The organism is Bradyrhizobium sp. URHA0013 (assembly GCF_000518345.1).
GTDB lineage: Bacteria > Pseudomonadota > Alphaproteobacteria > Rhizobiales > Xanthobacteraceae > Bradyrhizobium.
On record NZ_KI912426.1, the window covers coordinates 1 to 57,472 of the forward strand.

Sequence of the window (57,472 nt, forward strand, 5' to 3'; positions counted from 1 at the left end):
TGACGGTCGACGCCTACAACATGAACCTCGGCAACACCGTGGCGTCGACGCCAACCACGGCTGGAATCTATATCTCGACTGATGCGACCATCACCACGTTGGACACGCTGCTGACGACGATTTCGACGACGGGGACGCTGGCAACGGTGAGCCAGCCCGGCTACTACGACCGCCAGAAGGTCACGGTAACGCTGCCCGGCAATCTGGCGCCGGGCACCTATTACATCGGTGGCATTGCCGACTACAACAATCAACTCAGCGAGAGCAACGAGACCAACAACACCTACAACGTCGTGCAGGTCACGGTGGCTGCGCCGACGCCTTCCAACTCCCTTGCGTCAAGCGACGGAGCATCCATTACTGTTGACCAGACTTTGTCGAGCCAGGCGGCCGATAGTGCTGCCATCGCGGCAGAGGAGCAATCAAGCACTTGGATGGCTGCGATAGATCAGCGGCTCGCACTGTGGGCGCAGCACGTGGCATCGGCATTCCCGACGTCGGCGACTGGTATTAGCGCGAACTCTACGCAGGAGTTCGGCGGGCAGTTGGCGAATTTGACTGCGTCACATCAGACGGCTCAATCCAGCCAACAATTGGGATAGAGTCCCGGTTCGTGTTCGGCCCAATATCTATGGGGGACAGTTATTAGGATAGCTTACGCCCTTCTTGCGCTTTTCATTTGCAACTTTCCGGCAAATGCTTCTTCGACCGAGAAGCGTTTAGCCCTCGTTGTCGGCAATGCATCGTACAGGGTTCAGCGGCTCGGAACCACAGCGGGCGATGCCGGGTACATCGCCGAAAAGTTGCACTCGGCAGGATTTGCAGTCACCCAGACCAGTGACCTGAATAGTGAAAACCTGAAAAGTTCATTCTCCGGCTTTGTAGAAAAGGTGACGGAGGCGAGTCCTGATGCGATCGCCGCCGTCTACTTTAGCGGCTATGCGCTGCAATTCGGCGGAGAGAACTATCTGCTGCCGACCGACCTCGCTGATGACGTTGTTGACGCTTCAGATCTTTCCCGACGCTCTCTGCGTCTCTCGGAAATGACGCGGACATTGTCGTCGCTTCATCCAAAGGCTGCATTCATTATCGTGGATGCGGCTCGCGAAACCCCATTCTTGATCTCCGGACAGCCGCCTGCCAGCGGGTTGGCGTGGCTGGAGACGTCTCCCGACATTCTGGTCGCATTCAATGCAGCGCCAGGCATGATTGCACAAAATTCCGAACAAGCTGACCGCTACGGGCCCTACGTCAGGGCGATTGCCGAAATGATGCCCACCGAGAGCTCCACGTTCGCTGACACATTTGTGCGTGTTCGCGTACGCGTCAATGAAATGACGAAAGGAGCACAAGTGCCGTGGCACAGTTCGGGCATTAGATCGCAGTTCGCTCTGCTCGCACCGGAGGCCGGTGCGATGGACCGATCGGCGTCACAGGAGATTGGCCGGCTGCGCTCGAGCCCGATGTCTGCCCTCTCCAAGGAAGATGCCTACTTCGCAGCAGTCTTGCGGGATACGCTAGACTCCTACTCGGATTATCTGGCGGGTCATTGGCGCGATCCGTTAGCGGAGCGCTTAAGTGTACTTCGCGCAATTCGGCGCGAAACGCTCATATGGCGGCGGACCTGCCGCGCTGATTTGCCGGAGGCGCTGTGGTCATATCTGGAGAGGTATCCAGAGGGGCCGCACGCTGCAGAAGCCCGTAGTCTACTACAGAAGCGCGACGCTCCCATCGATCCTCCGGCCGCTTTCAAGAGGATCGAGTACGATGTGCCCTACCCACTTCCTGGCGAGGCGGACTATCTAGCTGTTCCGTTGCGGCAAGGTGAAACCTCTCCGCCGGAACCATCGTTCCTGCCACGGCTCTTAGCAAAATCAACACAGACATTCCCTGCCTCGAAGGATGACTCAACACCTCGGTCCGAGACGCTGGCTAATTCCTCCAGAAACTCTGCTTCGATAGGGCGTGAAATGACGTCCGCCAGCCAGGTTGAACTGCGTGGGTCGACGGAATCGAAAATTCAGGAAAATGAGGCACTGAATTCGATGGGAAATGGCGGAAGAGAGCCATTTGACCGCCCGCCTATGGCTGCGATGCCCTATTGGGTTTATCCGGATATGGCGTCAGCTCCAGCCAATCTCGATTTGGTGAAGCTCGGTTCTTCTCGATTTCCGGAGTGGGCAACGTTGGATCCATCGTCATGCGCCGGGCATGTTCTGCCATCAGGCGGTCCCACGATTACCGGAGCATTGGTCGGTGCCGACTTGAGTCATACCAACATATCGGCGGGCTCGAAGCCGAATTTGCCACTTGCTTCCGAACGTTCAGGTTCTTCCATGCGCGAAACGCGTGTTGCGGCCCCGCCGCTTGTTCGCACGACGCAACGGGGCGCGGCTTCAACGAGGCTTCTCTCGCCTCAAGCTGGAAGCAAGCGATCGTTGCTCTCGCCTCAAGCGGGCCCGAAGCAGAGCGTTCGAGCCGTTATCTCGCCGGTCAGATGACCGTATCAGCGTTCGCGCAGGCTCTCTTGCTTGTATTTCATCAGGGGCGACAGCAGGTAACTTATAAGCCTTCGGGACCCTGTCTTGATCTCGGCGGTGACGGCCATTCCCGGTGACAAGCTGACGAACTTGTCATCGATCTGAAGACGAGGGTCTGCGACCGAAATGCGAGCTACATAGGTCATTTCCTGGCCCTTAGGCTCGCTTGTCGTGCTAGTGGATCCTGGCGCCTGCTTATCTGCTGTCTTTTCGCCGGGAACCTCGCGCGTGACAGAATCTGACGAGATGCTCAAGACCTTTCCGTGAAGAAGGCCGTATCTCGTGAAATCGAAGGTGTCGACCTTGATCGCGACCTCGTCGCCCGTATGGATAAAGCCAATGTCTCGATTGTTTACGGAGGCCTCAATTTCCAGGTTGCTATCCAGAGGAACGATGACCATCAGCGCTTGCGCTGGAGTTACCACGCCGCCGACCGTATGAACGGCGAGTTGCTGAACCGTGCCGGATACGGGCGCAGTCAACGATTGCAGCTTGGCCCGCTGTTCAGCCTTCGAAAGATCGGCGGTGAAACCCGCAGCTTTTCTTTCAGCTTCCGCAAGCTCTGCCAGTAAAGTTCGACGGTACTCGGCCTTAGTCTGAGAGCGCGTTTCCAATATTGTCGTGATCGCGGCTTGCATTTCAGCGACGTGACTCTTTTGAACCAATCGTTCCTGCTGGCTCTCAGTCAATTGCTGAAGGACCTCGAAATACTGCAGTTTGGATCCGAACTCATTGAGGGTCTTGCGGATGTTTACGCGTTCCTCGATGGTAGGAATAACTGCATCGAGTTTGCTGATGGTCGCAGTAATGCTTGCCAGCGCAGCTTCCTTCTGCGCTTTCTGACCGTCCAGCGAAGCAATCTTGGCTCGGTGCTCTGAGACTTGCGCGATCAGAAACTGACGCTGCATTGCCACCCGATCCGGGTTGGCTGTCGCCGGAGGAAAGAAAGCATCCAGAGGCTCATCCGTATCTGCCAGCGCCGCCCTCAATCTCGCAGTATCGAGTTGCGCAGATTGGAGGTCGCTCTGAAGATGATTGATCTCGCCGTCGTTTATTGTCGGATCGAGTTCAATCAACGTTTGACCCGACTTGACGAATTCGCCCTCGGAGACGCGAATGGAGCGCACGACACCCGTTTCAAAGGGCTGGATGACCTTGCTGCGACCGGTCGGAATGACTTTTCCGGTCGCGGTTGCGACGATGTCAACGCGACCGAAAGCTGACCAGGCAAGGCCTAGGACGAGCATCGCGAGTATCGTTCCCCCTATCGCGCGTCCGAGCGGCGAGGGTGGAGTTTCAACAATCTCGAGGGCTGCCGGCAGAAATTCGAGTTCTTCGTTCTCCCGCGGCTTGGGAGCGATCGGAAATTGCAGCAATTTCGAAGTTGACTTCATTTTCATATCCCATGAATTTATTGCATATTTCCGAATAATCTGCAATGAATCCGTTCTCCTGCCTGACCGTGCTTTGAGAATAATGCCTAAACTTCCATTGTTCTCTCCCGAATGAGGATATTTTTGGAAAATCGCGTGCCAAATCGCCGCCCGATTATGGCTATAAGTTTACCAATAAGAAATATCATCTAAGGTTGGCGTCGGATGGTGACGTGGGCTGCCAACAGGGCAAATAATGACCGTACATCCGGATATGCCGGGCCAAAATGATTCTGGTCTCATAGCACTCGCGATGCTGTTACGCTTTCATGGCGTCAGTGCGGACCCTGTGCAAATACGACATCATTGCGGCATGGCGGACGTTGGTACCGCAGAGATGGTACGTTGTGCCAGAGTATTTGGTCTCAAGGCACGTGAACTGAAGACGGATTGGGGGCGGCTGCTTAAAACTCCTCTGCCTGCTATCGCCGCTCTCAAGGACGGTGGATTTCTCCTCCTTGGCAAGGTCGGCGACGACAAGGTCGTCGCTCAGTCGACCAGGACGCCCCGGCCTGAATTGATGACGAGGGCCGATCTGGAAGCCGTATGGGACGGGCGTCTCGTTCTCATGACGAAGCGTGCGAGCCTTACAGAGCTGACGCGTCGTTTCGATTTGTCTTGGTTCCTCGGGGCAATTCATAAATACCGCGCTCAACTTTATGAGGTGCTGGTCGGATCCTTCTTCCTCCAACTCCTCGGTCTCGCGTCGCCGCTGTTTTTTCAAGCGGTTATCGACAAGGTGCTGGTGCAACGAAGTCTCAGCACGCTGGATGTGCTTGCGATCGGTCTCATTGGGATCGGTCTGTTCGAGACCATTCTTAGCATCCTGCGCACTTACCTCTTTTCTCATGCGACCAATCGCATCGACGTCGAACTCGGAGCAAGGCTGTTTCAGCATCTGCTTGCCCTGCCGACTGCATATTTCCAAGTCAGGCGGGTGGGCGATTCCGTTGCCCGTGTGCGTGAGCTCGAGAACATTCGAAATTTCCTTACGAGTTCGGCCCTGACGCTGGTCATCGATCTCTTCTTCACCTTTGTTTTTTTAGGCGTCATGCTTTGTTATTCGCCGCTGCTCACGGGAATCGTTGTCGCCGGATTCCCGCTCTACATATTGATCTCTGTCGGGGCAACGCCGCGATTTCGATACTTGCTCGACGAAAAATTCAAGCGTGGTGCTGAGAACCAGGCTTTTCTTGTCGAATGCGTCAATGGTGTCGATACGTTGAAGGCAATGGCGATCGAACCGCAGATGCAAAGACGCTGGGAGGAGCAGCTGGCGGGATACGTAGCCGCGAGTTTCAGGGTTCTCCGGCTCGGTAACTACGCAAGTAACAGCGTTCAATTCGTCAACAAGCTCGTGACAGCCGGCATCCTGTATTTTGGAGCTCGCCTTGTGATCGCGGGCGACCTGACGGTCGGCGAACTCGTTGCGTTCAACATACTTGCGGGCCGCGTGAGTCAGCCGATCTTGCGTCTCGTGCAAATCTGGCAGGACTTCCACCAGGCACAGATATCGGTGGACCGTCTCGGCGACATTCTCAATACTCCGCCCGAACCCAGATTCAATCCTGCTCGCTCGGCATTGCCCGCCATCAAGGGAGACGTCACTTTCGACCGCGTCGTTTTTCGTTATCGTCCCGACGGACCTGAGGTGCTGCACAAGGTTAGTTTCGACATTTCCGCGGGGCAGGTGATAGGCATCGTTGGGCCTTCCGGCTCAGGGAAGAGCACCGTCGCCAAGCTGGTTCAACGCTTGTTCATTCCAGAGAGCGGCCGAATACTGATCGACGGCGTCGACATATCCATGGTCGACACGTCTTGGTTGCGTCGGCAGATCGGTGCTGTGTTGCAGGAGAGCGTTCTTTTCAACCAGTCCATTCGCGACAATATCGCAATGTCAGATCCCAGCATGCCGATCGAAAGGGTCGTGGAGGCCGCAAAACTAGCAGGCGCTCACGAATTCATTCTCGAACTCCAGGAGGGGTACGATACGGTCGTGGGAGAACGTGGGACTAGTCTATCGGGTGGACAGCGACAGCGAATCGCCATCGCGCGCGCTCTTGTGACAAATCCGCGCATTCTCATTTTCGACGAAGCGACAAGTGCGCTCGACTATGAAAGCGAGCGCATCATCCAGGACAACATGCGCCGGATCGCGCAAGGGCGGACGGTATTCATTATCGCTCATCGCCTCTCAACTGTTCGGCGGGCAAATCGAATATTTACCATCGACCGGGGTCGCTTGGTCGAAGACGGAACTCACGACGAGCTGATCACGAGTGGGGGGCGCTATGCCGCGCTTCATCGAATGCAGTCAGACATTCAGGAAGTTCGGTAGCAATCGTTCGCGATCGTTAGCAATTGTTGCTGAAGATCGAAGCTTGGTTTTGTCGCACTATCTGAGAAGTCCTTGCAGCGTTGCTTGAAATGCGTCATGAGATCAATGCAATGTCTGCGCGTTGCTGCGATTCTAGACCGAGACGATCTTGATGGCCCAAAAGTTGAACTTCGATAGCATGTCAGTCGATGAGTTGTGGCATTTGCACGAAGAGATCGGGCGAATCTTATCTACGCGTCTTACAACCGAAAAGCGGGAGTTGGAGAAGCGTCTTGCGCAACTGCGCCGGGAGGATGACGCTCGGCATGCGAGTGCGCAGTCCTCCTCCGACTTGGAGCGAACCCGCCGTAAGTATCCGCAAGTACTGCCAAAATACCGTAATCCGAACTCCCCGACAGAAACCTGGTCCGGCCGGGGAAAGCAGCCGCGTTGGTTGGTGGCAGCTTTGAAGACAGGTCGCCAAATTGAAGAGTTCGCGATCTCTCAGTCTGGAGCCGCCAAGCGGAAGTCCGGCGACCGTCGGCCAAAGGGACATGCGTCCCGCGTTTGATATCGCTCGGCATCGGGTTACTAGGTCACTACCTCTGGTAGTGCGTTGTCGGGCCTAGTATCTGTATTTGCTTTAAGCAGTCCGTTCGGCACAGTGCTCCGGATTGCGGAAAACGATGGGCCGCGATAGCAGCCCGTATTATCCCCTGCCTCGGCATGATAGGTAAGCGCACGTCAATGCGTGAGAACTCGTCGCTGTACGGTGCCTTTGCCGCTCGTACAGGAATGCTTGAGCAGGAAGCACGGCTGACGCTCGTCGCGCCAAGGTGAGGCGCTATGCTAAGTGCAGCTCTGAGCCGAACAGCTCCAGATTAGATACGGCATCTCTCAGATCTCTCCAGTCCGACAATCGCTCCGGCGGAACGCCGGCAATTCCACCGAGGTCGACGATTGATCTCGATTGAAAACGGCTCACATAGACGTTGCCAAAGTCGCTGCTGAGGAATTCTTCAACCTGCGCTGTCCACGCTCGTGTGTGAGATCGGCAGGCGTCGGCATCCTTGTCTGCATCACGAAGTCTCGCCAGGAGCACTTGCCCTTCATCAATGAGATAGACAAGTCTTTCGCGTGTCCGTGCGACTTCCAAAGCGATTGTCCGGGCCTTCTGACGGCGCGCATATCGCGCTGCGGGCGCAACGCCAAAGTTCAGCAGGATTCGCGTGATCTCCAGCGGGAAGTGGATCGCCGCCGATACCAAAGTCGCCGCCAAGAATTGGCCCACGTTGATGAGCGCGTCCATACGTTGTCCAGATGAGGGGGGCTTGGCACCGCACGTTTCGCGGTGCGCTTCTGCAGCTTGCGCAGGAGCATTACCTATCCTGCGAAATCCGAAAAATCCGAAGGTGTTTTCGCGGTTACAGGCTCCATCCCAATTTAATCTTTTATCATTTAAATAATTCTCTGGTTAGTATATATTATTATATTTATTTTCTTTCGTGTCGGCGGCGCGAAAGGTCCCTCTGGGCAATGACCGAAGGCGCAGTCGGGCCTTTCGATTATCAATAGGGGCGGTATTTAAGTAAGGCAAATGGGGTTGTTTTCATTAAACGAAATCTCGTCAGGAATGTCCTTGGTCGCTTTGACGCACATCGTTGTTTCGAAAATTCCAACAGAAGGTTAAAGATGCCGGAAATTGACCTGGTCGATTGGAACGTCGAAGAATTTCGACGCTTGCTCAACGAACCGCTCAGATTGACAAGTGACTTCGTAACGTATGACGCGACATCGTCGGACGTGGGTGAGTCAGCCACTACGGAGATCGAGTCCGTAAAAGAAGAGTCTGCTGAAGCGAGACATCCGAATTCAAACGATCACAGGCTTTACTCATTGCCGGAAGGCGATGCCCTTCTCCAGACGAAGGCTGGTGGCGACGAGCTACTTTCGCCCGTTGCTACGGGAGACGAAGCCGGTGGTGATTCGTCTACGATAATTCCTCATTCGCAAATAGAGCCAAGCGTCGAGCCTGAACTAGCTTCACCGCAAGCGAACGAAGGCCAGCCTATCGAGAATGCAAGACCCGTTCTCGTGGTCAACATCGAGATGGCGCTGGCGGCCAGAGTCGATGCCGTGAACGCATGGGTGCCGGCGGATCGCCCCGAGGAAATAACTGCTCAACCTTCGCTAATTGACATAGAATCGATAACGGTAGTTGAAGCGCCGCTTGAGGCCAACTCGCAGGAAGTGCACGCTCCGCTCGGGAATGATGGGCCAGATGTCTATCCTGACAACCAGCTCATGTTGGGCGATGTTCCTGGCGCTTGCTTGTCGGCGAGCGAGACAACTTATTTGCCTCCATCGGCGTCGGTTGCGTCGAGCACTGCTCCCGCTCGAAATGTAGTTGCTGACCAGTCATCCATGCCCTCAGACACGTTGTTGCAGAAAAGTTCTGAGGCTTACCAAGCCGATCTTGGAGGCCACATTGCTGGGGCAGGTGACGCTGAAGCAAATCTAGTTTTGCCGGAAGCGCGTGAGGCATTCCAGGTTCCGATGTCGGTGCTCAATTCGGAGACGAAACCGGCAATTGGGGTTATTCCGGCGTCTAATCATTTTGATCCACCAGAAATCTATCCGGCTGAATCGATTCTCGCCATATCTGCGCCGACCTATGCCGTTTCGTCGATATCGGCTCGGGAGGTCGGCGCGGACTCAATTGCCGGCGGTGATTTCCCATCGTCGCCAGAAGCGGGCGACGACGCTAGCGAATTGGTCTCTCCGGGCCCAGATGGCCTGGACTCGCGCGATCACCCTTTCGCGCGGTGGACTAATTGTTTAACGGGTGAGGAACTCACAGAGGTATTGACCGCGCCGCTCTCAACCGCTGCTGTTCTGCCATTAATTGAAACTAACATACCTGACAGATTGCGGGTGCTCTTCGATCAAGAGGTGGCCAAAGCAGTTGTTCAAGATCCGCCGATTATGGAAGCGATTGGTTCGCCAACCTCCAGGTCCAACCAAACTTCGGCGGCAATGGAATCCGTTGACGCTAAGCTGGCCCTAGCCCAGCCTGAACCCGTCGATACGATGAGCGGTGGTGGTATCAAGCACCCGCTTAAGGCCGATGAATCAAGCGAGCCTAAGGACCTCACGTGGCTCTCTCAGTCATCCCTGCACAAGGCAGTATTTAAAGAAGACGTTTGGGCGGCGCCGGCAGATCGAGAGCGTGCCATTGTCCTGCGCTGGGCGTTGAGGGATATACGAGCCAAGCGCGTAGGGTTATTCCCCCTTGACCAGCACGTTTTCCAGATGCTGCTCGACATGGGCTTGGTCGAACTCTCGGATGGACAGCTCATCCTAACGCAGGCAGGTTCTGCCGCCATCGCCTCGTCCCGATCTCGAGAGATTGTCGTTTCGCCCAACGACTTTTCGTGAGCTGGCAACGGTGCTTCCCAAAAGATTGACGGCAGCTCACAAATGCACGGTTGCGTTGACCCGATGCGTGGACATCAAGATTCATTTTCAATTTTATTTGTTTTGGACGATACTCGAGCACGAGAGCCACGATCCGAGTAGGAACCTGTGGTGCGGAAAGTTCGTACTCTTCTTCCCATAATGGTCGCTCGACAATTCGTCTGAAGCATCGTAAGCACTCGCATTGGGGATCTACACGCTGCAAAGGCCTTGAGATCTCGCGCAGCGGCCGAAGCCGATATGGAAGTAGCATATTTAGACGAGGCCCAAATCGTGTTTGCTGTTGGAGCAGGCTCACCAAGAGTCGATCTAAGTCGTTTCTCCTAGGACAGTTTGCGGGGTGGGCGAATTCTTATCTGATGTGAAGTTACGCGCACGCGGCTCAACATCGCCTCGCGATATAGATCCGTATAGCTATCGGCCACAATGCTGGCTGTAAATCGCGAGCGTGCCCTGGCGAACGCAGCTTCACTGGCTCGCGTGAGAAAGCCGATGTCGGTGATGAAGCGTTCGATTGCTTGTTCGAGTCCGCCTTCATCCCTTGGTTCAACTATGATGCCCGTTACACCGTCGTCGATAATGTCCGGAATACCAGACCATCGTGTACCAATGGCGGGCAAGCCAAGCGCCATCCCTTCGAGAAGACAAAGTGGGTACATCTCTCCAGGCTCATACGTGGGAAGCACTATAAGTTGAGAGCTGCGCATCAGCGCGGGCACCGCGCGGTGATCGACCTTGCCCTTGCATTCAACAATTTGCCGTAAACCGAGGTGGTCGATTGTCTCTTCAATCTGGCCTCGTGTCGGTCCATCGCCGATAAACATGACCCGGAGTTTGGGATAACGTGGTGCAAGGTTGGAGAGCGCACTCAACAGTTCGATATGACCCTTGCCGCTGACCATGCGGGCGACGAGGGCAAGTGTAAAATTGTCGTTGGTCGATGGTGCCGGAGCTCTAGCGAACAGCTGTTCGTCAACGCAGAACGGAATGACGCTGGATCGGGCGGCAGACACTCCCTCGGAGTTCAGCTCGGCAAGCGCGGCTTTATAAGGCATTACGATTGTTGATGCGATTTTCTTCTCGATCCAGAAGGTAACGTCTGCGAGCCGATCGCGCTGCGCGGCGAACCAGCTCAACGTGCCGTGATGAGTGACGATGACCGGTTTGCCCGCGAGGGCCGCTGCGACAAAACCGTCTAAGCAGGAAAGCCCAACTGCTTGGACATGCAATACGTCATTGTCTTTGAGCAGATTGTAAAGAAATCGAATTCGCCGTGTGCGCAACAGTGCAGTCACGGCTTTCCGCGGTAGAAAGCGAGCAAAGGCCCTGCCGGGCAGGTCGTAGACGGCTATGCCGCGCTCGCTGGCGATCTTCAAAACGTCCTGTCTATTGCTGAGTTCCATTGCAATGGCCGGAACAAGTCCGCGGCGCTTCTGAGCCGTCGTCAATTGCAGAATAAATGTCTCGACGCCGGTCATGCCGAAATTCGTGCCCATATAGTGCAGCACTCGGATTGCTGGGCGACGATCACTTCGCGCCGCACCTCTCAGGTGCAATGCAGGTAACACGACTGAGGCGAGCGGAGACGCGACATCGATTTCGACCAAACCAAGCACGTTCATTAAGGTCGCAAAGAGCTCTCCGCATGCGGCCAGGGGGAGCGGAAGCCATGCTGTGAACTCTGTTAATCGTACAATATTCAAATAAAAATCCTTTGAGATGTCGATAGCCGAGATTTAAATATTAAACCATTCTCCGCGCACACCGCTGCGGCCTTATGGCGCAAGGCAGCCATTGATCGCAAGGCTGCCACTCTCCGGGGCAACCAGCGTATTGGGGCGCGATCCTTGTGATCGCAATTGTGGATCTTGCCTTGGCGAAGTCATCCGGTTTGAGCTGCTGCCGGTTTGATGGACACCGAGATTGGGTGTTTCATGAAGTCGGAGGTAGGTGATGCAGAGACGGAAGTTCAGTCGAGAGTTCAAGGTCGAGGCGGTCAAGCTTGTCAAGGAACGCGGGGTCTCGGTGACGCAGGCGGGCCGCGACCTGGGCGTCCATGAGAACGTGCTGCGCAAATGGGTGAAGGAGTTCGGCTCCGCTCCGGTGCAGGCCTTCCCCGGCCACGGGCAGATGAAGCCTGAGCAGCAAGAGATCAAGCGGTTGCGGCGCGAGGTCAACACGCTGAAGGCAGAGCGGGACATCCTAAAAAAGGCCGCTGCCTACTTCGCGAAGGAAGCGGCATGAAGTTCGGCTTCATCGCCTATGCGAAGCAATGGGCGTATCGCGTCGGGCTTCCATGCCTGGCTGGACCCGATCGCCCAGGCGCCACATCCCGCAGCGACGAAGCGGTCGGCCTAAAGGTGAAGGCAAGCTTTCTTGCCAGCGACCGGACCTACGGGGCACGGCGTGTCTGGAGAGACCTTTTGGCAGATGGCGTCGAATGCGGTCTGCATCGGATCGAGCGGCTGATGCGCCTGCAGGCCTTGCGTGCGAGGCCACGGCGCCAGCGTCTGCCGAAGGATGAAGGCGATCGCCAGGTAGCGAACGTGCCGGCGAACCTTCTGGACCGGCAGTTTGCAGCCGAGCGGCCGAACCAGAAGTGGATTGCCGACTTCACCTATATCTGGACGGCCGAGGGCTGGCTCTACGTGTCGGCCGGGATCGACCTGTTCTCGCGACGAGTGGTCGGCTGGTCGATGAGCGCCAGCATGACGGCGCAGTTGGTCGCCGACGCCCTTCTGATGGCCATCTGGCGACGCGGCAAGCCGGATGCCCTGATGCATCACTCCGATCGTGGCAGCCAATACGCCAGCGAACAGTTCCAGCGCCTGATGGTTGACAACGGCGTTGTGTGCAGCATGAGCTGGTCCGGCAAGTCTGGGACAACGCAGCGATGGAGAGCTTCTTCTCTTCGCTGAAGACCTAGCGCACCGAGCGCAAACTCTATCGCACCAGGAACGAGGCCAGGGCAGATGTGTTCGACTACATCGAGAGGTTCTACAATCCAACCCGACGTCATTCCACGATCGGATGCATCAGCCCCGTTGAGTTCGAACGCAAGGTGGGATTAGCTTAACTCGGTGTCCATCAAACCGGCAGCAGCTCACCAAGCGCCTGCTTCTTCCATGACCGCGGGTGCACTTCGCAGGATGGCCGGTTATCGTCGAACCCTGCAGCATATAGCGAAGCTATTAATGGTCTCTCGCTGGTGGCCCAGGTCGACCTAGCTCTCCTAGGCTTATCCGTTCTCAAACCCGTCATCGAGGATTGGTACATGCTGCTTGCCGTATCACGCATGTTCATTGCTCGGTCGTTCCTGCTCTGTTCTTGAAGCTCCCTGATACTTTTCGTGCGTGAGGATCGTGACAGCCAAGTTTTGCTGAACTTTTCAGGTCTTTTAGCTTGGTGACCGTCCCAACTGTCTGCCATGCTTTCACGTTCATTTTCCGTTTGCAGGGGAGCTGGACTGAGCGATGCGACACTTGGTGAAGGTTGAGCTTGATCGACCGCGATAGGACCATGACCATGAGGCTATGGGATGAGTGAGGATTTTCCCCCATCCGCAGCGGTGGGCTTGCTGCGATATGTCGCTGGCGGGTGATGCCGGCGTACCCGGGCCACTGAATCCTTGCCTCTACCGGTTCAGTCGGGCAATGCGGTATATGAGGACGAACAACGGAGTTTATTTTGGCCCCCGTGGTGGTTACCGGCGCTGCCGGCTTCATCGGCATGCATGTCTGTGAGCGCTTGCGCGCGCGCGGGGAACGAGTTGTCGGCATCGACGCAGTAACCCCTTACTATGATCCGGCGCTCAAGCGCGCTCGCCTCGAGACGCTCAAGCATGATGCCTTCACATTCCACGAGATCGATCTTGCCGACTTCGCTGCGGTGACGCGTGTGTTCGATGAGGTCTCGCCCGATCGCGTGGTGCACCTCGCGGCGCAGCCCGGCGTGCGCGCGTCGATCGACGATCCCATCACCAGCATCCGCGCCAATTGTGATGGCTTCGTCACCGTGCTCGAAGCCGGCCGGCGCCACGGCCTGGCGCATCTCGTCTACGCCTCGTCGAGTTCCGTGTATGGCGCCAATCGCACCTTGCCGTATTCGACCGAGCATTCGGTCAATCATCCGGTCAGCCTCTATGCCGCGAGCAAGAAGGCCAACGAGCTGATGGCGCACACGTTCGCACATGTTCACAAGCTGCCGGTGACCGGTCTTCGCTTCTTCACCGTCTATGGTCCATGGGGCCGGCCCGACATGGCCGCCTGGCTCTTCACGCGCGCGATCTTCGCGGGTGACCCGATCAAGCTTTTCAATCATGGAAATATGTGGCGCGATTTCACCTATGTCGACGACATCGTCGAGGGCGTGATCCGCACCCTCGATCGCCCCGCGACGCCGAATCCCGCGTGGAACGCCGAGCAGCCGGAAAACTCGTCGAGCTATGCGCCGTATCGCGTCTACAACATCGGCAACAATTGCTCGGTCAATTTGATCGAGTTCGTCGAGACACTGGAGAAGATCATCGGCAAGCCTGCGATCCGCACGCTTTTGCCGATGCAGGCTGGCGACGTCCTCGAGACGCGTGCCGACATTTCGGCCCTGCAACGCGACGTCGGCTTCACGCCCTCGACGCCGCTGGCGGATGGCTTGGGTCGCTTTGTCGAATGGTATCAAAATTATCACCGCGTATAACCCCCTCTCTTGAGTAGCTCACACGTGTCCCAAAGAATTATCCCCCTGATCATGTGCGGCGGTGCCGGAACGCGGCTGTGGCCGGCTTCGCGCGAGGTGCGCCCCAAGCAATTCCTGCCGCTGTTCGGCACCCGCTCGACCTTCCAGGACACGCTGTTGCGCGTCTCGGAGGCCTCGCTGTTCGATCGCCCGATCGTCATCACCAACGCCTCCTACCGCTTCATGGTGCTGGAGCAGCTCGCGGAAATCGGCATCGAGGCCGACGTGATCCTCGAGCCGATGCGGCGGGATTCCGGCCCGGCGATTGCAGCCGGCGCGGTGTTCGCGCAGAACCGCGCGAGTGAGGCGATCGTGCTCGCGCTCGCCGCCGACCACGTGGTGCAGGACAATGCGGCCTTCGTCGCGGCGTGTCGCCAGGGCCTCACCGCCGCGAGTACCGGGCGCATCGTCACCTTCGGCGTCAAGCCGGAGCGGCCGGCGACCGAATACGGCTATATCAGCCCGGGCGAGGTCATCTCCGGCGAGGTACACGCGGTCGCGCGCTTCGTCGAGAAGCCGGATGCGGTGAAGGCAGCCGACTACGTCAATTCCGGCTATCTCTGGAACAGCGGCAACTTCATGTTCCCGGCCGGCGTCCTGCTCGACGAATACCGCAAGATCGATGCGGCGAGTGTGGAGGCGATTTCCAATGCTGTTAGCAATGCCGGCCGCGATCTCGGCTTCGTGACGCTGGAGCCCGAGGCGTTCGGCGCGGCCAAGGCGATCTCCATCGACTATGCGGTGATGGAGAAGACCGCGCGCGCCGCTGTGGTGCCGGTGTCCTGCGGCTGGTCCGACGTCGGCTCCTGGCACGCGGTGTGGGAATTGTCGGACAAGGACGCGCAAGGCAATGCTTCGCATGGCGCCGCCGTGTTCGAGGATTCCCGCAACTGCAACGTCACCACAGACTCTGCGCTGGTCGCACTCGAAGGCGTCGACGATCTCATCGTGGTTGCGACTGCGGACGCGGTGCTGGTCTCGCGCCAGAAGGATGCCAACGGGCTCAAGCGGCTGGTTACAAAACTCAAGGCGGTCGCGCCGAAAGTCACCGAGGAGCATCTCAAGGTGCATCGGCCCTGGGGCAGCTACCAGTCGGTCGACAATGGCGAGCGCCACCAGGTCAAGCGCATCGTGGTCAAGCCCGGCGGGCGTCTGTCGCTGCAGAAGCACCATCATCGTGCCGAGCACTGGATCGTGGTCCGCGGCACCGCCCGCGTCACCGTCAACGAGACCGTCAAAAGCGTGCACGAGAACGAGTCGATCTACATTCCGATGGGCGCGGTGCACCGGATGGAGAACCCCGGTAAAATCATGCTGGAGCTGATCGAGGTCCAGACTGGAAGCTATCTCGGTGAAGACGACATCATCCGGATTGAAGACGATTATCAGCGCTCTTGAGCAGAGTGTCGCTCCAACATTCCTTGAACATTTGGAAACTGTCCTGTGAACTGCGATGACCGGAACAGGCTGTCATGACCGACGACACGCACACGATCCGCAGCGGCGGACTCACCGGGACCATCAAGGCGCAAGGCGCGGAGATGTGTTCGCTGGCGAGCGATGCCGGCATCGAGTTCGTCTGGCAGGCGGAGCCGGCCTGGCCGCGACATGCGCCGCTGCTGTTTCCGATCGTCGGGCGCCTCGCCAATGACGAATTGCGGCACCGGGGCAGGACCTACCGGATGACCCAGCACGGCTTCGCGCGTGACAGCCGCTTTGCGTGGGTGGAACGAGGCGAAAGACGCTGTGTCCTGGTGCTCGAAGACAGCGAGACGACGCGCGCGCTCTACCCCTTCGCGTTCCGCCTGACGGCAACCTATGCGCTCGACGAATCCGGTCTCGATCTTTCACTCGTGATCGCGAACACCGGCAAGGAGATATTGCCGGCCTCGCTCGGCGGCCATCCCGCTTTCAACTGGCCGCTCCAACCGGGGCTGGCGAAGGAGAGCTACGCGCTGAGCTTCGCAAACGCAGAGCCATCGCCCGTCCGCCGTCTCGATGGCGGCTTGCTGCGCCCGGCAACCGAGCCGAGCCCGGTCGAAGGCTCCGTGTTGCCTCTGTCCGAATCTCTGTTCGTCGACGACGCAATCATCTTCGGTCGGATCGCGAGCAATTCGGTCCGCTATGCCGTGGAGCAGGGCGCCTCCACCGGGCCGTGGTTGAAAATGTCATGGCGCGGCTTTCGCGAGCTTGGCGTCTGGTCGAAACCATCGGGCGCGCCGTTCCTCTGCATCGAGCCCTGGCGCGGCTATGCCAGTCCGGCCGGCTTCGACGGCGAATTCACTGACAAGCCGGGCCTGATGCACATCGCGCCCGGGACGGAAGAGCAATTGTCATTTCGGGTTGAGGTTGGATCGTCCTGAGGTGGGACGGTCTGCGCGCATCTGAAGTTCTCAGACCTCGATCCGCGTGAGGTCCTCGCCGAGCACGACAGGACCCGAATAGTCCCGCCTGACATCCGCAAGCAGCGCATTGAGCATGGAATCGTCGGTGCGAGGCCGGTGATGGGTCAGCGCGAGCTTCTTGACGCCGGCCTTGGCCGCGACCTTGCCGACTGTATCGCCGCAGGCGATCGTGAATTTCGCAAGCCGGCGCAGGTGCTCGTTGTCGATCTCCGGCGTGGCGAGGAAGCAGCACTGGACCAGCAGGTCGGCCCCCTCAGCCAGTCGCTCGAGACCGGGGCAGGGCACCGTGTCGCCCGAGATTGCGATGACCTTGCCTTCGGCCTCGAAGCGGTAGCCGAGACACATCCAGCGTGCGAGGAAGGCCGGCGACATGTCGAGGCCGTCGCCATGCGAGACGAGTTCGGCGCTGATCTTCCAGCGGCCAGTGTCGAGAACGGGGCCGGGTATAATGTCGGTCGCGACGACTGGTTTCCAGCCGCCGAAGCTCGGCTCACCCTGATCGCGCCAGGCGATGTCCTTGTCGTAGACCTGCGTGACCAGCGTATTGGCGAGCCGTTCGGTATCCGGCGGTCCATAGATGCGCAGATCGTCCTTGCGCCCATGCAACCATGAATTGAGCATCACGTCGTAGAGGTCGCCGATGTGGTCGAAATGGTGATGGGTGAGAAAGACCGTGTTGATGGAGCCGAGCGGCACGCCAGCCTTGCTGAGCTGCACCATGACGCCGCGGCCTGCGTCGATCAGGATGTTTTCCTCGCCGAGCCTGATCAGCGTGGTCGTCGCCATGCGGCGCGGGTCCGGGCGCGGGCCGCCGGTGCCGAGCAGGATGACTTCCATGGCGCCACCTCCTGGGGCAGACTTTTCGGGGCGCCACAGTAGATTTGAAGCTCCTGGCGTGGCAAGCGGCCGCGGGATGGACTTCAGCCCGCACAACAGGCGCTCGTACGGGGCTCCCGAACATGCTGCGCGAGATGAGAAGTGTGGGCCAATTCATACTTAATCCAGCTGGATCGTGACCAATGTTGTTTGGGCGCGCTGACGCGCCTAGTATTGCAGCAGGCAATTCGAGGGGGCTCGAATAAGTCGTGAATGTACGTTCACAGGGCGGCGCGCTCGGCGACCTGAGCTTCCAGGTCGGCTCACAAGCACACAGGACATCCAACATCGTGGCTGATTCCTCAGGTCAGGAATTGCGTGTCGCTGGCCGGGAGCGACTGATCGTCGTCGAGGACGATCCGGTGACGCGGACGATGCTGGTCGGTTATTTCAGCGAGAACAATTTCGACGTGGTCGGTGCCGGCTCCTGCGCGGAATGCCGCCAGGCGCTGCGGACGCGGACCGATCTCGTCTTCCTCGACCTGCAGCTGCCCGACGGCGATGGCTTCGATCTCGCCAAGGAGATCCAGGCGACCAGCAATGCGGGTATCATCTTCGTGACCCGCCGCGACACCGACGTCGATCACATCCTCGGCCTCGAGATCGCGGGCGACCACTACGTCACCAAGCCGATCAATTTGCGCGATCTGCTCGCGCGCGCGCGAAGCGTGCTGCGGCGGCGCTCGATCGACCGCAAGGCGGCGCGCACCCACAATTCGATCGCCTTTGGCGACTGGATCATCGACCTGACGCGGCGCGAGCTGCTCGGCAGCGACGGCAAGCCGGTGGCGCTGACGCGCGCCGAGTTCGACCTGCTTGCGGCGCTCGTCGGAGCCGACGGCAGGCCGCTCAGCCGCGACTATCTGATCGAGGTCGTCAGCAACCGCCAGGCCGAGGTCGATATCCGGACTGTCGATGCCCTGGTGGCGAGGCTGCGGCGCAAGCTGGTCGGTAGCGGTACGCCCGTCATCACCACCGTCACCGGCGTCGGCTACAAGCTCGCGCTGAGCGAGCGGCTCTAGACCCGGGCGCAGCACGACATGGTGCCGGCGGCGCCATCGGGTTCAGCCACTGAAACCGACGAGGAACCGAATCGCGAGAAAGGCCGACAAGGCCACGGCGCCGGTCGCGACGATTGCAAACAAAACTCTCAAACTATTGTGCATGATCTCTATTCAGGTTCGGTTTCAAAGTTCGGTTTCAAAAATGTCGTTCGTCCAACCGCTGCTCGTCTCAAGGCAGCAACTCTAATTCTATTGGCGTGATGCCACCCGTTTCCACTTGGCTTCGACGCGAGCCTTGATGAGGCGGACCCGGGCTTCCTGTGCTGCCCAATATGCCCTGCTCGCGACCGCCGTGCCTTGACGGTAGCGCGCGTAAACGTCCTTCGGCTGTGCCGGTGTCTTTTGACTGTGTGCCGATTTCTGATTGTGCGCTGACTTCGAGACGGTGGGTGCCGGAGTTGGCGCCGGTGCTACATCTGGGACGGCCGCGGCTTGGCTTCCCACATTCGTCGAGTTCATGGAGACAAGACGATTGCGGGCGCGATGACAATAGACCTGCGAGCGCGGAGTCATGGACTCCTCGTCATGACCTGCTCGATATTTCATCAGGGTGCGGCAAAGGTCCCCGCCCGCCAGGCGCCATGCGCGACTGAGGTAGAGAACGCCGTAGTGGATGTTGATATCAGGCTTTGCGAGCTCTGCGTTATTTCCCCGAAATCCGAGCATCGCTGCCGTTTCGGGCCGAACCTGCATGAGGCCGATCTCGCCGACGGTGCCAATGGTGCCCGGATTGTAACCGCTTTCAACGAAGACGACGGCCTCCGCAATGTCCGCGGGCAGATTGGTCTTGGCCGTTTCTCTTTCGATAATTTTTCGAATCGCTGCCCGCGATGCCGGCGTCTCTCCGGCGCCGAGATCTGCATTGTGACCGCCGGCCGCCAACGCCGGTCCCACGTCGTTTAGAGCGCCGTCCTGAGCGCGCACGGAGGTGGATGCCAACCAAAGCACGGCGATCGCAACGTGTGTCCACGTCGCGCGGGCATTGATGTGTGTTCGATCCCGCAGCATCGACCACGTATTATATCTTTCGAGTTAACAACCGATTTTCTGGCGGCCCCGGGGCGCGGTCCGGCTCGAGCGGCCAGCGGCGCATCGAGGCTATCGCGACCGCGAGCTCTGGTCCGTTGATGCGCTTGGCGCAGCCCCGGCCAATTTGTCGTCGACCGCATAGAGCGTGCAGGTAGTTGACCATTTTGTGCAGGCGCCAAGTGAATCGCGCTGGGCGTCGTCGGCGGTCGCGCGTCCCGAACGCCAGCCGTAGCCACCGTTCGGCGACACCGCAAAAGCCTTGTGCGGCATCGTGCTGGCTAGATAGCGCGCGAACTCGGCGCGCGCGGCCTCGCTGAGCTGGCCCGGCGGCGGCAGCGGATCGGGCGGGCTCAGGACGTCGTGGCCGAGACCTCGCTCGCGCAGGAAGGCGTCGAGATATGGCGTCCATTGCGGACGGCTCACCACCGAATAGAGATAGTGGCCATCGTCGCCGTAAGGCGGCGCTGCGACGAATTTCGCGTTGCCGCCGCTGGCGCGAAATTCGTCATGGAGGCGCCGCGCGAGGTCGGGACCGAAGTAGGAATCGTTGGCGGCATAGACCCACAGCATCGGCGCGCGGGAGGTTTTGCCGAACGTGGCGAAGGCCTGCACCAGCCCGTTGGGATTGCAGACGTCGTCATCGTCGCGCGAGCCGCGCCCACCGGCAAAGCTGATCGCGGCGACGAGACCCGCTGGCGCCTGCGCGGTCAACGCGACAGTGGCGAACCCGCCGGCGGAATGGCCGGCCGCGATCATGCCCGAGGTGGTGACGTCGGCCCTGCGCACCATCGCCTCGATCGCCGCGCGCAAATCCGCCACCGCGACCGCCGCGGCCGGCAGATAAGCGGCATTGGCGCAGCCGCCGACGCTGTCGACGCGCCCGCCGGGCGAGGTGCCGTAGCCGCGCCGCATCACGATCAGCGCGGCGAAGCCGCGCCGGGCATATTCGAGAGCGATGCCGTAATATTTGTGCGCGGACATCGTCGCGCGATCGTCGAAACTGCGCGGTGAGCCGTGGCTGAGCAGCGCCAGCGGATAGCGCCTGGTCCCGGCCGGCCGGACCAGGAACGCCTCCAGCCCCTGCGGTCCAGCCTCGGCCATCGGGATACGCAAATCCTCGGTGTAGAACTCCGCGGCCGTCGCATCGGGCACGATGCCGCCCATCGCAAGCCAGGCCATCAGAACAACCAGAAGCCTCTGAAACAGCGTCATGCCCCGACTCGAAAAGCCCCGATCGAAAGACCATAGCATGATCTCAGGAACGGCCGCCCCATTGCGGGTGTTGTGCTCTTGGCGGGGGCTTGGCCGATGCTATGGTATCGCGCAATTCTACGACAGGACGAGGTATATTCAGTGGCTGATGTTCATCCCGCGGCGGGCAAGCAGGCCTCGCCGGACGCGCTCACCAATGTTCCGCGGCTGGTGACGGCCTATTTCGCCGGCAAGCCCGATGTCGCCGATCCCGCGCAGCGGGTGGCGTTCGGCACCTCCGGCCATCGCGGCACCTCGTTCAAGACCAGCTTCAACGAGGGCCACATCCTCGCGACGACGCAGGCAATCTGTGATTACCGACGTGAAAAGGGGCTGACCGGTCCGCTCTTTATCGGCATCGACACCCATGCGCTGGCCGAGCCCGCGCTGGTCAGCGCCGTCGAGGTGTTCGCGGCCAACGGCGTCGACATCATGATCGACAAGGACGGCGGCTACACGCCGACGCCGGTGATCTCGCATGCGATCCTGACCTACAACAAGGGCCGCACCTCGGGCCTTGCCGACGGCGTCGTCGTCACGCCCTCGCACAATCCGCCCGAGGACGGCGGCTACAAATACAATCCGCCGCATGGCGGACCGGCCGACACCGATGCTACCTCCGTGATCGAGAGGCGCGCCAATGCCTATCTCGCCGACGGCCTCAAGGGTGTGAAGCGCATCGACTACGCCAGGGCACGCAAAGCCGCGAACGTCCACGCCTATGACTACGTCACACCCTATGTCGCCGATCTCGGCAACGTCGTCGATCTCGACCTGGTCAAATCCGTCGGCGTCAATATCGGCATCGATCCGCTCGGCGGCGCCGCCGTGCACTACTGGCATCCGATCATCGAGCGCTACGGCCTGAAGGCGACCGTGGTGAACGAGGCGATCGACCCGACCTTCCGCTTCATGACGGTGGATTGGGACGGCAAGATCCGCATGGACTGCTCCTCGCCTTATGCGATGGCGAGCCTGATCGCGATGCGCGACCGCTTCGACGTCGCTTTTGCCAACGACACCGACGCGGACCGCCACGGCATCGTGACGCGCACCGGCGGCCTCATGAATCCGAACCATTATCTCGCGACCGCGATCTTCTATCTGTTCGCGCACCGCCCGAACTGGGGCAAGGACGCCGCGATCGGCAAGACCGTGGTGTCGAGCTCGATCATCGACCGCGTGGCGAAAAAACTCGGCCGCAAGCTGGTTGAGACGCCGGTCGGCTTCAAATGGTTCGTCGACGGTCTCCTCACGGGCGGCTTCGGCTTCGGCGGCGAGGAGAGTGCAGGCGCCTCGTTCCTGCGCCGCGACGGCACGGTGTGGACCACCGATAAGGACGGCATCATCCTCGGCCTGCTCGCGGCCGAGATCATGGCGAAGACCGGCCGCGATCCGAGCCAGCTCTTCAACGACCTCACTGCCGAGTTCGGCATGCCCCATTACGCACGCATCGACGTCGCCGCCACCACGCCGCAGAAGAACATTCTGAAGTCCGTCACGCCCGAGCAGCTCGGCCTGAAGGATCTCGCCGGCGATCCCGTCCGCGCCACGCTGAGCAAGGCGCCCGGCAACGGCCAGCCGTTCGGCGGCATCAAGGTCGAAACCGATTTCGGCTGGTTCGCCGCCAGGCCGTCAGGCACCGAGGACGTCTACAAGATCTATGCGGAAAGCTTCCGCAGCCCCGAGCACCTGAAGGCGATTCAGCAGGAGGCTCAGGCAGGGTTGGCGAAGGTGTTCGGGGCGTAGTCGTCGAGCCAAAGCGCCGCTGCCACTGCTCCTCCTGGAGGGAGACTCGCCGCATCAACAGGTGTCATCACCCGCGAAAGCGGGTGATCCAGTACGCCGTGGCTCCAGTTGAGTGAACCAACGACCGCCGCGGAGTACTGGATTCCCCGCTTTCGCGGGGGATGACAACGGTTTGTATACATGACAGGAGATAACGGTATTATAATACGCCAAATCTGTCCTTGAACGATTCCGCCCCTCCGTTACTGTATACATAACGTATCCACAAGCCTTGGGAGTGAGACCGGTGACAAAACCCTTCCCGATGAACGCCTGGTATGCCGCCGCCTGGGACGCCGATGTGAAGCCGGCACTGCTGCCGCGGACGATCTGCGGCAAGCACGTGGTGATGTACCGCAAGGCTGATGGCTCGGTGGCCGCGCTGGAGGACGCCTGCTGGCACCGCCTGGTGCCGCTGTCCAAGGGCCGGCTCGAAGGCGACACCGTCGTCTGCGGCTATCACGGCCTGAAGTACAATGCGCAGGGGCGCTGCACCTTCATGCCGTCGCAGGAGACCATCAACCCGTCGGCCTGCGTGCGCGCCTATCCCGTGGTCGAGCGTCACCGCTACATCTGGCTCTGGATGGGCGATCCCGCGCTGGCCGATCCCGCGCTGGTGCCCGACCTGCACTGGAATCACGACCCGGCCTGGGCCGGCGACGGCAAGACCATCCACGTCAATTGCGACTATCGCCTCGTGCTCGACAATCTCATGGACCTCACACACGAGACGTTCGTGCACGGCTCGTCCATCGGCAACGAGGCGGTCGCAGAGGCGCCGTTCGACGTCACCCATGGCGAGAAGACTGTCACGGTGACGCGCTGGATGCGCGGCATCGAGGCGCCGCCGTTCTGGGCCAAGCAGCTCGGCAAATCCGGTCTCGTCGACCGCTGGCAGATCATCCGCTTCGAGGCGCCGTGCACCATTGCCATCGACGTCGGCGTGGCGCCGACCGGCACCGGCGCGCCCGAAGGCGACCGCTCGCAGGGCGTCAACGGCTTCGTGCTCAACACCATCACGCCGGAGACCGAGAAGACCTGCCACTATTTCTGGGCCTTCGTGCGCAATTATCAGCTCGGCGAGCAGCGCATCACCTCCGAGATCCGCGAGGGCGTCTCCGGCATTTTCCACGAGGACGAGCTGATCCTCGAGGCGCAGCAGCGCGCGATGGACGAGAACCCCGATCGCATCTTCTACAATCTCAACATCGACGCCGGCGCGATGTGGACGCGCAAGCTGATCGACAAGATGATGGCGAAGGAAAACCCGCCGCAGCATCTTCAGGCCGCGGAGTAAGCCGACATGGCCGAGCGTGAGGTCGACCGCTCCGTCTCGCAGACCGTGAAGGCGCAGCTCGCGCTGCGCGACCAGCTCCTCTCGGGCTCGTTGCGCCCCGGCGAGCGCATCTCCGAGCTCCAGGCGGTCGAGACCACCGGCGCCTCGCGCACCCCGGTGCGCATGGCGCTGGTGCGGCTGGAGGAGGAGGGCCTGCTCGAGGCGATTCCCTCCGGCGGCTTCATGGTGAAGGCGTTCTCCGAGCGCGACATCTCCGATTCCATCGAGCTGCGCGGCACGCTGGAAGGCCTCGCCGCGCGTTTTGCAGCCGAGCGCGGTGTCTCCGCGCGCGAGCTCGAGCCGCTGAAGGAATGCCTTGCCGCGATCGACGACTTGTTGCGCCAGGTCCCGATCTCGGTCGACGCGTTCTCGTCCTATGTCACGCTGAACGCGCGCTTCCACGCCCTGCTCACGGAATTGTCGCGCAGCCCGCCGCTGATCCGGCAGATCGACCGCGCCTCGTCGCTGCCGTTTGCATCCCCAAGCGGTTTCGTGATGGCGCAATCGGCGCTGCCCGAGGCGCAGCAGATCCTGATCATCGGGCAGGAGCACCACCGCGTCGTGATCGACGCGATCGAGAACCGCGAAGGCGCTCGCGCCGAAGCGGTCATGCGCGAGCATGCGCGGCTCGCGGTGCGCAATCTGCGGCTTGCACTGCGCAACCGGACCCATCTCGACCTGCTGCCGGCGCTCGCGCTGATCAAGTCCGCAACCGATTGAGAGGGGAGTGCCATGCGCTTCATCGAAACCTGGAGTCCGGCGACGCTCGTCTCGACGCGCGATCTCGCGCCGGGCATCCGCGAATTCCTGATCCGGCCGGACCAGTTCGACGGCGCCGCCTATCCGGTCGGCAGCCACATCAATATCAGCGTCACCATCGACGGGCAGCCGGAGACGCGGTCCTATTCGCTGGTCGGGGAAGCTTCGTCGCGGGGTTTAAGGATCGCGGTGCGCCGTGCCGAGGATTCGCGTGGCGGCTCGCGTTATATGTGGTCGTTGCAGCCGGGCGCGCGGCTCGACATCACGACGCCGGCGTCGCTGCTCGCGGTTGACTGGGCACGCCAGAACTACTGCCTGATCGCCGGCGGCATCGGCATCACCCCGATCCTCGGTGCCGCACAGGCGCTGTCGCGGCGCGGCGCCGATGTCACGCTGCATTACGCGGTGCGCTCGCGCACCGAGGCCGCCTATCTCGACGATCTCGCCGCAACGCTCGGTGATCGCCTGGTCGTTCACGCCAGCGATGAGGGCAAGCGGCTCGATCTCGACGCCCTGTTCGCCTCGGTGCCCAAAGAGACGCTGGCGCTGTTCTGCGGCCCGATGCGGATGCTGGATGCCGCGCGCCATGCTTGGATCGGCGCCGGCCATCCGCTTCCCGATCTCCGCTACGAGACGTTCGGCTCCAGCGGCACGCTGCCGACCGAGACATTTCGCGTGCGCCTGAAAGGCTCCGATGTCGAGCTGGAGATCCCACGCGAGCGCTCGATGCTGGATGTCCTCAACGCCAGCGGTCACGACGTCATGTACGATTGCAAGCGCGGCGAATGCGGCCTGTGCGCCATCGACGTGGTCGCCGTCGATGGCGAGATCGATCATCGCGATGTCTTCTTCAGCGACCATCAGAAGCAAAGCAACCAGAAGATCTGCGCCTGCGTTTCGCGCGCCCGCGGCACCATCACCGTAGACACGCTGCTCCGGGCGGATGCGATCTGACCGGTTCACGATCCGACAGGGACTGCAGGAACCCGTCTGCCTCATGAGTGTTGATCCGCCGCGGGCTCTGTGCCGCGAGTGAAGCCAATGACCAGCCACGGGCAGCCAACTGTTTGCCGCGTTCTCATCGTCGAGGATGAGTACTTCCTCGGGGATGATCTGGCGCGGTCGCTACGGTCGCTCGGGTTCCAGGTAATCGGTCCCGTTTCCGAGCTGCCGGACGCGATGGCTATTCAGCATCCTGCTTTCGACGTCGCGGTGATTGACATCAATCTGCGAGGAGATTCGGCTTATCCGATGGCTGACAAGCTCACGCGCGCCGGCAAACCTTTTGTCTTCGCGACGGGCTATGGGGCCGCCGCCATTCCGCACCGCTTCGAGCACGTGCCCCGATGGGAGAAACCCTACGACGTCGCAAAGCTTTCGGATCACGTCCGCGAGCTCTGCGCCGAACAATCGCCAAACGCTGCTGCCGAATAGAGTCGATGCGCGCTCATTCACACCGCTCGCTGTGCGCCTCGGCCGGGCACGGGTCGATTTCGGTTCGCGAGCAGCCAGCGAATTCTTCTCAGCAGCAGCTGCGGGTCAACGGCTCCACGTCCTGAGCTCTCTCTGCAAAGTCCGGCGGCTACATCGACGGATCGCTCGGGTGTACCAGTAAGTAACACCGTCAGCTCCGGCCTGTGCTCTCGGACCCACTTCGCGATACCGAAGCCGTCGCCCGCCAATGCTAAATTGGTGATCACGGCATTGATCGCGAAATCCGCGTGATCGAGAACGTCGATCGCCTCATGGGCCGTCACGGCTTCAATCACCCGATACCCACATTCGCGCAAATGCTTCGCGATCGGCATTCGGATGAAAACTTCATCCTCAGCCAGCAGGATCGTACGGGTCGCCGGAGCGCTGCTTAAATTGGTCATGGAGCGGTAACGGGCTGGCACCCGACCCGTTCCTGGCGACGACAGATCGGATCGCCTCGATTATGGTGCGAGGATCGTAGGGCTTCGCAAAGAAGCCATCATGCAGTGTGCTGTCGTCCCGCGGCAGATCGCTGGATGCCAACAGGATCGGCAGGTCGGGAAATTCTTGCCTCACCGTTTTTGCCAAACCAAGGCCGTTGATTGAGCCGGGAAGCCTGATATCGCTGAAAACAGTCGAAACCCGTATTCCACCGCGCAACAGGTCAATGGCTTCGTCGGCACTGCCGCATTCGATCACCTCGAAACCTGCACCGCGCAGCTCGTCGGAGATCATCAGGCGTATCCAGATGTCGTCTTCGACAACCATCACGACGTGACGGGGGGTGTCGTTCGGGGCCACTCTCCCGTCCGGCGCTCTGTTCACTTTGGACCTCAATGGGTTAGGGGTGTCCCATCAACTTCAAGGATGCCGCATCGTTCCTGATTCCGCATTGCGCGGATTATGTCGAGTGCTTCGTGCGGCGCTCTTTCACATAGGTTAAGGGCAGATCGCGCGCATTCGGTGTGCCGCACGGTGCAGCTCACGCGCTGCGAGAGCACCTGAGGCATCAAGCACACATGATGGTCTAGGCTACGCCGCGTAAGTCGCCCGAAGCTTCTTCGGATCCAGCAGCGGCAGAACCTGATCCGCCGACACCGGCCGGCTGATGAGATAACCCTGAACTTCGTCGCAACCGATCTGGCGCAGATATTCGAGCTGGTCGGCGGTCTCGACGCCTTCCGCGACCACGCCGATGCGCAGGTCGCGCGCGAGCCCGATCACCGATTTCACGATCGCGGCGCAGTCCGGCTGCACCAGCATGTCGCGGATGAAGGACTGGTCGATCTTGATGCGGCTGAACGGGAGCTTGCGCAGATAGGTCAGCGAGGAGAAGCCGGTGCCGAAATCGTCGAGCGCCACGGTGACGCCGAGCTCCAGCAGCGCGTTGAGGACCGACGCGGCAGAGGCGTATTTCGACAGCAGCATCGATTCCGTGATCTCGATCTCGAGCCGGTGCGGGGCGATCTTCGCGTCCGCAAGTGCCTGCACGATGATCTGGAGGAGGCCGTTGTTGTGAAACTGTGCGGCCGAGAAATTCACGGCGACCCTGATCTCTTCGGGCCACTCGGCAACCGTCGCGCAGGCGCGGCGGACGACCCATTCGCCGATCTCGTGGATCAGCCCGGTTTCCTCGGCGATCGGAATGAACTCGCTCGGCGGCACCAGTCCGCGCTGGGGATGCTGCCAACGCAGTAGCGCCTCGAACCCGGTGATGCGGTTGCCGTTGAGGTCGAGAAAGGGCTGGAACACCAGGAACAGCTCGTCCCTGGCGATGGCGCCTTCCAGATCCGATTGCAGCGCCTTGCGGTCGCGTGACGAGCGGTCGTCGGCTTCCTCGAAGAAACACACCGTGCCGGGTCCGGCGTTCTTGGCGCGGTAGAGTGCGGTGTCGGCGTTCTTCATGATGTCGAGTTGCGTGCTGCCGTCACGCGGCGCCAGCACGATGCCGACGCTGGTCGCGCCGACGATCTGGCGGCCCTCGATCTGGAACGGTTCGTTGAAGGCCGCGACGAAGCGGTCGGCGATCTCGAGCGCATCCTCCGGCCGCGCCAGATTGGCCATCACCAGCGCGAACTCGTCTCCGCCGATGCGTGCGACATGCTCTGCCGCGCGGGTGCAGCGTTGCAGGCGGCTCGCGATCTGGACCAGAAACTCGTCACCGGCGGGATGGCCGAACTTGTCGTTGACCTCCTTGAAACGATCGAGATCGAGCAAAAGGACCGCGAATTCCTCGCCGGACAGAGCGAGCCGCTTCAAGGCTGCATCCAGCGTTTCGTTGAAGGCGACGCGATTGGGCAGATGGGTCAGCGGGTCCTGCCGCACCGTACGCTCAGCCTCGATCTGCCGCATCACGCGCCGTGCGAACGCGATCGAATTGACGAACACGCTGCGCAGCAGCACCGACCCGTAGACCACCACCAGGAAGGCGATCAGCAGAAACGCCGGATCGCCATTCCTGCCGAGGCAGATCGCGATGCCAGCGAAGATCGGGGCCGTGAATGCGATCGCCGCGATCGGGATCGTGGCGAAGGCCAGCGCGCCCCCCGCCAGCATCCCCGAACAAAGGCAGGTGATGACGAGCTGCCCGCCGGTTGAGGCATTGGCGAAGAATGCGACCGGAACGGTGCCCCAGGCGGCGCCGAGGATGAAAGCATTGCGCACCAGCCGATGCATGGCCCGGCGCGAGACGAATTGCGGTTTGGTGATGCGGCGCGCGGCATGGGATTGCAGGCCGAACGCGATCGCGGCGCCCGCCACGATGGCGGCCCAGATCAAGGCCAGCTTCAAGTCCGGCGAATGCCACAGCGCGACGACGAGCACCCCGGCGTTGCAGGCATTGGCCAGCATGATGCCGACCGAATAGCCGAGCACCAGCGACATCTGTTCGGCGCGGATATGGCCGGCGACGGCTTCGTCGGTTACGGGACCGCCAAAGGCCGACAGATCGCCGGCGAACAGCCGCGCGAAATAGCTGGTCGTTTGAGTCCGCATTCCAGAGCCTAGCAGCATGGGCCGCTTGTCCGGCCCGGTCCGGAGACTTCGCTGCAAACCTTTGACGAACTATGAATTATCCAAGCTTGCGATGATTGCTCTGACCACTTCTGCGTGTTCGCGATATTGTATCGATAACAAATCGATACAAATGCGGCACCCCGCGTTACGGCTGTAACGGAGGGCGGCTGTAACGGAGGGCGCGCTCGGCCTGCATGGTTCGAGACGCGCCGCCAGCGGCGCTCCTCACCATGAGGGTCTAGGATGTTGCCTCGCAACGAGACCTCATCCTGAGGAGCCCGCCAAAGGCGGGCGTCTCGAAGGATGGCTGCAAGGAAGGCTGCAGCAGCGATGGCCTCCAGATCACCGCCCCAACTGCTTCGGATCGTAATAGAACCGTTCTTCGATCAACTGATCGCCCCGCCACGTCTGCCATGCGATCTCATCCAACGTTCGGATGATGCCTTCGGCATTGGTGAAGGTGAATCTCCAGCGCGTAGCGACATGGTCGCCTTCGATCAGGCTTGGCCCGATGCGCACGGCCCTGACCTCCTTGAAGGCTGCCAGCACGCCGCGCTCCTTGGCCGCGAGCTTGTCGCGTCCGACCAGGGGTTCGGCCTGGTTTTCATAGGTGGCGCCGTCCGGCGTGTAATAGTCGAGGATCGCGCCGACGAAATCCCCGTCCACCAATCGTTTGGCGAAAGCTTCGACGACATCACGGCTCGGCATGGCACACCTCACGAGTAAAACCGACTATTAGTCGGTAAATACCGACCGACGGTCGAAAAGTCAACTAGCTGTCCTGGTCCATTTCGACTACAGCACACCCATGGCAAAACAGGCGGAGCGGCGGGCTGCGACATCGGAGGCAATCCTGACGGCGGCGCGCCGCCTGTTCGGGACGCAAGGCTTTGCCGCGACGACGATGGACGAGATCGCCGAAGCCGCCCACGTCGCCAAGGGCGCGGTCTATCATCACTTCAAGACCAAGGAGGCGGTGTTCGAAGCGGTGTTCGACCAGGTCTCGCGCGACCTCGTCGTGGAGATCGACAGCACGGCCCGTGCCGAGAAGGACGTGCTCGCCGCGATGGTCGCAGGCACCCAGCATTATTTCGCCGCGACCGCCAAAGGCCCGACCGGCCAGATCATCCTGCGCGATGGCCCGGCCGTGCTCGGCTGGGAGCGCTGGCGCGAGATCGACGCCAAACATTTCGGGGGCAAGCTGCCGCGCGCGATCGCGGCGGCGATGGAGGCCGGCCTGATCGCGCGGCAGCCGGTCGAGCCGCTGGCCCGGCTGCTGCTCGGCGCGGTGACGGAGGCCGCCGTCGCCTGCGCCGGACGCGCCGATATCGCAAGGGCGGGTGCGGAATATGCCCGTGCGTTCAGGTCGCTGGTCGAGGCGCTGCGCGTCGCCGCATGATCGTGCTAAGTGATGATTGGAAACGCCCCCACCAACAAAAAGAACAGTAGCGCATGATCGCAACTTCCTCCCTGACGCCCTCCGATCCGGAATTTGACTACATCATCGTCGGTGCCGGCTCTGCGGGCTGCGTGCTCGCCAACCGGCTGTCGGCGAACGGCAAGCACAGCGTGCTGCTGCTCGAGGCAGGCCCGAAGGATTCCAACATCTGGATCCACGTGCCGCTCGGCTACGGCAAGCTGTTCAAGGAAAAGACCGTGAACTGGATGTACCAGACCGAGCCGGAGCCCGAGCTGAAGGGCCGCCAGGTGTTCCAGCCGCGCGGCAAGACGCTGGGCGGATCGAGCTCGATCAACGGTCTGCTCTATGTCCGCGGTCAGCACGAGGATTACGACAGATGGCGTCAGCGCGGCAACGCCGGCTGGGGCTATGACGACGTGCTGCCCTATTTCAAGAAGGCCGAGAACCAGTCGCGCGGCGCCGATCAATATCACGGCAGCGGCGGCCCGCTGCCGGTGTCCAACATGGTCGTGACCGATCCGCTGTCGAAGGCCTTCATCGACGCCGCGGTCGAGACCGGCCTGCCCTACAATCCTGATTTCAACGGCGCCACGCAGGAAGGTGTCGGCCTGTTCCAGACCACGACCCGCAATGGCCGCCGCGCCTCGACGGCGGTGGCCTATCTCGGCCCCGCCAAGGCCCGCGGCAATCTCAAGATCGAAACTGGCGCGCTCGGCCAGCGCGTGCTGTTCGAGGGCCGCCGCGCGGCCGGCGTTGAATACCGTCAGGGCGCCACTTTGCGCCGCGCCCGCGCGCGCAAGGAGGTCGTGCTGTCGAGCGGCGCCTACAACTCGCCGCAGCTGCTCCAGCTCTCCGGGGTCGGACCCGGCGACCTCCTGCGCAAGCACGGCATCGATGTCGTGCTGGACGCGCCGGGCGTCGGGCACGATCTCCAGGACCACATGCAGGTCCGCATCGTGATGCGCTGCTCGCAGAAGATCACGCTGAACGACACCGTCAATCATCCGCTCCGCCGCACGATGGCCGGCGCGCGCTATGCGCTGTTTCGCAAAGGCTGGCTGACGATCGCGGCCGGCACGGCGGGCGCCTTCTTCAAGACCAGTCCGCGGCTGGCCTCGCCGGACATCCAGGTCCATTTCCTGCCGTTCTCGACCGACAAGATGGGTGAGAAGCTTCATGGTTTCTCCGGCTTCACGGCGTCGGTGTGCCAGCTCCGTCCCGAAAGCCGCGGGTCCTTGCGCATCAAAAGCGCCGACCCGACAGTGCCGCCGGAGATCCGCATCAACTATATGTCGACCGAGACCGACCGCACCACCAACGTGGAAGGCCTGAAGATCCTGCGCAACATATTGCATGCACCGGCGCTGAAGCCGTTCGTGGTCGACGAATACGATCCCGGAGCGAAGGTGTCCACGGATGCCGAGCTGCTGGATTATTGCCGTGAGCGGGGCAGCACCATCTACCATCCGACCTCGACCTGTCGTATGGGCAATGATGCGCTCGCGGTGGTCGATCAGCGGCTGAAGGTGAGGGGCCTCGAAGGCCTCCGAATCGTCGACGGCTCGATCATGCCCGATCTCGTGTCGGGGAACACCAACGCGCCGATCATCATGATCGCCGAAAAGGCCTCCGACATGATATTGGAGGATGCGCGGTAAACTCGCGTCTTGAGAGGATTTGGGCTTGGCTACGCGATTCAAGATCGGCACACGCAAGAGCGCGATGGCGCTGGCACAGACGGAAGAGATCGCGCGCCGCCTGACCGCTGCCATGCCCGATCTCGACGTCGAGATCGTCAAGTTCGACACCACGGGCGATCTCGACCAGACCAGCAAGCTGCTGCCCCATGGCGGCAAGGGCGGTGCCTTCGTGGCGCAGATCCGCGCCGCCGTGCTGTCGGGCGAGCTCCATGCGGCGATGCATTCGCTGAAGGACATGCCCGGCAACGAAGACACGCCCGGGCTCGTGATCGGCGCCACGCTCTCGCGCGATCCTCCCAATGACGCACTAGTCCTGCGCAACGGCGTGACGCTGGAGGCATTGCGCCAGTCGCGTGGCAAGGGTTTCAAGATCGGCACCAACGCGGTCCGCCGCGCCGCCTACGCGCGGCGATTGTTTCCCGACGTCGAGATCATCCACTTCCGCGGCGCCGCCGACACGCGCGTGCGGAAACTCGACAATGGCGAGAAGCAGCGCCTGCCGGATGGCGACGCGGTGGGGCCTGCGGACGCGCTGATCATGGCGCGGTCCGGCCTCGACCGCGTCGGCCTTTCCCATCGCGTCGGCTACGAATTCTCCGCGGCGGAAATGCTGCCGGCAGCGGGGCAGGGCATCGTCGCGGTCGAATGCGGGGCACAGGACTGGCAGACGCGTCGCATTCTCGCATCGATCGACGATCCCGCTGCTCACGCCTGCGCCGATGCCGAGCGCGAGGTGCTGTGGGTGCTGAACGGCCATTGCAATTCGCCGGTGGCGGGCTTTTCGACCATTGCGGGCGATCAGATGTCGCTCACCGCGTCCGTGCTCGATCTCTCCGGCAACTCCATCATCGAAGCCTTGCGTTCGGGTCCCGCCAATCGTCCCCGCGAACTCGGCCGTGCGGTGGGACTGGATCTGCTGGCCAGGGGCGCCGCCGAGATCATCGAGCGCAGCCGGCCGCGGTAAGTTTTCCCGCAGGTTCGCAATGACGAGGGGGACAGCGCTGCGATGATGGCATCATGCGCCTGTTTTGCCCGACGGGTCAAATGTTGGCGCGACCTGATGCGATGACGAAGCATCTGATTTCGGTCCGCCCTAAGTCATTGATCAGGCGTGATCTCTCTACTGTGCATGGGGTTGTTTTCGCACTTTTTTGTTTTCCCGCTCCCAGGCGCAAAATAAATCAGCCCCGCACGCGCTTCAGCATCTGCTCGACATGGGCGATCGGTGTTTCCGGCTGGATGCCGTGGCCGAGATTGAAGATGAACCGCCCTTGCGCAAAATTCGCCAGCGTGTTGTCGACCGCGCGGTCGAGCGCCGCGCCGCCTGTGATCAGCACCAGCGGATCGAGATTGCCCTGAACCGCGACCTTGCTCTGCACGCGCTCGCGGATGAAGGCCGGCTCCGCGGTCCAGTCGATGCTGACCGCGTTGACGCCGGTCGCCTCGACGAACCCGGGCAGTTGCGCGCCGGCGCCGCGCGGAAAGCCGATGATCTTCGCGTCCGGCATCTTGGCGCGCACGCCTTCGACGATGCGCCGGGTCGGCTCGACCGACCAGCGCGCGAATTCGGCGGGTGGCAGCACGCCGGCCCAGGTGTCGAAGATCTGCAAGGCGTTGGCGCCGGCCGCAAGCTGCGCCAGCAGATATTCGATCGAGTTCTCGACCAGCACGTCGATGATAGCTGCGAACGCCTCCGGATGCCGGTAGGCCATCATCCGCGCCGGCGCCTGGTCGGGCGTGCCCTGGCCGGCGACCATGTAGGTCGCCACCGTCCACGGGGCGCCGCAGAAGCCGATCAGCGCGATCCTGGGATCGAGCGCGCCGCGCACGATCTTGAGGGCCTCGAACACCGGGGCGAGCTTGCCGAAATCGGCTTGCTTCGCCAGTGTCGCGACCTTGGCGGGATCATCCAGCGGTTCGAGCCGCGGACCCTCGCCGACCTCGAAGCGCACGGAACGACCGAGCGCATAGGGGATCACCAGGATGTCGGAGAAGATGATCGCCGCATCGAAGCCGAACCTCCGGATCGGTTGCAGCGTCACCTCCGCGGCAAGCTCCGGGTTGAAGCAGAGGTCGAGGAAGCCGCCGGCCCTGGCGCGCACCTCGCGATATTCCGGCAAGTAACGGCCGGCCTGCCGCATCATCCAGACCGGCGGAACGACCTGCCGCTGGCCGGAGAGGACGTCGATGAAGGGTTTTGTCGCAGACTGGGGCACGAACGGTCCTGAAGATGGTTAGGGCTCCTGATACACCGCCACGGCCCGAAGCGGAACAGGGGAACCAAGCGCAATTGGACCGCGTTGACCAGCCAACGGAGGACGAGACCATGGCTGAGACATTCAACCCCGCGCCGCATGACAAGCACGCCGACGATCTGCACGAAGCCCTCGCCGCCGACCGCCACGCCAAGCTCGACGCCGGGCTGAAGGATACCTTCCCGGCATCCGATCCCGTGAGCGCCGCCCAGCCGACGCCCTCGAAGGCCGATGCGGAGGCCGACAATCCCTCGCTCTGGGACAAGGTTAAGGCCATCTTCAGCTAGCGGCGGGTGCGCCGGATTCCGATAGGTTTGCTAATGCCTTGTTAGCGATGCGCTGAGTCCGGCGTCCGTACGACTACGGAAAACCGGGGACATCACTGCATATTTATCCCGACGTTTCAGAGTTCAATAACAGAAGCGGCAGAAGTTCCGGCGATCGGAGATTTCTGCTGCATGAGCGCTGTGACCCAAAGAGCCGGATGGAGCCGCCTGCCGCTGCGGGCAGCTGCGTTCGTGGCGCTGACCTGCGTGGCCATCCTCGGCGTCAGCGGCTGGCGGGAATGGGCGGCGCGCGACGCGGTGCTCAAGGGTGCCGAGACCGAGATGGCGAATGTTGCTCGCTCGCTGACGCAGCATGCCGAGGACAGCCTCGATCTGCTGGATTCAGGCGTCGTCGGCGTCGTCAGCCGGCTGGAGATGGACGGCGCCGAGCCGGCCACGATCGCCAAGCTCAGAACCCTGCTGGAGGCGCGCAAGAAGGCGATAGAGCGCATCCACAGCCTCGCCATCATCGACGAACACGGCAACTGGTTGACCTCGCCCGGTACGATCGGCTCGACTCTCAACGACGACGCGTTCTTCCGTTATCACCAGCTCTCACCGAAACGGGAGCCCCATGTCGGCCGTCCCGTGAAGAGCCTGCTCGACGGCGAATGGGTCGTCACCTTGTCGCGGCGGTTCAACAAGCCCGACGGCAGCTTCGGCGGCGTGGTGCTCGCGACCATCAGCTCCAACTATCTCTCGCATTTCTACGAACAGTTTGAGATCGGCCGCAACAGCTCGGTGGCGTTGACGCACGGCGACGGCCTGATCATCGCGCGCAACCCGAGCAACGACAGGTTCGTCGGTCGCAGCGTTGCCGATACGCCGCTGTTTCGCGACGCCAGCCTGCAGCGGCCGGGCGGCGCCTATCATTTCAAGTCGCCGCTCGACGGCGCCGACCGCGTCAGCTTCTTCAAGCGCTCTGGCCGCTATCCGCTGGTCCTGCTCGCCACCGTCGACAAGGCCGAACTGCTGGCGCCCTGGCGCTCTGCGGCGATCTCCCGCATGCTCTACGTGCTCGCGCTGGTCATGCTGATCGCGATCATCGGTGCGGTGCTGGTGCGGCAGTTGCAACGGGGCCAGAGCATGGCGGCCGCGCTGGTCGAGAAAGAAGCGCATTTCCGACTTCTTGCCGAAGGCTCCAGCGACATGGTGACGCGGATCGGCCTCGACGAGCGGTTGCGCTATGTCTCGCCATCGTCGATTGGCGTCGTCGGCTGGCGCGCCAATCAGCTGATCGGTACCCTCGCGCTCGCCGGCATTCACGCGGACGACCGGCCGCAGGTGCAGGCTCTCGTCGACGCCATGAAACGCGGCGAGAAGGAGGAGGTGCGCGTCACCTATCGCAACGCGCACCGGCAGAATGCCGAAGTCTGGCTCGAATCGACCATGCGGGTGACCCGCAAGGAGAATGGCCGCGTGGACGGCGTGGTCGCGATCTCGCGCGACATCACCGAGCAGAAGAAGCTCGAGACCCGGCTGGAAACGCTCGCGATCGAGGACAGCCTCACCGGGCTTGCCAATCGCCGCCGCTTCGATGAACGATTGAAGGAGGAGTGGGCGCGTGCCTATCGCGAGCGCTCCAGCCTCTCTTTGCTGATGATCGACGTCGACCACTTCAAGTCTTACAACGACGAATACGGCCATCCAGCCGGCGATGCCTGCCTCCGGCAGGTGGCGCAGATCATCGCCGCCGAAATGCATCGTTCCGGCGATCTGGCGGCGCGCTACGGCGGCGAGGAGTTCGCCATGCTGCTGCCGAACACCGACGCTGCGGGCTGCGCCCTGATCGGCGACCGGATTCGACGGGCGATCCGTGATGCGGGCCTGGTCCACACCAGCAACCATGTGGCTGGCTGCGTCACCGCTTCGCTCGGCGGTGCTGCTTGCCGGCCGGCGCTGGAGCGCACGGCCGGCGTAGTCTCGCTGATCGAGGCCGCCGACCAGGCGCTCTATGCCTCCAAGGAGGCCGGGCGCAACCGGTTGATGATGTCGGGCGAGGTGAGCAACCTCCTGCTCAAGGCGTCCGGTCAGTAACCCCGCTCAATAATGCGGCGGACGCTCATTGGCGGCTCCCGGCGCATTCGCCTCGGCCTCCTGCAGCCGCTCGCCGAGCTCTGCGACTCTCCGCGTCAGCGCGTCGATCTGCTTCCACTGCGCGGTGATGGTCTGGTTCAGCGTCTCGATCGCGTCGTCCTGATAGGCGAGGCGCGTCTCCAGCGTGTCGATGCGCTCGCCGAGCGTCTTGATCTCATTCGTCACGTGCCGCGTCCTTGTCCCGTTCGCGCAATCCACATTCCTGCAAACCAAGTTCTTGCAAACCAAGTTGCTGCAAACCATGGCCGAGCGCGACGCGCTCGTCGAACACGAAGCATTCGCCGCGCCAGCGGCTCTCGGCCTCCGGCACCTCTTCCAGATATTTGAGAATGCCGCCCTTGAGGTGATAGACCTCGGCAAAGCCGCGCGCGAGCAGATGCGCGCTCGCCTTCTCGCAGCGGATGCCGCCGGTGCAGAACATAGCGATTTTGCGGTGTTTGGTGGGATCGAGCTGCTCAGCCGCAAAATCCTTGAACTGGCCAAAACTCCTGATGCCCGGGTCGAGCGCGCCGTCGAACGTCCCCATCGCCACCTCGAAGGCGTTCCTGGTGTCGAGCACCAGCGTATCGGGCGCCGCGATGAGCGCGTTCCATTCGCTCGCATTGACATAGGTGCCGACCTGCCGCGTCGGATCGGCGGTTTCGTCACCGAGCGTGACGATCTCCTTTTCCAGCCGCACCTTGAGCCGGCCGAACGGCATTGTCTCGGCGGTCGAGAACTTCAGTTCGAGATTGTTCAACCTGCCGCTGAACATGTCGCCGTGCGCGAGCTCATGGGTGAGCGCTTCGATCGCCTCGCCCGGGCCGGCGACGGTGCCGTTGATGCCCTCCTGCGCGAGCAGCACGCTGCCCTTCAACGCCAGGCCGGCGCAGAACGCGCGCAGCGGCTCGCGCAGCTCGCGGTAATCGGGCAGGGCGGCGAATTGGTAGAAGGCGGCGACCTTGCAAATCATGGCGCCCGTTTAGCAGGCGGAGCCAGCCCGGAAAACCCGCAACGAGCAGCTCTATTCCCAGCGGATGGCAGCCATTTCCCTGGCATGCCAGCATTGCCCCGGCCGGCCGGAATGTGTCAAGTAGGCCCGGTTTTCCGAGCCGGCGCGCCATCCGCGCCATCCGCCCAATGAGAGCAAAGATTCGATGAGAAACTTCCATTTCCCCGGCAGGTCCACGGTCCACGCCACCAACGCGATGGTGGCGACCTCGCATCCGCAGGCGTCGCTCGCCGCGATCGAGGTGCTGCGCGAGGGCGGCACGGCGGTGGACGCGGCCGTCGCGGGTTCGGCCATTCTCGGCGTGATCGAGCCGCAATCGACCGGCATCGGCGGCGACTGCTTTGCGCTGATCCAGCCGCGCGGCGAGGGCAAGATCATCGCCTATAACGGCTCGGGGCGCGCGCCAAAGGCGGCTAACGCCGACTGGTATTTCGAGCGCAAGATCAACTCCGTGCCGCTGACCTCGGCGCATGCGGTCTCGATCCCCGGCGTGATAGACGCCTTTGCGACCGTTTTGCGCGATCACGGCAAGTTCGGATTCGACCGGCTGCTGCAGCCCGCGATCAAGGCGGCCGAAGAAGGCTACGTCGTCGCCCCTCGCATCGCCTTCGACTGGAAGAACCAGTTCGAGAAGCTGAAGGGTGGCACCAACACCGAGCGCTATCTGTTGCCGCACGGCAAGCCGCCGGTGGCCGGCGACGTCATCCGCCAGGCCGAGCTCGGCAAGACGCTGCGGGCGATCGCCAAGGACGGCCGCGACGCCTTCTACAAGGGCCCGATCGCGCAAGACATGGTGGAGACCCTGCGCGGAATCGGCGGCCTGCACACGCTCGACGATTTCGCCGCGCACACCACCGAGACGACGACGCCGATCGGCACCATGTACAAGGGCTACGACGTCTGGCAGTGTCCGCCGAACGGACCCGGCCTCACCATGCTGCTGATGTTGAACATCCTGTCGCGGTTCGACCTGACGAAATACGCGCCGCTCAGCATCGAGCGCTTCCACCTCGAAGCCGAGGCCGCGCGCATCGCCTACATGCACCGCGAGCTGCATGTCGCCGATCCCGAGCATATGCAGGTCGAGGTCGCCAAGATCCTCGCCAAGGAATACTGCAACGAGCACATCGACAAGATCCGCATGGACGGCATGCTCGACCTGCCGAACGTCGCGCCGCCGATGAATCCCTCGACCATCTACATCACCGTCGTGGACAAGGACCGCAACGTCTGCTCGTTCATCAACTCGGTCGCGCATTCCTTCGGCTCGGCGATCGTCTCGAACAAGACCGGGGTTCTGCTCCAGAACCGCGCGGGCGGCTTCCGCATCCAGCCCGGCCATCCGAATTGCATCGCCGGCGGCAAGCGCCCGCTGCACACGATCATGCCGAGCCTGCTCACCAAGGGCGGCCGCTCCGTGATGCCGTTCGCGGTGATGGGCGGACAATATCAGCCGGTTGGCCAGACCCATGTCGTAACCAACATCCTCGATTATGGCTGCGACGTGCAGGAGGCGATCGATATGCCGCGCGGCCTGCATTACGAAGGCCAGTACCAGCTCGAGGACAGCGTGCCGGCCAATATCGTCGAAGGCCTGAAGAAGCTCGGCCACAAGACCACCAGCGTCGTTAGTCCGCTCGGCGGCGCGCAGGCGATCTGGATCGACTGGGACAAGGGCACGCTCACCGGCGGTTCCGATCCGCGCAAGGATGGTTGCGCGCTCGGATATTGACCCCCGCGGGACGGAGCTCCCCGCGCAAGATCAGGAAAAGTTGACGCAGGGGCGACGCGGCATTTGCTGCGTCGCCCTTTCTCGTTCGGAACGGAGTTCATTGCTTCAGGTTAAGGGCCGATGAGCGGTGCAGGCGTGCGCTGCTTTTGCTCCAAGCGGCGGAGGCCCTCCCATGTCGGAAAAACCAGGTTCCGGACCGTCCGGATTCGATCGGCGCGCGTTCATGGCCGGCGCCGCCGGCACTGCGCTGGTCCCCATGACGGCGCGCGCGGCCGCGCAGGATGCGAGCGCGTCGACCGCCCAGGATCCGGTGCTTCCTGTCGATGTCACGCTGCGGGTCAATGGCAAGGACAAGCGCCTGCACATCGACGCGCGCACGACGGTGCTCGACGCGCTGCGGGAGCATCTCAAGCTCACCGGCAGCAAAAAGGGCTGCGACCACGGTCAATGTGGTGCCTGCACGGTTCTGATCGACGATCGACGCGTGGTGTCGTGCCTGACGCTCGCCCTCGCCGCCGAGGGGCAGGAGATCACCACGATCGAAGGCCTTGCCACCGACGATCATCTGCATCCGATGCAGCAGGCTTTCGTCGACAACGACGCGTTTCAATGCGGCTATTGTACGCCGGGCCAGATCATGTCCGCCGTGGCCTGCGTCAAGGAGGGGCATGCGGGCAGCGAGGCCGACATCCGCGAATACATGAGCGGCAACATCTGCCGCTGCGCCGCCTACCCCAATATCGTCGCCGCCGTGAAGCAGGCCGCGCCCGAGATCATGAAAGGCTAGGCGCATGCGACCGTTTTCGTATCAAAGGGCAACAGACCCCGACATGGCCGTGCAGGTGCTCAGCGCTGCCGCGGCCGCGAACAATCCGCTGACCAAGGCTACGGCGCAGCCGCTCGCGGGCGGCACCACGCTGATCGACCTGATGAAGCTGGACGTGATGCGGCCCGCGGCGATTGTCGATATCAGTCCGCTGGCGCGGGGCTGGTCGGCGATCGAGCCCGGCAGTGATGGCTTACGGCTGGGCGCGCTCGCCAAGATGTCGGACGTGGCCGCGCATGCCGAGATCCAGCGCCACTATCCGGTGATCGCGAATTCCCTGCAGCTCGCCGCCAGCGCCCAGCTGCGCAATATGGCGACCCTCGGCGGCAATGTGATGCAGCGAACGCGTTGCAGCTATTTCCGTGATGTCTCCTATGAGAATTGCAACAAGCGCAATCCTGGCTCGGGCTGTGCCGCCATGGATGGCGTCAATCGCATGCATGCGGTGCTGGGTACGTCCGATCAGTGCATCGCGACCTATCCCGGCGATTTCGCCCAGGCGTTGATCGCGCTCGATGCGATGGTCGAGATCACCGGCAGGTCCGGTGCGCGCAGCCTGCCGTTCGCAGATTTGCACAAGGCGCCCGGCAACACGCCCGACATCGAGACCACGCTTCGGCCCGGTGAGCTGATCTCTGCGTTCTCCATTCACGGCCGCTGGCCGCGCTCGGTATATCTCAAGGCGCGCGACCGGCAGTCCTACGAGTTCGCGCTGTCGTCGGCTGCGGTCGCGCTCGACGTGCAGGACGGCACGATCAGGGACGCGCGTGTCGCGCTCGGCGGCGTCGCCACCGTGCCGTGGCGGGCCCGCGAGGCGGAGGCGCTGCTGAAGGGACAGAAATTCGACGACGGTCTGACGAAGCGTGTGGCCGATGCCGCGTTTGCGGACGCCAGGGGCCGCCGGCACAACAGCTTCAAGATCGCGCTCGGCAAGCGCGTGGTGGCGCGCGCGCTCCAGCAGGCCGTAACGATGGAGATCTGATCATGACCGCTGCAGCTCCCGAGCCGAAGGCAAACATGGGCCGGCCCGTGCCGCGCTATGATGCGGCCGCAAAGGTCACGGGCCGGGCGACATATGCGTCCGACATGCCGCTCGACAATCCTGCCTACGCATTCCTGGTCACCAGCGCCATCGCCAAGGGCCGCATCGACAGTTTCGATCTCGACGATGCCAGGCGGGTCCGCGGCGTGATCGACATCGTCACGCACGAGAACGCTCCGAAGCTGAAGGAATCGAAACTGTTCAGCAATGGCGGCTATGCCGGCACCACGATCCAGCCGCTGAAATCGGCCGACATCGCCCATGACGGCCAGATCATCGCCGTCGTCATCGCCGAGAGTTACGAGACGGCGCGCGAGGCCGCCAATCGCGTCAAGGTCAGCTACACGGCCGTGGCGCCGAGTGCGAGCTTCGACTCGCCGGGGACCACCACGGCAGCGGCAAAGGGACAGAACGCACAGTTCAAGGAAGACCCGGAGGTCGGCGATTTCGCCAAGGCGTTCGACGCGGCCGAGGTCAAGCTCACCGCCTCCTATGAAACGCCGACCCAGCACCACAATCCGATGGAGCTGTTTACGACGAGCTGCGCCTGGATGGGCGACGAGCTCGTCATCTACGAGGGCAGCCAGTATGTCTACGGCCTGAAGAACGGTGTCGCCGAGCAGCTCGGCATCGACGCCGACAAGGTCCGTGTCGTCAATCCCTATGTCGGCGGCGGCTTTGGTTCGCGCGGCTCGATGACGCCGCGGACCGCCATCATCGCCAGCATTGCCAAACGCCTGAACCGGCCGATCAAGCTGGTGCCGACCCGCGACCAGGGCTTCACCATCGCGACCCACCGCGCCGAGACGCGCCATGAGATCAGGCTTGGTGCGGGTCGGAACGGCAAGCTGGTGGCCTTGAGGCACGACGGCGCGGAGGTTTCGTCGCGTCCGGATGCCTATTGCGTCGGCGGCACCAAGACCACGACGCGGCTCTATGCCTGCCCGAACGTCGCCAGTCTGGTCTCGATCGTGCGCGCCGACCGCAACACGCCGGGCTTCATGCGTTCACCGCCCGAGGTGCCGTATCTCTTCGCGCTGGAGAGCGCGATGGACGAGCTCGCGGTGAAGCTGAACATGGACCCCGTCGAGCTCCGCCGCATCAACGACACCACCGTCGAGCCGATCGGCGGCAAGCCCTATACATCGCGGTCATTGATGGCGTGCTTCGACGAGGCCGCGAAGGCGTTCGGCTGGTCGCAGCGTTCGCCGCAGCCGAAATCGATGTCGGACGGCGACTGGCTGGTCGGCTATGGCTGTGCCGCCACCTGCTATCCGACGCAGATGGCGCCCTCTGCCGCGCGCGTTCGCCTCCAGCGTGACGGCCGTACCCGGGTCGAGATCGCCGGCCACGAGATCGGCACGGGTGCGTATACCGTCATCGCCCAGACCGCGGCCGAGCGGCTCGGCGTGCCCCTGGAGAAGGTCGCGGTCTTCCTGGGTGACAGCGATCTGCCGCCGGCGCCTGTTGCCGGCGGTTCGAACTCGACTGCCAGCACCTGCTCGGCGGTGATGATGGTGTGCGACCGGATTCGCCAAAGGCTGTTCAAGGCCGTGATGCCGAGCGACAGTCTCGCCGACAAGGCCAAGGAGACTGTCGGCATCAGCCAGGCGCCGAGCACGCAGGCCGCGCAGAGCGATCGTCCACTCGATCTCGAGAAGGCCTTCGACGCGCTCGGCGTCGGTATCGTCGAGGAATATGGCGAGTGGAAGCCCGAGGGCGCGCCGCTGGATTCCTTCACGGCCATGCACAACGGGCACGCGCGGCTCGTCGGTGGCCATCAGATGAAGGACAAGATCGCCTATGCCTTCGGTGCCGAGTTCGTCGAAGTCCGCATCAACCGCTTTACCCATGAAATTCGTGCGCCGCGGCTGGTGGGAGCGTTCGCGGCGGGCCGCATCATGAATCCGCGCACGGCGCGCAGCCAGCTCATGGGCGGCCTGATCTGGGGCATGTCCTCGGCGCTGCTGGAGGCCACCGAGATCGACGAGCGCAATGCGCGCTACGTCAACGACAATCTTGCGGACTATCTGGTGCCCGTGAATGCCGACGTGCCCGGCGTCGAGGTGATTCTGCTTTCCGAGCAGGACGATCACATCAACCCGGCAGGCGTGAAGGGTCTCGGCGAGCTCGCCAATGTCGGCACCAATGCGGCGATCTGCAATGCGATCTATCACGCCACCGGCCAGCGCATCCGCAAGCTGCCCGTGCGGCTCGAAAATATCGAGGTGTGAGGGGTGGAAACGGCGTCGGCGTTGCGCTAGACACCTTGCGCCTCAAACGGAAGGTCTCTTATGCAGCGTTTACAGCGCGTGCTCCTCGCCATCATGTCGGCACTCGCGATCACCGTGATCGCCGGCGTGTCCGATTTCGTTTCCACCACGGCCTCGGCCCAGACCGCAGGGAAGACCATGACCACAGCTTCAGGTTTGCAGATCACCGACAGCGTCGCCGGCACCGGCGCTTCACCCAAGCCCGGCCAGATCTGCGTGATGCACTACACCGGCTGGCTCTACGAGAACGGCCAGAAGGGCAAGAAATTCGACTCGTCGGTCGACCGCAACGAGCCGTTCGAATTCCCGATCGGCAAGGGCCGCGTCATCGCCGGCTGGGACGAGGGCGTTGCCTCCATGAAGGTCGGCGGCAAGCGCACGCTGATCATTCCACCGCAACTCGGCTATGGCGCCCGCGGCGCAGGCGGCGTGATCCCGCCGAACGCGACGCTGATGTTCGACGTGGAATTGCTCGGGGTGAAGTAAGCCCGCAAACAAAAAGACCGGCCTCTCGGCCGGTCTTTTCGCTTTCAATGCGACGGTGTCATCTCGTCTTATTCCGTCGCGCGCTTGGCTGCGGCCGCGGCGCGATCGACCGCGTCCTTCGCGGCATCCTTGGCGTCGCCCATGGCCTGCTGGCCCTTGCCCTTCACTTCCTGGACCGCACCTTCACCTTTCAGGCGCTCGGACCCGGTGGCTTCACCGACGCCCTGCTTGGCCTTGCCCATTGCCTCGTTTGCGGTGCCCTTGATCTTGTCGGTCGTGCTACCCATGAAACTCTCCTCGCGTTTTGCTCGCTAGGACAACGTCCGACGGCTATGAGGGTTCCGATTTTGTTATGGCTCGATGTCGCGGCTTTGGGTTAGTTTGCCGCACACGGAACCAACAGAAAGCAAGTCTCATGACCGGCCATGACCATTCGCATTCCCACCATGACCACGATCACGACGATCGCTGGAAACATGACGGCGTGCGCGTCATTCCCGGCAACCAGCTCGATACCAATGTGCCGTCGACGGCGGGCATGGACCGCGCGGCCGCGATCAATTTCGCGCGCGTCGGTGCGCAGAAATTGTGGGCGGGCACGGTCAGCATCAAGCCCGACGCCAAGACCGGCGCGCATCACCATGGCCATCTCGAAAGCGTCATCTACGTGGTGAAGGGCAAGGCGCGGATGCGCTGGGGCGAGAGCCTGCAATTCACCGCGGAAGCCGGCCCCGGCGACTTCATTTTCGTCCCGCCCTATGTGCCGCATCAGGAGATCAACGCCAGCCCGGACGAGGTGCTGGAATGCGTCCTGGTGCGCAGCGATGGCGAGGCGGTCGCGGTCAACCTCGACATCGAGCCGGTCGAGAAGCCCGAGACCGTGCTGTGGGTCGATCCCATTCACCGCGACCCGAACGAGAAGAAGTGAGGAGCGCCTGAAAGCCAGCGGGTTCTGTGCGACAGAACCTCGCAGGTAAGGGTCCAAAAAAAGATCCGGAAGCCGTGTCGGATCGCCGCTTGGCCGTCCGTCCTTGGGCAGAACCCCGCCCAAGGAGCTCCGATGCCCAGGATGATTTTCCTCAATCTGCCCGTGACCGACCTCAAGCGCGCCACTGCCTTTTACGAGGCGGTCGGTGCGACCAGGAACCCGCAATTCAGCGACGACACGGCGAGCTGCATGGTCTTTTCCGAGACCATCTACGCGATGCTGACGACCCACGAAAAATTCCGTCAGTTCACGCCGAAGCCGATCTCGGATGCAAAGACCTCAAACCAGGCGCTGTTCTGCCTGTCCGCGGACAGCCGGACCGAGGTCGACGATATCGTCAGCAGGGCCGGGGCTGCAGGCGGGGTCGCCGATCCCAGCCCGAAGGACGAATACAGTTTCATGTACGGCCGCAGCTTCGAGGATCCGGACGGCCACATGTGGGGCGTGAACTGGATGGACATGGCAGCCTTCGCGGCGCAGTCCGACATGGCGAACGCCTGATCTGAGCCCACGACAGCAAGAATCTGAAGAGGAGCATTCACGATGTCCAAGCTCGTGCCCTGCATGTGGTTCAACGGCGATGCCGAGGAAGCCGCGAAGTTCTACGTCTCGCTCGTGCCGAATTCGGCGATCACGCATGTTCAGCGCAACGTTTCAGATGGCCCGTCCGGCAAGGAAGGCTCCGTGCTCGTCGTCGAGTTCTCGGTGGCGGGACAGTCCCTGGTCGCGCTCAACGGCGGCATGAAAATGGAATACACCCACGCGATCTCGCTGATGATCCATTGCGACGATCAGGCCCAGGTCGACAGCGTCTGGAATGCGTTCCTGGCCCATGGCGGCAAGGAAGAGCAGTGCGGCTGGCTCAGGGATCGCTGGGGCGTGGCTTGGCAGGTCGTGCCGAAGGTGATGTTCGAATTCCTCTCCAGCCCCGACAAGGCGGCTGCCGCACGCGCGATGCAGGCCATGATGAAGATGGTCAAGCTGGACGTGGAAACCTTGCGCCGCGCGTTCGAGGGCAAGTCGGCGGCGTGAAGGGCGTGCCCTTGCCACATACTCACTGTCGTCGCCCGGCTTGACCGGGCGATCCAGTACGCCGAGACGGCCGTTGGTCAATCGATAGGCCGCGGCGTACTGGATGCCCCGGTCGAGCCGGAGCATGACAGCGGAATTTGAGGCGAAAGCCCGCCGCTAATAATTGATCCGCAGCCCCACGCCGCCATGGATGGTGTTGCCGACCGGCTGCGGGCCGAGCGTGCCGTTGGCGAACAGGTCGACGATCCAGCCCTTCTGCACGCGGAAGCCGAGCCGGCCGCCATATTCGAACCAGCCCTGGTTGCCCATGGTCGGCACCACCACACCGTCGCCGGTCACGGTGGCGACGATGCCGCTATGGGCAGCGAATGACTGCACCCAGCCGCCGTTGATGTTGGCCTCGATATTGCTGCCGTAGAGATGCGTCCACTGGCCCCCGATCTTGACCAGGCTGGTGCGGTCGGTGCCGGTCGCGATGCTGGCGTCGAACGGATTGAACGCCACTGCGCTGTCGGTGTAGCCCGAGACGCGCTGCCAGAGCTGCCAGACCTCGATCGAGGCGGCGACCTCGTCGCGGGGCGACACGCGGCTTATCCAGCCGGCGCGGCCGTAGACGGCGTAGTTCGCGGCGTTGGTCGAACTCGTGACGCTCACCGGGCCGAGGCTGGTGTTGTAGCTGCGGGTGTAGCGCGCCTTCTCCCACGGCGTCAGGATCGTGCCGACGTCGAAGAACGGGCGCGACGAGCCCCAGTCGGTGAAGTCATAGCGCAGCGCGAATGCGCCGATCGGCGCGCTGGTGATGTTGTAGCCGCCTTCGCTGTATTGCGTGTAGGCGATGCCGGCGAGCAGCGACAGATTGTTGGTCAGCTCCTTGCGGCCGTGGATGCCGGCCGAGAACGAGCCGGCGGAGCCGAACGCGCTGACGCAGTTGCTGCAATTGACCTGCTCGTTGACGCCGAGCAGCACCGTGCCGAGCACCCGGTTGGTGATCATCTGGTTGAAGCGCTGATTGGCAAGGCCGCCGATCGAGCCGCCGCTGGAATCCGCGCCGGTCGGTGTCGGCGTCGGGCTCGGCGAGGAGGACGGGTAAGGGCTCGGCGACGATGACGGGTAGGGGCTGGGCGAGGGCGAGGGGCTGTAGGTCGGCGTCGGCGAGGGGGAATAGCTCGGCGCCGGGGTTGGCGTCGGCCCTCCGCACTCGGACTCGCAAATCGTAGCGGCCGCCGCCGGACGGGCATCGACCGCGACAAACGCAAACGCAGCCACGGCGGTCAGCACGCTCGCGAGCGTGAAGCGCATGACGTTGGTGGATATCGCCATCTTCAGCGTCCGCACAGCATGCCGTCGTCATGGACGGCGGGCGTGATGGTCGGCGATGCGTCCGCATATTGGTTGACCGCGCACAGTCCCGCGCTCGCGGCGCAGGTCGCGGCAAAGGTCCAGGGCGGCGTGTTGGTTTTGCTGATAGAGACCTTGCCGCCGGTCGAGGTGATGATTGCGGTGTCGCCGGGCTGGGTGAGCTGCACGCATTGTTGGCTCGTCGTGCAGACACTGGCGGCCCCGTCCTGCAGCACGACGACCGAGCGGCCGCGCTGGGACAGGATATCGAGTGTGGTTCCGCGCACGCCGATGGTCGCGAGCGGGGTCGTGATCTTGTAGGCGGTCTTCTCGGAATGCCCGGTGACGAAACGGAATGCGCCAGTCGTCATGCGGATTGCGACGTCGCGATAGCTGTGCTCGTCGTTGAAGACGGTGCGGTCGAGCTTGAGCGTCGCGCTCGGACCGAGCGACAGATTGGTGCTGTCGGCCATCACGAAGCGCGCCGCGCTGCCGGCGCCGGTGCGCACGGTCTCGTCCCGCAGCATGCTGTCGCCGACGCTGATCGGCGTCGTTGTCGCGGCGACGCGAACGACTTCATTCTGGATCACGACGGCTTCACCGACGCGCGTCTGCGCCTGCGCGCAAGGGGCCACGCACAAGGCGGTCGAGAAGAGCGTGGAGAAAAGCCAGAAACGCAAATTCATTTCGCAACCGATCGATGTGTCCCTGATCGTACCGGATCAGGCGCGCTTGCGATGTGGCGGAATTATCACAAGCAGCGCGAGACCTGCGTTATGCTTAGTGACAGTTGCGGCAGAATGCGTTCAATGAAAACCGCGATCTCTATTATTCTCCGCGGTGACGCAAATTTGCCACGCAAAATATCCCCACAAATGCGCCTCGACTTGCCGGCGGTTCCGAAGGTGTCGCGGAGCGCAGTGATTGCTGTCGCGATTTTCCTGGTCGCGCATCTCGCACTGCTGATAGGCCTCACGACGCCGGAGAAGTTCGTCTTCGACGAAGTGCACTACGTGCCGGCGGCGCGGCAGATGCTGGCGCCAGCGATGTCGCAACCGATGCTCAATCCGATGCATCCACCATTGGCGAAAGAGCTTATCGCGCTATCGATCGCGACCTTCGGCGACAGCGCGCTGGGCTGGCGCTATCCCGCGGCGTTGTTCGGCGCCCTCGCGATCGTCGCGATCTACCTGTGCGGCCTCGCGCTGTTCGCCGCGCAAGGGCCTGCGATCGCCGCTGCGCTGATCGCCGGCTGCAACCAGATGCTGTACGTGCAGGCGCGCATCGCGATGCTCGACATTTTTGCACTCGGCTTCGGCCTGCTCGCGATTGCCGCCTTCATGCACGGGTTTCGAAAGGACCGGCCTCACGCATTGTTCGCGGCTGCCGGCAGCTTGTTCGGCTGCGCTGCGGCCTGCAAATGGAGCGGCCTGTTTCCGCTCGGAATCTGCATCGTCATCGTCGCGGTGATCCGCCTGATGCAGGGCTGGCACACTATGTTTGCCGACGCGAAGCCGGGGGATTGGTACCGGCCCGATCTCTGGCCCGACTTCAGATTACATCACGTCGTGCTCTGCTTCATCGTCCTGCCCGCGGCGACATATCTTGCGGCTTTCGTCCCGCTCTATGGCGCGTCGCTGCCGGATCTGGTCGAGGCGCAGCGCCGGATCTTCGCCGACAACACCACCACTGCCATCGCCGGCCACACTTATATGAGCGCGTGGCCGTCATGGCCGCTGCTCGCGCGCCCGGTGTGGTTCCTGTTCGACAAGGGCGCGGACGACAATGTCTCCGCGGTCGTTTTCCTCGGCAACCCCCTGGCGCTGTGGCCGGCGCTGCTCGCGCTCGCCGTCGTGCTGCGCGACTTCGTCGTCGCGCGTCGCCGGGATACGTTCCTGATCGCGGTCTTCTATTTCGGATCCTGGCTCGCCTGGGCGTTGCTGCCGCGCACGCTCGCTTTCATCTATTACTATCTGCCGGCCGCGACGGTGGCGTCGCTCGCGCTGGTGTACGTGCTGCGCCGGGACGGTCTGCCACGCTGGCTGTTGTGGGCCTACGTCGCGGTCGCGGCAGCAGGCTTTGCCGCCATGCTGCCGATCTCGGCGGCCTTCGTCGGCACGTCGATGCAGACCTTCAACCGGCTGATGCTTTTCCAAAGCTGGATATGACATCGCCGCCTGCCGGGGGGAACGGCAGGCGGCGTTTTTATGGGCGATGACCTGGGAATTACTTCGACGCGGTCTTGGTGTCCATGTTCACGACCTGGACGCGGCGGTTGATCGGGTCGGCGCCGTTGGCGGTGTCCTTCAGCTTGGTCTTGCCGTAGCCGACGGTGACGAGATCGGTGCCGGTGAGGCCGTAGTTCTGCACCAAATATTTCTTGATGGTGTCGGCTCGCCGCTCGGAGAGCCCCTGATTGTATCCCTCCGTGCCGACCGCATCGGTGTGGCCGGCGACCACGAAGGTCGAGCCCTTCAGCGAGGGATCGGACAGCGCCTTGCCGAGCGCCTGCACCGACGGCACCGACGTCTTGGCGATGTCGGCCGAGTTGTAGTCGAACTGGATCTCCAGATCGATCTTCGGCTTGGTCGCGGCGAGCTCGGCAATCTGCTCGCGCTCGCCCGTCGACAACGACCGCGTCGAGCGGTTGCGCACGGTGTTCAGGAACGTCGATTCCTTGGCCTGCACCGCCGGATCGACCTGCGGACCTGCGGACAGGCCGCGGGTCGTCGACTTCGGCTTCAATGCATCCAGGATCTGGTTGGTCGAGACATTGCCGTCGCCGGCCATGGCCAAGCCGGCCGTCATCGACAGAACTGCCGAGAGGGTAATCGCCTTCAGTGCAAAAGACTTATTGAAACGGGTCATGGTCGTATCCTCGTTGTGACGCCTGATGGCTATTTGATGCTGCAAGCATAGGGCAGGTTCAAAACCCCCGGTGTGATCTTGGTCACTGTGGAAACGGGGCCCTCCGGGGCCATGGTAGCGAATTTCGAGCGGTTTCGGGTTCGTGGAGGGCCGACCCGCGGTCCACTCCGAGGACGGACGCTAACGCGTGAAGAGAGTGGTCGCACGCTGCCCGGCGAGCGTTCGAGCCGTCGCAGTCCTGTCGTGATCCGCATCACTGAGGACGGCCGCGCCCCGGTGCCGCTCGGGGGCCGGGGCCCGGTTCACTCGGGGAAACCCGTGCTGACCGATTGTCGCAAAGCCGTCGCGCGATGGCCTGTCCGCGGACAATTTTTCGGCCAGATGGGCGCCTAGGGTGGAGGCTCCCATAAGCGCAACGAAGGGAGCCGAGTTCCATCCAGTGCCGAGGCCGAGTGATTACCAGTTCTATCGCAGTGGCCCGCCGGATCGGACCGTGTCCCTGAGCTCCATGCCCATCTACGTCGGCGCGGCGATGATCGCGGTGGCGATCCTGCTGTCGACCCTGATCACGGGGCTGACCTCCCGCTATGTCGGGCTTCAAGCGCCGACCGACGAGAACATGTGGCTGCTCGATCGTCTCACCGGCAGTGTCTATCGCTGCCAGGCGGAGGAGCGCGGCAAGGCCTCGTGCGAACCCGATGTCGCAACAGGCAGCGTTGGCGACCGGTCCAAAGCCCCGAAAGCTGGCCGTTGAGCCCTCCGTCTTCGCACCGCAGCAAGAAAATTGTCTTCTCTACGAAACGTCTTCGCCGGAGAATACGTATTGCGAAGGCCGGCATGACGCCGGTTTCGTTTTACGGAGGAGACTTTTCGATGAAGATCTTGCTCACAGCCGCCGCTTTTGTCGCGCTCACCCTTTCCCTTTCGCCGGCATCCGCCGCCATGATGGCGTGCACCGGCGATAACATGATGAAATCGACAGCCATGATGATGGGCACGGCCGATACCCCGGCCAAGGTCGCGGCCAACAAGGAAATGGCTATGGCCAACACCGATATGAGCAATGGCAAGATGAAGGGCGGCTGCATGCATTACATGAAGGCGCAGAAGGCCATGATGATGAAATAGGGCCTCGGCCACGCCAAGCGGCCGCGCTGTCAGCAGATGACAGCGCGGCTTTTCTTTTGCTGCGTCCAGTCCGCTTCTTTCTCCCGGCGCGAATCCCGCTACATTCCCTCCTGCAATGTCCCGCGCGCCCAAACCGATTCCACTCACCACGACACAGGCCCGGCAAATCTGGCTTCATGCCCAGCGGCTGGACGAGCGCGCGCCGTTCGGTGACGGCGCGCAAGCCGTCTCCGACGCGGTCGCCCATCTCGGCTATGTGCAGATCGACACCATCAACGTGATCGAGCGCTGCCATCACCACATCCTGTTTAGCCGGATCCCGTCCTACCGCCGCGCCGACCTGCGCCACGCCCAGAGCGTCGACAAGAGCGTTTTTGAGTATTGGACGCATGCGCTGTCCTACGTGCCGGCCGGCGACTTCCGCTTCTTCCTGCCGGCGATGCGCGAGCACCGCCGCGAGGGGCACAAATGGTTCGCCTCGGTGAAGCCTGCCGACACGCGCAAGGTGATGCGGCTGGTGCGCGCCGGTCCGCTGACGATCCGCGACATCGAGGACGACGTGCTCACCGAGAAGGAGCATCTCTGGCAAAGCCGAAAACCCTCGAAGCGGGCGTTGCAGCTCGCCTTCTATACCGGTGCCGTGACCATCAGCGAGCGCCAGGGCATGCTCAAGACCTATGAGCTGATGACGCGCCATTTCGGCTGGGACAAGCTGCCGAAGCCAGCGTCGGCAAAGGACATCACGGCCTATCTGCTCGATCGCGCGCTGCGATCGCAAGGTGTCGTGAGCCTCGATTCGGCCTGCCACCTCGACGCGCCGCGTAAGCCAGCGGTGGCTGCCCTGATTGCCTCGCGCGTCCGCCGTGGCGAGCTCGTGCCTGTCGCCATCGACGGTTCCGGCAAGCAGGAGCACTGGGCGCTGCCTTCTGCCCTCGAGCCGGGCGAGCGCGCGCCGCCGGATCTCGTCCATATCCTCTCGCCGTTCGATCCGCTGATCATCCAGCGCAAGCGCACCAATCTCATCTTCGGCTACAATCATTTGTTCGAGGCCTATGTGCCGAAGGCCAAACGCAAGCTCGGCTATTTCGCGCTCCCCGTGCTGGTCGGCGACGAGATCGTCGCCGCGCTCGATCTGAAGACCGACCGGCAGGCAAAGAAGCTGCTGATGCAGAAATGGACCTGGGTCGGCGAGGGGAAGAAGACCGCGGGGCGCAAGGAGCTGAAACGGAAGATCGAGGAGGAACTCGATCGTTTTGAGCGGTTTCAACTGGCCGACTGATCGTAGGGTGGATTACGCTTCGCTAATCCACCCTACGCATCCCCGCCAATCGATCGATCCAAACGCCGAACGCAATCCCGATTGCATAAGCTGCCAGATTCCACAGCGAGAAGATGCGCCCGAGCAGCAGCGCCCCGGCCGCGGTCAGCCGGAACGCGTCGAGCCAAGGCATGTGCACCAGTCGGGAGAATTCGACCATGACCGCGATCACCATTGCGATGGCTGCGATCTGTGTCCGTGACAGCCTTGGCAGCAAAACGCCGACCAGCAGAAACACCATCGTTGCCCATAGCAGCGAGCCGCCGTACTTCACCACGAAGGCGGGCAGGCCGAGCGGAAAGCCGTACCAGCGCAGCGAGAGTCCGCAGGCAATAACCGCCAGCGCCAGACCGGCGCGGATCAGCGATGTCCGAAGCGGCGCAATGGGTTTGACCGGTTGCGCCTGCATTGCTTGCTCCATTGACTCTTTTGCGGCGATGCTCAAAACCCCGGATCAGCCCATAAAAGCAACAACCCCGGGGGAAGCCATGAGCCAGACCACGACCTATGCCGGTTCGACCGGCGCAGCCAAGTCGGAAATCGAGACCTCGACGATCCGCGCCATCTCCTGGCGCCTGATCCCGTTCCTGGTGCTGGCCTACTTCTTCTCCTATCTCGACCGCGTCAATCTCGGTTTCGCCGCGCTGACTATGAATGCCGAGCTGAAATTCACGCCGCTGATCTTCTCCTGGGGCGCCGGCATTTTCTTCATCGGCTATTTCATCTTCGAGGTGCCGAGCAATCTGGCGCTGGAGAAGTTCGGCGCCAGCCGCTGGATCGCCCGGATCATGGTGACCTGGGGCATCATCTCGGCGCTGATGGCGCTCACGAGCGGCGTCACGAGTTTCTACGTGCTGCGCTTCCTGCTCGGCGTGGCCGAAGCCGGCTTCTTCCCCGGCATCATCCTCTATCTCACCTATTGGTATCCGGCCGAATATCGCGCCCGCTTCCTCGCGGCCTTCGCCATCGCCGTGCCGGTCTCCACCGTGATCGGCGCCCCGGTCTCCGGCCTGCTGCTCGGGCTCGACGGCGCGATGGGCCTGAAGGGTTGGCAGTGGCTGTTCATCATCGAGGGCATCCCTTCGATGCTGCTCGGCATCGTCACCTGGTTCTATCTCACCGACAGGCCGGAGAAGGCGGATTGGCTCTCGGCCGAGCAGAAGGCCTGGCTCAAGACCAAGCTCGATGCCGAGATCGCGGCCAAGCAGGCGGTGAAGCATTTGTCGCTCGGCGAGGCGCTGACCTCACCGAAGGTGATCATGCTGAGCCTGGTCTATTTCGGCTTCGTCGGCGCGCTGTATGGCATGCAGTTCTGGCTGCCGCAGATCGTCAAGGCGTTCGGCCTCACCAACGCCCAGACCGGCTTCGTCACCGCGATCCCCTATTTGTTCGGCACCATCGCGATGATCCTGTGGGCACGGCATTCCGATGCCACGCGCGAGCGCGTGATGCATGTCGGCGCGCCGTTGCTGCTCACCGCCATCGCGCTCGGCGTCTCCAGCTATCTCACCGACCCCACCCTGACGATAATCGTGCTGACGGTCGCCGCGATCGGCGTGTTCTGCTGCTTCGGCGTGTTCTGGACCCTGCCGACCGCCTGGCTCTCCGGCACGGCGGCGGCCGGCGCCATCGCCCTGATCAACTCGATCGGCAATCTCGCCGGCTTCGGTGGTCCGTATCTGATCGGCTGGGTCAAGGAAGCCACCGGCCAGACCTCGAGCGGGCTGCTCGTGCTCGCGGTGCTGCCGCTGATCGCCGGCATCCTGGTCTTCATCGGCGGCCACGACAGCAAGCACGAGTTCGTCGAACAGGCGCGGTAGCCTCGAAATATCGCCCCGGCGAAAGCCAGGGCCCATTTCCGCGCGGTCCCTCCGGAGGGCCCGCGGCGCGGCGCTTTCTTCTAACAGCCCAGACTTCCGCCAAGGGCAACCGCGGAGGTTACCACCTCTTAACGATCACGCTTTCCTGATAACTGACGAATATTGACTTTCATCAGTGATTAGTCGACATTCCTCTCATTGCAGCCGAGGGAGTGTCCTCCGATGTTCGTCCGATCCGTTTTGTCCAGCTATTCGAGGCTCTTGGCTGGTGTTTCGCTCGCGCTGATGGCTGCCGCCCTCGCTGGGTGCAATGACACCGTCGCTGAAAAGGCAGAACCGCCGCGGCCGGTTCTCGTCGCCACCGCGCACTACGATGCCGAAAAGCCCGAGCGCAGCTTCGTCGGCACGATCAGGCCGCGGATCGAGAGCGATCTGGGCTTTCGTGTCGCCGGCAAGGTCGCCAAACGTCTGGTCGAAGTCGGCCAGACCGTCGAAATCGGCCAGCCGCTTGCGGTCCTCGATGAGGTCGATCTGAAGCTCCAGGCCGAGCAAGCCGTCGCCGAACAGACCGCTGCGACCGGCGTGCTGGCCCAGGCCGCCGCGGCCGAGCAGCGCGCCAAGGATTTGAAGGCCAAGGGCTGGACCACCGACGCACAGCTGGATTCGAGCCGCGCCGCAGCCGACGAGGCCCGCGCCCGCCTGAACCGGGCCGAGCGCTCGGTCGAGCTGACCAACAATTCCCTTTCCTACGCGACGCTCAACGCCGACGCCCGTGGCGTCGTCACCGCAACGCTGATCGAGCCTGGCCAGGTGGTTGCCGCAGGCCAGACCTCGATCCGTGTCGCCCGCTTTGCCGAAAAGGAAGCGGTCGTCGCGATCCCTGAGACGTTGGTCGGACGTGCCAAATCGGGCGCCGCCAGCGTCACTCTTTGGTCGGAGCCGGGCAAGAAATATACGGCCAGGCTGCGCGAGATCGCGCCCACCGCGGATCCTGCGACGCGCACCTATCTCGCCAAGTTCTCGCTGCCCGAGGCCGACGACAAGGTTTCGCTCGGCATGACCGCGACGCTGACGCTGTCGGACGCAGCCACCGAGCGCGTTGCGCGGCTGCCGCTGTCGGCACTGTTCAACGAAGGCGGCAAGCCGTCCTTCTACGTCGTCGACGACAACGGCGGGGTCACGCTGAAGCCGGTGACGGTGAAGTCCTATGAGAGCAACGACGTCGTCATCACCGGCGGTGTCGAAGAGGGCGCCAAGATCGTCGCCCTCGGTGTGCAGAAGCTCGATCCGGGCCAGAGGGTGCGGATCGTGTCGTCACTGTCCTTTTAAGTCTCGTTTACGAGTTACGTCGTGTGAGGTGAGTTTCGGCCCAAGCGCAAATGCTGGGGCTGAAGCGGCGAAGCGATCCAGAACCTGCCCAGCCCCCTGGATTGCTTCGCTGCCTCGCGACGACGCGTTGAACAGAATGGCTGTCGTTTTTTTGCAACCGGATCATCTTTGGAGAGTGCGATGAAGCGCTTCAATCTTTCGGCCTGGGCCGTCAGCCATCCGACGCTGATCCTGTTCCTGATGCTCATTCTCGGCGTCGCCGGGTTCTTCTCCTATCAGAAGCTCGGCCGCGCCGAGGATCCGTTCTTCACGGTGAAGGTGGTCAACGTCTCCGTGCTCTGGCCGGGCGCGACCGCGCAGGAAATGCAGGCCCAGGTCGCCGATCCCATCGAGAAGAAGATCCAGGAGCTGCCTTACTTCGAGAAGGTGCAGACTTATTCCAAGCCCGGCTTCACCGCGCTCCAGGTCACCTTCCGCGATTCCACGCCGCCGAAGGACGTGCCGTATCTCTTCTATCTGCTGCGCAAGAAGCTGGTCGACGTGCAGGGCCAGCTGCCTGCGGGGATTTTGGGACCCGTCGTCAACGACGAGTTCTCCGACGTCGATTCCATCCTTTACATGATGACCGGCGACGGCGCCGACTACGCCCAGCTGAAGAAGGTCTCGGAAGGTTTCCGTCAGCGACTCCTGAAGGTGCCGGGCGTGACCAAGGTCGACGTCTACGGCAACCAGGATGAGCGCATCTTCGTCGAGTTCAGCCATGCCAAGCTCGCCACGCTCGGCATCACGCCGCAGGCGCTGTTCGATTCGCTCGCCAAGCAGAATAACGTGACGCCGGCCGGCACGGTCGAGACCTCGTCGCAGCGCGTGCCGCTGCGCGTCACCGGTGCGCTCGACGGCGCCAAGGCCGTCGCCGAAACTCCGGTCGAGAGCAACGGCCGCGTGTTCCGCCTCGGCGACATCGCCACCGTCACCCATGGTTACGTCGATCCGCCGAGCTTCA

At 62.4% G+C, this 57,472-nt stretch carries 52 protein-coding genes and 1 pseudogene (1 of these 53 cut by a window edge); 35 read left to right on the forward strand and 18 right to left on the reverse strand.

Translation table 11 applies throughout. The annotated features are described in order from the left end of the window. Both N551_RS36085 and N551_RS38290 read left to right on the forward strand, forming a co-directional pair. On the forward strand, positions 1-602 hold a 602-nt coding region (locus N551_RS36085; RefSeq protein WP_035961696.1), incomplete at its 5' end, for a CARDB domain-containing protein. 75 nt (positions 603-677) lie between these two features. Further along, positions 678-2,501 (forward strand): caspase family protein, encoded by a 1,824-nt coding sequence (locus N551_RS38290; RefSeq protein WP_245287866.1) that lies wholly within the window; start codon positions 678-680, stop codon positions 2,499-2,501. Between the two features lie 5 nt (positions 2,502-2,506). Here N551_RS38290 and N551_RS0120605 read toward each other — a convergent pair whose 3' ends face one another. Further along, positions 2,507-3,934 (reverse strand): HlyD family type I secretion periplasmic adaptor subunit, encoded by a 1,428-nt coding sequence (locus N551_RS0120605; protein WP_027568484.1) that lies wholly within the window; start codon positions 3,932-3,934, stop codon positions 2,507-2,509. Between the two features lie 235 nt (positions 3,935-4,169). Here N551_RS0120605 and N551_RS0120610 point away from each other — a divergent pair, with 235 nt between their 5' ends. Together N551_RS0120610 and N551_RS37320 are read left to right on the forward strand one after the other, a co-directional pair. Then, positions 4,170-6,311 (forward strand): type I secretion system permease/ATPase, encoded by a 2,142-nt coding sequence (locus N551_RS0120610; protein ID WP_027568485.1) that lies wholly within the window; start codon positions 4,170-4,172, stop codon positions 6,309-6,311. Positions 6,312-6,462: 151 nt separating this feature from the next. Then, entirely contained in the window at positions 6,463-6,861 is a 399-nt protein-coding gene (locus N551_RS37320) for an H-NS family nucleoid-associated regulatory protein (protein ID WP_081747926.1), read from the forward strand. Between the two features lie 273 nt (positions 6,862-7,134). Here N551_RS37320 and N551_RS0120615 read toward each other — a convergent pair whose 3' ends face one another. Continuing rightward, on the reverse strand, positions 7,135-7,599 hold the full coding sequence (locus tag N551_RS0120615) for a hypothetical protein (protein WP_027568486.1): 465 nt from the start codon (positions 7,597-7,599) through the stop codon (positions 7,135-7,137). Positions 7,600-7,982: 383 nt separating this feature from the next. On the opposite strand from N551_RS0120615, the gene N551_RS39415 reads away from it, so the two are divergent. Beyond that, positions 7,983-9,728, forward strand: a complete 1,746-nt coding sequence (locus tag N551_RS39415; RefSeq protein ID WP_245287829.1) for a hypothetical protein — start codon at positions 7,983-7,985, stop codon at positions 9,726-9,728. 362 nt (positions 9,729-10,090) lie between these two features. Here N551_RS39415 and N551_RS36095 read toward each other — a convergent pair whose 3' ends face one another. Continuing rightward, entirely contained in the window at positions 10,091-11,389 is a 1,299-nt protein-coding gene (locus tag N551_RS36095) for a glycosyltransferase (protein ID WP_081747927.1), read from the reverse strand. Positions 11,390-11,720: 331 nt separating this feature from the next. Between N551_RS36095 and N551_RS36100 the strand changes: the two are divergent. The 4 genes and pseudogenes from N551_RS36100 (at position 11,721) to N551_RS0120650 (ending at position 16,864) form a co-directional block, all read left to right on the forward strand. Beyond that, positions 11,721-12,843, forward strand: a pseudogene (locus N551_RS36100) (IS3 family transposase). Between the two features lie 611 nt (positions 12,844-13,454). Continuing rightward, a complete protein-coding gene (locus tag N551_RS0120640) occupies positions 13,455-14,462 on the forward strand; it encodes an NAD-dependent epimerase/dehydratase family protein (RefSeq protein WP_027568488.1) in 1,008 nt (335 codons plus the stop codon). Between the two features lie 24 nt (positions 14,463-14,486). Continuing rightward, positions 14,487-15,899, forward strand: a complete 1,413-nt coding sequence (locus N551_RS0120645) for a mannose-1-phosphate guanylyltransferase/mannose-6-phosphate isomerase (RefSeq protein WP_027568489.1) — start codon at positions 14,487-14,489, stop codon at positions 15,897-15,899. A 74-nt stretch (positions 15,900-15,973) separates the two neighbouring features. Then, entirely contained in the window at positions 15,974-16,864 is an 891-nt protein-coding gene (locus N551_RS0120650) for an aldose 1-epimerase family protein (protein ID WP_027568490.1), read from the forward strand. Positions 16,865-16,894: 30 nt separating this feature from the next. Here the strand turns inward: N551_RS0120650 and N551_RS0120655 are convergent, their stop codons facing one another. Continuing rightward, the gene (locus N551_RS0120655; protein ID WP_027568491.1) at positions 16,895-17,743 is read right to left on the reverse strand and encodes an MBL fold metallo-hydrolase; all 849 of its coding nucleotides are present in this window, start codon (positions 17,741-17,743) and stop codon (positions 16,895-16,897) included. Positions 17,744-17,991: 248 nt separating this feature from the next. Here N551_RS0120655 and N551_RS0120660 point away from each other — a divergent pair, with 248 nt between their 5' ends. Beyond that, a complete protein-coding gene (locus N551_RS0120660; RefSeq protein WP_027568492.1) occupies positions 17,992-18,804 on the forward strand; it encodes a response regulator transcription factor in 813 nt (270 codons plus the stop codon). Between the two features lie 231 nt (positions 18,805-19,035). On the opposite strand, the gene N551_RS0120670 is transcribed toward N551_RS0120660, so the two are convergent. Both N551_RS0120670 and N551_RS0120675 read right to left on the reverse strand, forming a co-directional pair. Further along, a complete protein-coding gene (locus N551_RS0120670) occupies positions 19,036-19,854 on the reverse strand; it encodes a transglycosylase SLT domain-containing protein (protein ID WP_027568493.1) in 819 nt (272 codons plus the stop codon). Positions 19,855-19,944: 90 nt separating this feature from the next. Beyond that, positions 19,945-21,087 (reverse strand): S9 family peptidase, encoded by a 1,143-nt coding sequence (locus N551_RS0120675; protein ID WP_027568494.1) that lies wholly within the window; start codon positions 21,085-21,087, stop codon positions 19,945-19,947. 141 nt (positions 21,088-21,228) lie between these two features. Between N551_RS0120675 and pgm the strand changes: the two genes are divergently transcribed. From pgm to N551_RS36105, 5 genes are all read left to right on the forward strand, one after another. Further along, positions 21,229-22,875 carry a phosphoglucomutase (alpha-D-glucose-1,6-bisphosphate-dependent) gene (gene pgm, locus N551_RS0120680; RefSeq protein WP_027568495.1) on the forward strand — a complete coding sequence of 549 codons (1,647 nt, stop codon included), beginning with the start codon at positions 21,229-21,231 and terminating at the stop codon, positions 22,873-22,875. Positions 22,876-23,161: 286 nt separating this feature from the next. Beyond that, positions 23,162-24,211, forward strand: a complete 1,050-nt coding sequence (locus N551_RS0120685) for an aromatic ring-hydroxylating dioxygenase subunit alpha (RefSeq protein ID WP_027568496.1) — start codon at positions 23,162-23,164, stop codon at positions 24,209-24,211. Between the two features lie 6 nt (positions 24,212-24,217). Continuing rightward, entirely contained in the window at positions 24,218-24,970 is a 753-nt protein-coding gene (locus N551_RS0120690) for a GntR family transcriptional regulator (RefSeq protein WP_027568497.1), read from the forward strand. A gap of 12 nt (positions 24,971-24,982) precedes the next feature. After that, positions 24,983-25,963 (forward strand): PDR/VanB family oxidoreductase, encoded by a 981-nt coding sequence (locus N551_RS0120695; protein ID WP_027568498.1) that lies wholly within the window; start codon positions 24,983-24,985, stop codon positions 25,961-25,963. Positions 25,964-26,050: 87 nt separating this feature from the next. Next, positions 26,051-26,443 (forward strand): response regulator, encoded by a 393-nt coding sequence (locus tag N551_RS36105; protein ID WP_035961702.1) that lies wholly within the window; start codon positions 26,051-26,053, stop codon positions 26,441-26,443. A 17-nt stretch (positions 26,444-26,460) separates the two neighbouring features. On the opposite strand, the gene N551_RS36110 is transcribed toward N551_RS36105, so the two are convergent. The 4 genes from N551_RS36110 to N551_RS0120720 all read right to left on the reverse strand — a co-directional run bounded on the left by N551_RS36110 (position 26,461) and on the right by N551_RS0120720 (position 30,208). Then, positions 26,461-26,886: a response regulator gene (locus tag N551_RS36110; protein WP_081747928.1), complete on the reverse strand. Its 426-nt coding sequence runs from the start codon at positions 26,884-26,886 to the stop codon at positions 26,461-26,463. After that, a complete protein-coding gene (locus N551_RS36115) occupies positions 26,837-27,253 on the reverse strand; it encodes a response regulator (protein WP_197031177.1) in 417 nt (138 codons plus the stop codon). Before N551_RS36115 ends, N551_RS36110 begins: the two co-directional genes overlap by 50 nt. Before the next feature lie 264 nt (positions 27,254-27,517). Further along, positions 27,518-29,479 (reverse strand): bifunctional diguanylate cyclase/phosphodiesterase, encoded by a 1,962-nt coding sequence (locus N551_RS0120715; RefSeq protein ID WP_027568499.1) that lies wholly within the window; start codon positions 29,477-29,479, stop codon positions 27,518-27,520. A 363-nt stretch (positions 29,480-29,842) separates the two neighbouring features. Then, positions 29,843-30,208, reverse strand: a complete 366-nt coding sequence (locus N551_RS0120720; RefSeq protein WP_027568500.1) for a nuclear transport factor 2 family protein — start codon at positions 30,206-30,208, stop codon at positions 29,843-29,845. Positions 30,209-30,308: 100 nt separating this feature from the next. Between N551_RS0120720 and N551_RS0120725 the strand changes: the two genes are divergently transcribed. The 3 genes from N551_RS0120725 to hemC are packed head-to-tail and all read left to right on the forward strand — an operon-like array spanning position 30,309 to position 33,584. Continuing rightward, a complete protein-coding gene (locus N551_RS0120725; RefSeq protein WP_027568501.1) occupies positions 30,309-30,899 on the forward strand; it encodes a TetR/AcrR family transcriptional regulator in 591 nt (196 codons plus the stop codon). A gap of 53 nt (positions 30,900-30,952) precedes the next feature. Continuing rightward, positions 30,953-32,578 carry a GMC family oxidoreductase gene (locus N551_RS0120730; RefSeq protein WP_027568502.1) on the forward strand — a complete coding sequence of 542 codons (1,626 nt, stop codon included), beginning with the start codon at positions 30,953-30,955 and terminating at the stop codon, positions 32,576-32,578. Between the two features lie 25 nt (positions 32,579-32,603). Next, entirely contained in the window at positions 32,604-33,584 is a 981-nt protein-coding gene (gene hemC / locus N551_RS0120735) for a hydroxymethylbilane synthase (protein ID WP_027568503.1), read from the forward strand. Between the two features lie 217 nt (positions 33,585-33,801). On the opposite strand, the gene hemE is transcribed toward hemC, so the two are convergent. Then, positions 33,802-34,836 (reverse strand): uroporphyrinogen decarboxylase, encoded by a 1,035-nt coding sequence (gene hemE, locus N551_RS0120740; RefSeq protein ID WP_027568504.1) that lies wholly within the window; start codon positions 34,834-34,836, stop codon positions 33,802-33,804. 110 nt (positions 34,837-34,946) lie between these two features. Here hemE and N551_RS0120745 point away from each other — a divergent pair, with 110 nt between their 5' ends. Together N551_RS0120745 and N551_RS0120750 are read left to right on the forward strand one after the other, a co-directional pair. Next, positions 34,947-35,162, forward strand: a complete 216-nt coding sequence (locus N551_RS0120745; protein WP_007595236.1) for a hypothetical protein — start codon at positions 34,947-34,949, stop codon at positions 35,160-35,162. A gap of 171 nt (positions 35,163-35,333) precedes the next feature. Continuing rightward, positions 35,334-37,238 carry a diguanylate cyclase gene (locus N551_RS0120750; RefSeq protein WP_027568505.1) on the forward strand — a complete coding sequence of 635 codons (1,905 nt, stop codon included), beginning with the start codon at positions 35,334-35,336 and terminating at the stop codon, positions 37,236-37,238. A gap of 6 nt (positions 37,239-37,244) precedes the next feature. On the opposite strand, the gene N551_RS0120755 is transcribed toward N551_RS0120750, so the two are convergent. After that, on the reverse strand, positions 37,245-37,463 hold the full coding sequence (locus N551_RS0120755) for a SlyX family protein (RefSeq protein WP_027568506.1): 219 nt from the start codon (positions 37,461-37,463) through the stop codon (positions 37,245-37,247). Beyond that, positions 37,453-38,250 carry a rhodanese-related sulfurtransferase gene (locus N551_RS36120; protein ID WP_035961706.1) on the reverse strand — a complete coding sequence of 266 codons (798 nt, stop codon included), beginning with the start codon at positions 38,248-38,250 and terminating at the stop codon, positions 37,453-37,455. The genes N551_RS0120755 and N551_RS36120 overlap by 11 nt, the downstream gene beginning before the upstream one ends. A 184-nt stretch (positions 38,251-38,434) precedes the next feature. Between N551_RS36120 and ggt the strand changes: the two genes are divergently transcribed. The 5 genes from ggt to N551_RS0120785 all read left to right on the forward strand — a co-directional run bounded on the left by ggt (position 38,435) and on the right by N551_RS0120785 (position 44,648). Next, positions 38,435-40,021 (forward strand): gamma-glutamyltransferase, encoded by a 1,587-nt coding sequence (gene ggt / locus N551_RS0120765; protein WP_027568507.1) that lies wholly within the window; start codon positions 38,435-38,437, stop codon positions 40,019-40,021. A 223-nt stretch (positions 40,022-40,244) separates the two neighbouring features. Continuing rightward, positions 40,245-40,808 (forward strand): (2Fe-2S)-binding protein, encoded by a 564-nt coding sequence (locus N551_RS0120770; RefSeq protein WP_245287830.1) that lies wholly within the window; start codon positions 40,245-40,247, stop codon positions 40,806-40,808. 4 nt (positions 40,809-40,812) lie between these two features. After that, positions 40,813-41,829 (forward strand): xanthine dehydrogenase family protein subunit M, encoded by a 1,017-nt coding sequence (locus N551_RS0120775; protein ID WP_027568509.1) that lies wholly within the window; start codon positions 40,813-40,815, stop codon positions 41,827-41,829. Positions 41,830-41,831: 2 nt separating this feature from the next. Then, on the forward strand, positions 41,832-44,123 hold the full coding sequence (locus tag N551_RS0120780; protein ID WP_027568510.1) for a xanthine dehydrogenase family protein molybdopterin-binding subunit: 2,292 nt from the start codon (positions 41,832-41,834) through the stop codon (positions 44,121-44,123). Positions 44,124-44,183: 60 nt separating this feature from the next. Next, positions 44,184-44,648, forward strand: coding sequence for an FKBP-type peptidyl-prolyl cis-trans isomerase (locus tag N551_RS0120785; RefSeq protein ID WP_007606926.1), 465 nt, complete (start codon positions 44,184-44,186; stop codon positions 44,646-44,648). Positions 44,649-44,716: 68 nt separating this feature from the next. On the opposite strand, the gene N551_RS0120790 is transcribed toward N551_RS0120785, so the two are convergent. Next, the gene (locus N551_RS0120790; RefSeq protein WP_007606928.1) at positions 44,717-44,935 is read right to left on the reverse strand and encodes a CsbD family protein; all 219 of its coding nucleotides are present in this window, start codon (positions 44,933-44,935) and stop codon (positions 44,717-44,719) included. Positions 44,936-45,063: 128 nt separating this feature from the next. Here N551_RS0120790 and N551_RS0120795 point away from each other — a divergent pair, with 128 nt between their 5' ends. From N551_RS0120795 to N551_RS0120805, 3 genes are all read left to right on the forward strand, one after another. After that, positions 45,064-45,576, forward strand: a complete 513-nt coding sequence (locus N551_RS0120795) for a cupin domain-containing protein (protein ID WP_027568511.1) — start codon at positions 45,064-45,066, stop codon at positions 45,574-45,576. Positions 45,577-45,708: 132 nt separating this feature from the next. Next, positions 45,709-46,137 carry a VOC family protein gene (locus tag N551_RS0120800; protein WP_027568512.1) on the forward strand — a complete coding sequence of 143 codons (429 nt, stop codon included), beginning with the start codon at positions 45,709-45,711 and terminating at the stop codon, positions 46,135-46,137. 42 nt (positions 46,138-46,179) lie between these two features. Continuing rightward, positions 46,180-46,668, forward strand: a complete 489-nt coding sequence (locus tag N551_RS0120805; RefSeq protein ID WP_027568513.1) for a VOC family protein — start codon at positions 46,180-46,182, stop codon at positions 46,666-46,668. A 156-nt stretch (positions 46,669-46,824) separates the two neighbouring features. Here N551_RS0120805 and N551_RS0120810 read toward each other — a convergent pair whose 3' ends face one another. Continuing rightward, positions 46,825-47,988, reverse strand: a complete 1,164-nt coding sequence (locus N551_RS0120810; protein WP_027568514.1) for a hypothetical protein — start codon at positions 47,986-47,988, stop codon at positions 46,825-46,827. A gap of 2 nt (positions 47,989-47,990) precedes the next feature. After that, positions 47,991-48,692 carry a FecR domain-containing protein gene (locus N551_RS0120815; RefSeq protein WP_027568515.1) on the reverse strand — a complete coding sequence of 234 codons (702 nt, stop codon included), beginning with the start codon at positions 48,690-48,692 and terminating at the stop codon, positions 47,991-47,993. Positions 48,693-48,743: 51 nt separating this feature from the next. Here N551_RS0120815 and N551_RS0120820 point away from each other — a divergent pair, with 51 nt between their 5' ends. Next, positions 48,744-50,174, forward strand: coding sequence for a phospholipid carrier-dependent glycosyltransferase (locus N551_RS0120820; RefSeq protein ID WP_035961708.1), 1,431 nt, complete (start codon positions 48,744-48,746; stop codon positions 50,172-50,174). A gap of 58 nt (positions 50,175-50,232) precedes the next feature. Here N551_RS0120820 and N551_RS0120825 read toward each other — a convergent pair whose 3' ends face one another. Then, positions 50,233-50,874: an OmpA family protein gene (locus tag N551_RS0120825; RefSeq protein WP_027568517.1), complete on the reverse strand. Its 642-nt coding sequence runs from the start codon at positions 50,872-50,874 to the stop codon at positions 50,233-50,235. Between the two features lie 508 nt (positions 50,875-51,382). On the opposite strand from N551_RS0120825, the gene N551_RS0120830 reads away from it, so the two are divergent. The 3 genes from N551_RS0120830 to N551_RS0120840 all read left to right on the forward strand — a co-directional run bounded on the left by N551_RS0120830 (position 51,383) and on the right by N551_RS0120840 (position 53,281). Next, positions 51,383-51,628 (forward strand): hypothetical protein, encoded by a 246-nt coding sequence (locus N551_RS0120830; protein ID WP_027568518.1) that lies wholly within the window; start codon positions 51,383-51,385, stop codon positions 51,626-51,628. Positions 51,629-51,747: 119 nt separating this feature from the next. Next, on the forward strand, positions 51,748-52,002 hold the full coding sequence (locus N551_RS0120835; RefSeq protein WP_027568519.1) for a hypothetical protein: 255 nt from the start codon (positions 51,748-51,750) through the stop codon (positions 52,000-52,002). 115 nt (positions 52,003-52,117) lie between these two features. Further along, positions 52,118-53,281, forward strand: a complete 1,164-nt coding sequence (locus N551_RS0120840) for a winged helix-turn-helix domain-containing protein (protein WP_027568520.1) — start codon at positions 52,118-52,120, stop codon at positions 53,279-53,281. 22 nt (positions 53,282-53,303) lie between these two features. On the opposite strand, the gene N551_RS0120845 is transcribed toward N551_RS0120840, so the two are convergent. After that, positions 53,304-53,729, reverse strand: coding sequence for a DUF2809 domain-containing protein (locus N551_RS0120845; RefSeq protein ID WP_245287831.1), 426 nt, complete (start codon positions 53,727-53,729; stop codon positions 53,304-53,306). A 79-nt stretch (positions 53,730-53,808) separates the two neighbouring features. On the opposite strand from N551_RS0120845, the gene N551_RS0120850 reads away from it, so the two are divergent. The 3 genes from N551_RS0120850 to N551_RS0120860 all read left to right on the forward strand — a co-directional run. After that, positions 53,809-55,140: an MFS transporter gene (locus N551_RS0120850; RefSeq protein WP_027568522.1), complete on the forward strand. Its 1,332-nt coding sequence runs from the start codon at positions 53,809-53,811 to the stop codon at positions 55,138-55,140. Between the two features lie 222 nt (positions 55,141-55,362). Then, the gene (locus N551_RS0120855) at positions 55,363-56,469 is read left to right on the forward strand and encodes an efflux RND transporter periplasmic adaptor subunit (protein ID WP_027568523.1); all 1,107 of its coding nucleotides are present in this window, start codon (positions 55,363-55,365) and stop codon (positions 56,467-56,469) included. A 180-nt stretch (positions 56,470-56,649) separates the two neighbouring features. Beyond that, positions 56,650-57,472, forward strand: the 5' portion of a protein-coding gene (locus N551_RS0120860) for an efflux RND transporter permease subunit (protein ID WP_027568524.1). Its footprint extends 2,315 nt past the window's final position; 823 of the gene's 3,138 nt are visible here — the first part of the coding sequence; its start codon is at positions 56,650-56,652; its stop codon lies beyond the right edge, outside the window.

Coding starts and splice junctions, on each gene's coding strand:
- N551_RS0120775 (WP_027568509.1), top strand. CDS start 40,813: ATGCGACCGTTTTCGTATCAAAGGGCAACAGACCCCGACATGGCCGTG.
- N551_RS0120820 (WP_035961708.1), top strand. CDS start 48,744: ATGTGGCGGAATTATCACAAGCAGCGCGAGACCTGCGTTATGCTTAGT.
- N551_RS36120 (WP_035961706.1), bottom strand. CDS start 38,250: ATGATTTGCAAGGTCGCCGCCTTCTACCAATTCGCCGCCCTGCCCGAT.
- N551_RS0120835 (WP_027568519.1), top strand. CDS start 51,748: ATGAAGATCTTGCTCACAGCCGCCGCTTTTGTCGCGCTCACCCTTTCC.
- N551_RS0120725 (WP_027568501.1), top strand. CDS start 30,309: ATGGCAAAACAGGCGGAGCGGCGGGCTGCGACATCGGAGGCAATCCTG.
- N551_RS0120785 (WP_007606926.1), top strand. CDS start 44,184: ATGCAGCGTTTACAGCGCGTGCTCCTCGCCATCATGTCGGCACTCGCG.
- N551_RS0120655 (WP_027568491.1), bottom strand. CDS start 17,743: ATGGAAGTCATCCTGCTCGGCACCGGCGGCCCGCGCCCGGACCCGCGC.
- N551_RS36110 (WP_081747928.1), bottom strand. CDS start 26,886: ATGACCAATTTAAGCAGCGCTCCGGCGACCCGTACGATCCTGCTGGCT.
- N551_RS0120715 (WP_027568499.1), bottom strand. CDS start 29,479: ATGCGGACTCAAACGACCAGCTATTTCGCGCGGCTGTTCGCCGGCGAT.
- N551_RS0120810 (WP_027568514.1), bottom strand. CDS start 47,988: ATGGCGATATCCACCAACGTCATGCGCTTCACGCTCGCGAGCGTGCTG.
- N551_RS0120650 (WP_027568490.1), top strand. CDS start 15,974: ATGACCGACGACACGCACACGATCCGCAGCGGCGGACTCACCGGGACC.
- N551_RS0120720 (WP_027568500.1), bottom strand. CDS start 30,208: ATGCCGAGCCGTGATGTCGTCGAAGCTTTCGCCAAACGATTGGTGGAC.
- N551_RS36115 (WP_197031177.1), bottom strand. CDS start 27,253: ATGGTTGTCGAAGACGACATCTGGATACGCCTGATGATCTCCGACGAG.
- N551_RS39415 (WP_245287829.1), top strand. CDS start 7,983: ATGCCGGAAATTGACCTGGTCGATTGGAACGTCGAAGAATTTCGACGC.
- N551_RS0120830 (WP_027568518.1), top strand. CDS start 51,383: ATGCCCATCTACGTCGGCGCGGCGATGATCGCGGTGGCGATCCTGCTG.
- N551_RS0120850 (WP_027568522.1), top strand. CDS start 53,809: ATGAGCCAGACCACGACCTATGCCGGTTCGACCGGCGCAGCCAAGTCG.
- N551_RS0120745 (WP_007595236.1), top strand. CDS start 34,947: ATGGCTGAGACATTCAACCCCGCGCCGCATGACAAGCACGCCGACGAT.
- N551_RS0120855 (WP_027568523.1), top strand. CDS start 55,363: ATGTTCGTCCGATCCGTTTTGTCCAGCTATTCGAGGCTCTTGGCTGGT.
- N551_RS0120605 (WP_027568484.1), bottom strand. CDS start 3,934: ATGAAGTCAACTTCGAAATTGCTGCAATTTCCGATCGCTCCCAAGCCG.
- N551_RS0120675 (WP_027568494.1), bottom strand. CDS start 21,087: ATGACGCTGTTTCAGAGGCTTCTGGTTGTTCTGATGGCCTGGCTTGCG.
- N551_RS0120690 (WP_027568497.1), top strand. CDS start 24,218: ATGGCCGAGCGTGAGGTCGACCGCTCCGTCTCGCAGACCGTGAAGGCG.
- N551_RS0120615 (WP_027568486.1), bottom strand. CDS start 7,599: ATGGACGCGCTCATCAACGTGGGCCAATTCTTGGCGGCGACTTTGGTA.
- N551_RS0120825 (WP_027568517.1), bottom strand. CDS start 50,874: ATGACCCGTTTCAATAAGTCTTTTGCACTGAAGGCGATTACCCTCTCG.
- N551_RS0120610 (WP_027568485.1), top strand. CDS start 4,170: ATGACCGTACATCCGGATATGCCGGGCCAAAATGATTCTGGTCTCATA.
- N551_RS0120780 (WP_027568510.1), top strand. CDS start 41,832: ATGACCGCTGCAGCTCCCGAGCCGAAGGCAAACATGGGCCGGCCCGTG.
- N551_RS0120805 (WP_027568513.1), top strand. CDS start 46,180: ATGTCCAAGCTCGTGCCCTGCATGTGGTTCAACGGCGATGCCGAGGAA.
- N551_RS36095 (WP_081747927.1), bottom strand. CDS start 11,389: ATGAACGTGCTTGGTTTGGTCGAAATCGATGTCGCGTCTCCGCTCGCC.
- N551_RS0120840 (WP_027568520.1), top strand. CDS start 52,118: ATGTCCCGCGCGCCCAAACCGATTCCACTCACCACGACACAGGCCCGG.
- N551_RS0120815 (WP_027568515.1), bottom strand. CDS start 48,692: ATGAATTTGCGTTTCTGGCTTTTCTCCACGCTCTTCTCGACCGCCTTG.
- N551_RS0120795 (WP_027568511.1), top strand. CDS start 45,064: ATGACCGGCCATGACCATTCGCATTCCCACCATGACCACGATCACGAC.
- N551_RS0120730 (WP_027568502.1), top strand. CDS start 30,953: ATGATCGCAACTTCCTCCCTGACGCCCTCCGATCCGGAATTTGACTAC.
- N551_RS0120790 (WP_007606928.1), bottom strand. CDS start 44,935: ATGGGTAGCACGACCGACAAGATCAAGGGCACCGCAAACGAGGCAATG.
- N551_RS0120750 (WP_027568505.1), top strand. CDS start 35,334: ATGAGCGCTGTGACCCAAAGAGCCGGATGGAGCCGCCTGCCGCTGCGG.
- N551_RS0120770 (WP_245287830.1), top strand. CDS start 40,245: ATGGCCGGCGCCGCCGGCACTGCGCTGGTCCCCATGACGGCGCGCGCG.
- N551_RS0120695 (WP_027568498.1), top strand. CDS start 24,983: ATGCGCTTCATCGAAACCTGGAGTCCGGCGACGCTCGTCTCGACGCGC.
- ggt (WP_027568507.1), top strand. CDS start 38,435: ATGAGAAACTTCCATTTCCCCGGCAGGTCCACGGTCCACGCCACCAAC.
- N551_RS37320 (WP_081747926.1), top strand. CDS start 6,463: ATGGCCCAAAAGTTGAACTTCGATAGCATGTCAGTCGATGAGTTGTGG.
- N551_RS0120670 (WP_027568493.1), bottom strand. CDS start 19,854: ATGCTGCGGGATCGAACACACATCAATGCCCGCGCGACGTGGACACAC.
- N551_RS0120800 (WP_027568512.1), top strand. CDS start 45,709: ATGCCCAGGATGATTTTCCTCAATCTGCCCGTGACCGACCTCAAGCGC.
- N551_RS36105 (WP_035961702.1), top strand. CDS start 26,051: ATGACCAGCCACGGGCAGCCAACTGTTTGCCGCGTTCTCATCGTCGAG.
- N551_RS0120845 (WP_245287831.1), bottom strand. CDS start 53,729: ATGCAGGCGCAACCGGTCAAACCCATTGCGCCGCTTCGGACATCGCTG.